Annotated in this window: 51 protein-coding genes and 1 pseudogene; 26 read left to right on the forward strand and 26 right to left on the reverse strand. The window is 41.0% G+C overall.

From position 1 onward, the window contains the following. The first annotated feature begins 71 nt into the window (after nt 1–71). The 7 genes from BCU68_RS00240 to ttcA all read left to right on the forward strand — a co-directional run bounded on the left by BCU68_RS00240 (nt 72) and on the right by ttcA (nt 6784). The gene (locus BCU68_RS00240) at nt 72–551 is read left to right on the forward strand and encodes a FixH family protein (RefSeq protein ID WP_102563147.1); all 480 of its coding nucleotides are present in this window, start codon (nt 72–74) and stop codon (nt 549–551) included. 7 nt (nt 552–558) lie between these two features. Continuing rightward, the gene (locus BCU68_RS00245; RefSeq protein WP_102562786.1) at nt 559–2925 is read left to right on the forward strand and encodes a heavy metal translocating P-type ATPase; all 2367 of its coding nucleotides are present in this window, start codon (nt 559–561) and stop codon (nt 2923–2925) included. A 9-nt stretch (nt 2926–2934) separates the two neighbouring features. Next, nucleotides 2935–3111: a cbb3-type cytochrome oxidase assembly protein CcoS gene (ccoS, locus tag BCU68_RS00250; RefSeq protein WP_102562787.1), complete on the forward strand. Its 177-nt coding sequence runs from the start codon at nt 2935–2937 to the stop codon at nt 3109–3111. Further along, entirely contained in the window at nt 3108–3785 is a 678-nt protein-coding gene (locus tag BCU68_RS00255) for a sulfite exporter TauE/SafE family protein (RefSeq protein WP_102562788.1), read from the forward strand. Before ccoS ends, BCU68_RS00255 begins: the two co-directional genes overlap by 4 nt. 86 nt (nt 3786–3871) lie before the next feature. Then, nucleotides 3872–4618, forward strand: coding sequence for an FNR family transcription factor (locus BCU68_RS00260; protein WP_102562789.1), 747 nt, complete (start codon nt 3872–3874; stop codon nt 4616–4618). 132 nt (nt 4619–4750) lie between these two features. Then, complete coding sequence (gene uspE, locus BCU68_RS00265; protein ID WP_102562790.1) at nt 4751–5698, forward strand: universal stress protein UspE; 948 nt, start codon at nt 4751–4753, stop codon at nt 5696–5698. A 159-nt stretch (nt 5699–5857) separates the two neighbouring features. Beyond that, entirely contained in the window at nt 5858–6784 is a 927-nt protein-coding gene (gene ttcA / locus BCU68_RS00270; protein WP_102562791.1) for a tRNA 2-thiocytidine(32) synthetase TtcA, read from the forward strand. A gap of 107 nt (nt 6785–6891) precedes the next feature. Here the strand turns inward: ttcA and BCU68_RS00275 are convergent, their stop codons facing one another. Genes BCU68_RS00275 through BCU68_RS00285 form a run of 3 tightly spaced genes read right to left on the reverse strand, consistent with a single transcriptional unit; the run spans nt 6892 to nt 9203 of the window. Further along, on the reverse strand, nt 6892–7551 hold the full coding sequence (locus tag BCU68_RS00275) for a DUF2987 domain-containing protein (RefSeq protein ID WP_347230761.1): 660 nt from the start codon (nt 7549–7551) through the stop codon (nt 6892–6894). 25 nt (nt 7552–7576) lie between these two features. Then, complete coding sequence (locus tag BCU68_RS00280; protein WP_241901233.1) at nt 7577–8374, reverse strand: glucosaminidase domain-containing protein; 798 nt, start codon at nt 8372–8374, stop codon at nt 7577–7579. A 4-nt stretch (nt 8375–8378) separates the two neighbouring features. Further along, the gene (locus BCU68_RS00285; RefSeq protein WP_102562793.1) at nt 8379–9203 is read right to left on the reverse strand and encodes a hypothetical protein; all 825 of its coding nucleotides are present in this window, start codon (nt 9201–9203) and stop codon (nt 8379–8381) included. Nucleotides 9204–9529: 326 nt separating this feature from the next. Between BCU68_RS00285 and potA the strand changes: the two genes are divergently transcribed. The 4 genes from potA to BCU68_RS00305 are packed head-to-tail and all read left to right on the forward strand — an operon-like array spanning nt 9530 to nt 13349. Continuing rightward, on the forward strand, nt 9530–10645 hold the full coding sequence (potA, locus tag BCU68_RS00290) for a spermidine/putrescine ABC transporter ATP-binding protein PotA (protein ID WP_102562794.1): 1116 nt from the start codon (nt 9530–9532) through the stop codon (nt 10643–10645). After that, on the forward strand, nt 10629–11486 hold the full coding sequence (potB, locus tag BCU68_RS00295; protein ID WP_102562795.1) for a spermidine/putrescine ABC transporter permease PotB: 858 nt from the start codon (nt 10629–10631) through the stop codon (nt 11484–11486). The genes potA and potB overlap by 17 nt, the downstream gene beginning before the upstream one ends. Next, the gene (potC, locus tag BCU68_RS00300) at nt 11486–12256 is read left to right on the forward strand and encodes a spermidine/putrescine ABC transporter permease PotC (protein WP_102562796.1); all 771 of its coding nucleotides are present in this window, start codon (nt 11486–11488) and stop codon (nt 12254–12256) included. The genes potB and potC overlap by 1 nt, the downstream gene beginning before the upstream one ends. Nucleotides 12257–12311: 55 nt before the next feature. Then, nucleotides 12312–13349 carry an extracellular solute-binding protein gene (locus tag BCU68_RS00305; RefSeq protein ID WP_102562797.1) on the forward strand — a complete coding sequence of 346 codons (1038 nt, stop codon included), beginning with the start codon at nt 12312–12314 and terminating at the stop codon, nt 13347–13349. A gap of 131 nt (nt 13350–13480) precedes the next feature. On the opposite strand, the gene cobB is transcribed toward BCU68_RS00305, so the two are convergent. From cobB to BCU68_RS00360, 11 genes and pseudogenes are all read right to left on the reverse strand, one after another. Next, complete coding sequence (gene cobB, locus BCU68_RS00310) at nt 13481–14215, reverse strand: Sir2 family NAD+-dependent deacetylase (RefSeq protein WP_102562798.1); 735 nt, start codon at nt 14213–14215, stop codon at nt 13481–13483. A gap of 158 nt (nt 14216–14373) precedes the next feature. Then, nucleotides 14374–15594 (reverse strand): ammonium transporter, encoded by a 1221-nt coding sequence (locus tag BCU68_RS00315; RefSeq protein WP_102562799.1) that lies wholly within the window; start codon nt 15592–15594, stop codon nt 14374–14376. Nucleotides 15595–15926: 332 nt separating this feature from the next. Next, nucleotides 15927–16346: a hypothetical protein gene (locus BCU68_RS00320; protein WP_102562800.1), complete on the reverse strand. Its 420-nt coding sequence runs from the start codon at nt 16344–16346 to the stop codon at nt 15927–15929. Nucleotides 16347–16465: 119 nt separating this feature from the next. Beyond that, nucleotides 16466–17455: pseudogene (locus tag BCU68_RS00325) on the reverse strand (formate dehydrogenase subunit gamma); the annotation flags it as partial. Nucleotides 17456–17469: 14 nt separating this feature from the next. Next, entirely contained in the window at nt 17470–18078 is a 609-nt protein-coding gene (fdh3B, locus tag BCU68_RS00330) for a formate dehydrogenase FDH3 subunit beta (protein ID WP_102562802.1), read from the reverse strand. Between the two features lie 11 nt (nt 18079–18089). Beyond that, nucleotides 18090–20945, reverse strand: coding sequence for a formate dehydrogenase subunit alpha (locus BCU68_RS00335; protein ID WP_102562803.1), 2856 nt, complete (start codon nt 20943–20945; stop codon nt 18090–18092). A gap of 9 nt (nt 20946–20954) precedes the next feature. Further along, on the reverse strand, nt 20955–21149 hold the full coding sequence (locus tag BCU68_RS00340; RefSeq protein ID WP_102562804.1) for a twin-arginine translocation signal domain-containing protein: 195 nt from the start codon (nt 21147–21149) through the stop codon (nt 20955–20957). Nucleotides 21150–21223: 74 nt separating this feature from the next. Beyond that, the gene (locus BCU68_RS00345) at nt 21224–21889 is read right to left on the reverse strand and encodes a molecular chaperone TorD family protein (RefSeq protein WP_102562805.1); all 666 of its coding nucleotides are present in this window, start codon (nt 21887–21889) and stop codon (nt 21224–21226) included. 9 nt (nt 21890–21898) lie between these two features. Beyond that, on the reverse strand, nt 21899–23653 hold the full coding sequence (locus tag BCU68_RS00350) for a 4Fe-4S binding protein (protein WP_241901238.1): 1755 nt from the start codon (nt 23651–23653) through the stop codon (nt 21899–21901). Nucleotides 23654–23856: 203 nt separating this feature from the next. Then, nucleotides 23857–24543 (reverse strand): DUF3306 domain-containing protein, encoded by a 687-nt coding sequence (locus tag BCU68_RS00355; RefSeq protein ID WP_157935153.1) that lies wholly within the window; start codon nt 24541–24543, stop codon nt 23857–23859. Next, nucleotides 24533–25003 (reverse strand): DUF3305 domain-containing protein, encoded by a 471-nt coding sequence (locus tag BCU68_RS00360; RefSeq protein ID WP_102562807.1) that lies wholly within the window; start codon nt 25001–25003, stop codon nt 24533–24535. Before BCU68_RS00360 ends, BCU68_RS00355 begins: the two co-directional genes overlap by 11 nt. 189 nt (nt 25004–25192) lie before the next feature. Here BCU68_RS00360 and fdhD point away from each other — a divergent pair, with 189 nt between their 5' ends. After that, nucleotides 25193–26020: a formate dehydrogenase accessory sulfurtransferase FdhD gene (gene fdhD, locus BCU68_RS00365; protein WP_102562808.1), complete on the forward strand. Its 828-nt coding sequence runs from the start codon at nt 25193–25195 to the stop codon at nt 26018–26020. Nucleotides 26021–26164: 144 nt separating this feature from the next. Here the strand turns inward: fdhD and BCU68_RS00370 are convergent, their stop codons facing one another. From BCU68_RS00370 to BCU68_RS00380, 3 genes are all read right to left on the reverse strand, one after another. Beyond that, nucleotides 26165–27757, reverse strand: a complete 1593-nt coding sequence (locus BCU68_RS00370; RefSeq protein WP_102562809.1) for an ABC-F family ATPase — start codon at nt 27755–27757, stop codon at nt 26165–26167. Nucleotides 27758–28179: 422 nt separating this feature from the next. After that, the gene (locus tag BCU68_RS00375; RefSeq protein WP_102563150.1) at nt 28180–30162 is read right to left on the reverse strand and encodes a HAMP domain-containing sensor histidine kinase; all 1983 of its coding nucleotides are present in this window, start codon (nt 30160–30162) and stop codon (nt 28180–28182) included. A 58-nt stretch (nt 30163–30220) separates the two neighbouring features. After that, entirely contained in the window at nt 30221–31663 is a 1443-nt protein-coding gene (locus BCU68_RS00380) for a sigma-54 dependent transcriptional regulator (RefSeq protein ID WP_102562810.1), read from the reverse strand. 262 nt (nt 31664–31925) lie between these two features. Here BCU68_RS00380 and BCU68_RS00385 point away from each other — a divergent pair, with 262 nt between their 5' ends. The 6 genes from BCU68_RS00385 to BCU68_RS00410 all read left to right on the forward strand — a co-directional run bounded on the left by BCU68_RS00385 (nt 31926) and on the right by BCU68_RS00410 (nt 36960). Continuing rightward, entirely contained in the window at nt 31926–32741 is an 816-nt protein-coding gene (locus BCU68_RS00385) for a substrate-binding domain-containing protein (protein ID WP_102562811.1), read from the forward strand. After that, the gene (locus tag BCU68_RS00390; protein WP_102562812.1) at nt 32738–33436 is read left to right on the forward strand and encodes an ABC transporter permease; all 699 of its coding nucleotides are present in this window, start codon (nt 32738–32740) and stop codon (nt 33434–33436) included. The genes BCU68_RS00385 and BCU68_RS00390 overlap by 4 nt, the downstream gene beginning before the upstream one ends. Nucleotides 33437–33444: 8 nt before the next feature. Further along, nucleotides 33445–34206, forward strand: a complete 762-nt coding sequence (locus BCU68_RS00395; protein ID WP_102562813.1) for an energy-coupling factor ABC transporter ATP-binding protein — start codon at nt 33445–33447, stop codon at nt 34204–34206. Continuing rightward, nucleotides 34184–34771 carry a molybdenum cofactor guanylyltransferase MobA gene (gene mobA / locus BCU68_RS00400; protein ID WP_102562814.1) on the forward strand — a complete coding sequence of 196 codons (588 nt, stop codon included), beginning with the start codon at nt 34184–34186 and terminating at the stop codon, nt 34769–34771. Before BCU68_RS00395 ends, mobA begins: the two co-directional genes overlap by 23 nt. Next, nucleotides 34768–36630, forward strand: coding sequence for a bifunctional molybdopterin-guanine dinucleotide biosynthesis adaptor protein MobB/molybdopterin molybdotransferase MoeA (locus BCU68_RS00405; protein WP_102562815.1), 1863 nt, complete (start codon nt 34768–34770; stop codon nt 36628–36630). Before mobA ends, BCU68_RS00405 begins: the two co-directional genes overlap by 4 nt. A 69-nt stretch (nt 36631–36699) precedes the next feature. Beyond that, a complete protein-coding gene (locus BCU68_RS00410; protein WP_102562816.1) occupies nt 36700–36960 on the forward strand; it encodes a DUF2960 domain-containing protein in 261 nt (86 codons plus the stop codon). 102 nt (nt 36961–37062) lie between these two features. Here BCU68_RS00410 and BCU68_RS00415 read toward each other — a convergent pair whose 3' ends face one another. Beyond that, the gene (locus BCU68_RS00415; protein ID WP_102562817.1) at nt 37063–37584 is read right to left on the reverse strand and encodes a DUF2058 domain-containing protein; all 522 of its coding nucleotides are present in this window, start codon (nt 37582–37584) and stop codon (nt 37063–37065) included. A 207-nt stretch (nt 37585–37791) separates the two neighbouring features. Between BCU68_RS00415 and sbcB the strand changes: the two genes are divergently transcribed. From sbcB to BCU68_RS00430, 3 genes are all read left to right on the forward strand, one after another. Further along, complete coding sequence (sbcB, locus tag BCU68_RS00420) at nt 37792–39216, forward strand: exodeoxyribonuclease I (protein WP_102562818.1); 1425 nt, start codon at nt 37792–37794, stop codon at nt 39214–39216. 79 nt (nt 39217–39295) lie between these two features. Then, nucleotides 39296–39700: a CidA/LrgA family protein gene (locus tag BCU68_RS00425; RefSeq protein WP_102562819.1), complete on the forward strand. Its 405-nt coding sequence runs from the start codon at nt 39296–39298 to the stop codon at nt 39698–39700. Beyond that, on the forward strand, nt 39691–40368 hold the full coding sequence (locus tag BCU68_RS00430) for an LrgB family protein (protein WP_102562820.1): 678 nt from the start codon (nt 39691–39693) through the stop codon (nt 40366–40368). Before BCU68_RS00425 ends, BCU68_RS00430 begins: the two co-directional genes overlap by 10 nt. Nucleotides 40369–40477: 109 nt before the next feature. Here the strand turns inward: BCU68_RS00430 and BCU68_RS00435 are convergent, their stop codons facing one another. The 3 genes from BCU68_RS00435 to BCU68_RS00445 form a co-directional block, all read right to left on the reverse strand. After that, the gene (locus tag BCU68_RS00435; protein WP_102562821.1) at nt 40478–40978 is read right to left on the reverse strand and encodes an outer membrane beta-barrel protein; all 501 of its coding nucleotides are present in this window, start codon (nt 40976–40978) and stop codon (nt 40478–40480) included. Nucleotides 40979–41104: 126 nt separating this feature from the next. Further along, complete coding sequence (gene hrpA, locus BCU68_RS00440) at nt 41105–45040, reverse strand: ATP-dependent RNA helicase HrpA (RefSeq protein ID WP_102562822.1); 3936 nt, start codon at nt 45038–45040, stop codon at nt 41105–41107. A gap of 165 nt (nt 45041–45205) precedes the next feature. Beyond that, the gene (locus BCU68_RS00445) at nt 45206–46522 is read right to left on the reverse strand and encodes a MipA/OmpV family protein (RefSeq protein WP_102562823.1); all 1317 of its coding nucleotides are present in this window, start codon (nt 46520–46522) and stop codon (nt 45206–45208) included. Nucleotides 46523–46657: 135 nt separating this feature from the next. On the opposite strand from BCU68_RS00445, the gene BCU68_RS00450 reads away from it, so the two are divergent. Then, nucleotides 46658–46999 (forward strand): hypothetical protein, encoded by a 342-nt coding sequence (locus tag BCU68_RS00450; protein WP_102562824.1) that lies wholly within the window; start codon nt 46658–46660, stop codon nt 46997–46999. A gap of 52 nt (nt 47000–47051) precedes the next feature. Here BCU68_RS00450 and BCU68_RS00455 read toward each other — a convergent pair whose 3' ends face one another. Then, nucleotides 47052–47582, reverse strand: a complete 531-nt coding sequence (locus BCU68_RS00455; protein WP_102562825.1) for a 3'-5' exonuclease — start codon at nt 47580–47582, stop codon at nt 47052–47054. Between the two features lie 369 nt (nt 47583–47951). On the opposite strand from BCU68_RS00455, the gene BCU68_RS00460 reads away from it, so the two are divergent. The 4 genes from BCU68_RS00460 to BCU68_RS00475 all read left to right on the forward strand — a co-directional run bounded on the left by BCU68_RS00460 (nt 47952) and on the right by BCU68_RS00475 (nt 54773). Next, on the forward strand, nt 47952–48584 hold the full coding sequence (locus BCU68_RS00460) for a DUF2760 domain-containing protein (RefSeq protein WP_102562826.1): 633 nt from the start codon (nt 47952–47954) through the stop codon (nt 48582–48584). Beyond that, nucleotides 48584–50509 carry an Hsp70 family protein gene (locus BCU68_RS00465; protein WP_102562827.1) on the forward strand — a complete coding sequence of 642 codons (1926 nt, stop codon included), beginning with the start codon at nt 48584–48586 and terminating at the stop codon, nt 50507–50509. Before BCU68_RS00460 ends, BCU68_RS00465 begins: the two co-directional genes overlap by 1 nt. 69 nt (nt 50510–50578) lie before the next feature. Next, entirely contained in the window at nt 50579–53386 is a 2808-nt protein-coding gene (locus BCU68_RS00470) for an Hsp70 family protein (protein WP_102562828.1), read from the forward strand. Nucleotides 53387–53537: 151 nt separating this feature from the next. Next, nucleotides 53538–54773 carry a DUF1566 domain-containing protein gene (locus BCU68_RS00475; RefSeq protein ID WP_102562829.1) on the forward strand — a complete coding sequence of 412 codons (1236 nt, stop codon included), beginning with the start codon at nt 53538–53540 and terminating at the stop codon, nt 54771–54773. Nucleotides 54774–54855: 82 nt separating this feature from the next. Here BCU68_RS00475 and BCU68_RS00480 read toward each other — a convergent pair whose 3' ends face one another. From BCU68_RS00480 to BCU68_RS00490, 4 genes are all read right to left on the reverse strand, one after another. After that, a complete protein-coding gene (locus BCU68_RS00480) occupies nt 54856–55251 on the reverse strand; it encodes an ACT domain-containing protein (RefSeq protein ID WP_102562830.1) in 396 nt (131 codons plus the stop codon). Between the two features lie 62 nt (nt 55252–55313). Then, entirely contained in the window at nt 55314–55490 is a 177-nt protein-coding gene (locus tag BCU68_RS16995) for a hypothetical protein (protein WP_198591663.1), read from the reverse strand. A gap of 185 nt (nt 55491–55675) precedes the next feature. Beyond that, the gene (locus BCU68_RS00485) at nt 55676–56377 is read right to left on the reverse strand and encodes an ion transporter (RefSeq protein ID WP_241901240.1); all 702 of its coding nucleotides are present in this window, start codon (nt 56375–56377) and stop codon (nt 55676–55678) included. Between the two features lie 81 nt (nt 56378–56458). After that, nucleotides 56459–57556, reverse strand: a complete 1098-nt coding sequence (locus BCU68_RS00490; RefSeq protein WP_102562832.1) for a type I restriction endonuclease — start codon at nt 57554–57556, stop codon at nt 56459–56461. Nucleotides 57557–57671: the final 115 nt, after the last annotated feature.

The raw sequence follows: 57671 nt of genomic DNA on the forward strand, positions 1-57671 counted from the left end.
CCTCGATCTGGAGGCTGTCTTTTTCACCTATTTGTAATCTTTCTTTATTGAGTTGTTGAGAATGCTTTATGATAATAAAACCTTGGTATAAACAGTTTTGGCCATGGTTCCTAATCGCCTTACCATCAACGGTTGTGATTTGGACTTTGGTTGTCGTGTATGTCTTTTCTTTAAACTCTGTCTCCTTAGTGACAGAGGATTATTATAAAAAAGGCAAAGGGATTAATATTGATATAACAAAAGTAGAGGCAGCTAAAAGCTTAGGGCTAAAAGCAAACATCCTCTCTGATGGGCGTGACATTATCATCAATTTTGATAAAGGTTCCCTTCCTCACTACCCAGCGATAACTGCTCTTTTTGCCCATCGCACACTTCCAGATCATGATTTTAACCAATTACTTACCGCTGATGCGAATGGCTCCTACCGCTTAAATCGAGATGATGAACTACAAGGACCATGGTTTATTGAGCTCACGCCACATAATAGTGAATGGCTTATTCAAGGACGTGTAAATTTCCCCTCTTTGCAGGCAACTCAACTATTAAATTAAGATTACTATGTGCCGATCGTGTTACCACTGTGGTGAAGATGTACCAGCCAACACCGATTTCAAAGTAGAGATCTTAGGCAAAATCAGGGCGATGTGCTGCCCTGGTTGTGAGACGGTAGCGGAAACTATCATTGCTAGCGGGCTTATTTCTTATTACCAATATCGCACCTCTCCAGCGGATAAAGTTGATCTCGTTCCTGAACAAATTAAAGCACTTATTCACTACGATAATGAAGAGGTTCAAGCTGAATTTGTTCATAATCTTGAAGGTGAACAGCGACAAGTGACACTGTCACTCGATGGCGTATCTTGCGCGGCTTGTGCATGGCTAATTGAAAAACAAATCATGGCGCAAACTGGTGCTATCAATATTCGCGTGAATATGGCGACTAACCGAGCGATTCTCGTTTGGGATAGCCAAGCCGTTCAATTAAGCACCTTACTCGAAGTTATCCATCGCTTAGGCTATAAAGCGGCGCCTTTTGAAGCAGATAGCCAAGAAGCGTCATATCATGCATCAATGAAGCAATACCTGTATCGATTAGGTATTGCTGGCTTGGCGACTATGCAAGTCATGATGCTCGCCGTTGCACTGTATCTTGAGGTCTTTGGCAACTTAGAACCTGAGTTTAAAAGTTACTTCCGCTGGGTTAGCTTAATTTTTGCTACTCCTGTTCTTTTATATTCTGCCTTACCTTTTTATATGAATGCCTGGCGAAGCCTACGAGCTCGAACCTTAGGAATGGATGTCCCTGTATCAATCGCACTGATTTTTGCCTATATCGCAAGCTTATTTGCTACTGTCACAGAGCAAGGGGAAGTCTTTTTTGAATCCATTTCTATGTTCACTTTTTTCCTCTTACTCGGCCGTTTTTTAGAGATGCGAGCGAGAAGAAAAGCGGCAGCAGCCAGTGGTAATTTATTAAAACTCATCCCTGCCATTGCGACGACTATTGAAGGTAATCAAGTTCCCGTCAGCACTCTGAAGTTAGGTGACCGAGTGCGCGTACTGCCTGGTGAACACATCCCAGCCGATGGTTTTATCTTAAATGGTCGGGTTTATATCGATGAATCTATGTTAACGGGTGAATCCTTACCTGTCGTCAAAACACAAAATGAACCAGTGTTTGCTGGCACACTTAATGGAGATGAGTCTTTTGAATTAGAGGTCACGCACTCTAAAGCAAATTCGATGATCTCCAACATTATTCGCCTTCAAGATGAAGCCCAGTTATCTAAACCTAAAATTGCTGAAATTGCCGATATTGTCGCGCGTTATTTTGTCGCAGCGCTTTTAATCATCGCAGCAGCCACCTGGTTCTATTGGTCACAAGTACAACCTGATGATGCATTTTGGATTATGCTCGCGGTTTTGGTTGCAACCTGCCCATGCGCTCTTTCCCTTGCAACGCCAACCGCAATCACCTGTTCGACCTCTAAGATGGGCGTACTTGGTATTTTGTTACGTAAAGGGCACGTATTTGAAACGCTATGCAAAATAAATCATTTAGTCATCGATAAAACGGGAACCTTAACCAAAGGTAAAATTGAAATAGAACAGATTGAGATATATGGCGATTGGGATCAAAAGCAATGTTTAGCCATCGCTGCTAGTATCGAGCAACATGCCAACCATCCGATTGCCAAAGCGTTCAAACCGTTTTTATCTGAACACGTTACAGTGAGCAATATAACTAATCAAATTGGTTTTGGTATGCAAGGCGATTACTTAAACCAAACCATAAAGTTAGGCAGCGCTGAATTTGTTCTAGCACAAACCGATCAAGCGCAAGTAAACTGCATTTACCTATCGGTTAATCAAAAGCTTACTGCTATCTTTCATTATCGAGATCCAATACGTAATGAAAGCGAAGCGTTTGTACAACAATTTGCTCAATTTGGTATCAAAACCACACTGTTAACTGGAGACTCTCTTAGTAATGCAAAACCTATCGCTGAGAAAATTGGTATAGCAACAATCATCGCAAGTGCCAAACCCGAAGATAAACTACGCTACCTCTCACAATTACCCAGCAGTGATATAACAATGATGGTTGGTGATGGTATTAATGATGCTCCGACTCTTGCTCGCGCTCACTTATCCGTTGCCATGGGTGGTGGAACCGATGTAGCAAAAGCTTCTGCTGATATGGTTTTATTAGGCGATAAGCTCGATCGTTTACTTGAAGCTCGTCAACTCGCCCTTAAGACTCGACGTATTATTCGTGAAAATTTAGCTTGGTCACTGGGCTATAACCTGCTGATCTTACCCCTTGCCGTCTCTGGTCTTGTTGCTCCATATATCGCAGTCGTTGGGATGTCAGCAAGCTCAATTATTGTCGTATCTAACTCGTTACGACTTCTCAAAGATTAAGGAAGTGCTATGGAAAGCCTGTATATCTTAATTCCTATCGCGATAGTGCTCGTGTGTGTTGCTGTCGGTATTTTTTTATGGGCTGTTAAAAGTGAGCAATTTGAAGATTTAGATCGCCAAGGTCATAGCATTTTGTTTGATGATGATGCGGTTGAAAACTCACAGTCACAAGAGACAAAAAAATGACACATGACTGGCTAGCGGCATTCATTATCGGCCTGATTGGTACAACTCACTGCCTTGGAATGTGTGGGGGTATCGCCTCTATGCTATCTATAGGTCAACCTTCTCAACGATCATTTCTAATCCCATTACTCTACAATTTAGGAAGGCTGAGTTGCTATACCTTCATCGGCGCCATTGTTGGCGGTAGTGTCTCATCATTGCTTGAGCTATCGCAAATGAGCAATATTTTAATATGGTTACGCCTTGTCGCTGCACTTTTTATGGTGCTATTAGCACTGTACATTGGTCGTTGGTGGCATGGGTTACTCTTGATAGAAAAAGTGGGACAAAGGTTATGGCGTCATATTTCTCCACTCGCTACTTCGCTATTACCCATTAAAAAACCCATCTATGCACTCCCATTCGGATTCGTATGGGGATGGCTACCCTGTGGGTTAGTTTACTCAATGTTAACTTGGTCTGCTGTTGCTGGAAATGCTCTAAATGGTGGCCTGATCATGCTTGCTTTTGGACTTGGTACTTTACCTGCCATGCTTATGATAGCTATGAGTATCAATTGGTTACAGCGTTGGGTAAAATCAGATAAGTTTAGACTGCTTTGTGCTGTCACTATCCTTCTTTATGCAATGTATACACTATTTGCAACCCTAAAACTTCTTAAATTAACCGCATAGGTCTCTTTTTATAGTCTTATTTTTGCTACCCTTTAATCACAAGGGATGGTAAAATATTGACGTATATCAAATAGTGAAATTTTATTATGATTCCTGAAAAGCCTGTGACGAAACGTATTCAGTCTGGTGGTTGTGCGATTCACTGCCAAGATTGTAGTATTAGCCAACTCTGTATCCCTTTTACTCTTAATGAGTCTGAGCTAGATCAACTAGATCAAATTATTGAACGCAAAAAGCCGATTCAGAAAAGCCAAGAATTATTTAAAGCTGGTGACGAACTGAAGTCATTGTATGCTATTCGTTCTGGTACTATAAAAAGCTATACCATTACCGAGCAAGGTGATGAGCAAATCACTGCATTCCATCTTGCTGGTGATTTAGTGGGTTTTGATGCTATCACTGATGATTGCCATCCAAGTTTTGCACAAGCGCTTGAAACGTCGATGGTGTGTGAAATACCATACGAAATTCTTGATGATTTATCCGGTAAAATGCCTAAACTTCGTCAGCAGATCATGCGCTTGATGAGTAATGAAATCAAAGGCGATCAAGAGATGATTCTTTTACTTTCCAAAAAGAATGCCGAAGAGCGTTTAGCCGCTTTCCTATATAACCTTTCTATGCGCTTCTCTCAACGCGGATTTAGCCCAAGAGAATTCCGCTTAACGATGACTCGTGGTGATATTGGTAATTACTTAGGTCTTACCGTTGAAACAATCAGTCGTTTACTTGGTCGCTTTCAAAAGGCGGATATTTTAAGTGTAAAAGGCAAATATATTACGATTGTTGACCATGATGCTTTAATGGAACTTGCTGGTATTTCAAAAGATTAAGCTCTTCACTTGTGGTGTAGCCTGTTTATGGGCTGCATCATAGTTCTAAACTCTTTCTCTCATTTTCCCTAAAAATCCGATTCATTTTGAGCTACATTATGTATATAGCCTTACTCTATTAAGGGAATCATAATGAGTATCTACAATAAGATTTTAGTTATTGCTGACATCAACAACGATGAGCAACCAGCCTTAACTCGAGCCATTCAACTCGCTAAAAAAAGTGTCTCAAAAAGCCAAGTCACCTTTTTCTTATCTATCTATGATTTTTCTTATGACATGACATCAATGTTGTCTCTTGATGAAAGGGATGCTATGCGCCGTGGTGTTATCCAACAACGTGAGTTATGGATGAAAAGTGTCGCAGAACCCTTACTTGATGAATCGATTGATTTTAACGTTAAAGTGGTATGGCATAATCGCCCTTATGAAGCCATTGTTGCTGAAGTCTATGGAGGGGAACATGATATTGTCATTAAAGGCACCCGCAAGCACGCTGCCCTAGAATCCGTCATTTTTACTCCGACGGATTGGCATTTATTACGTAAGTGCCCTTGCCCTGTTTTGCTTGTTAAGCAGGCACCTTGGCCAGAGAAAGCTAACATCATGGCTTCTGTTCATGTCGGGTCTGAAAATGACGTTCATTTAGGTCTTAATGATAATATGGTGACGCAACTTTTAGATTTAACCAATCGCCTAGATGCGACGCCATACCTAGTGAATGCCTACCCCATTACTCCTGTCAATATCACGATTGAACTGCCAGAGTTTGACCCGACAACGTATACCGACGCCGTGCGTGGCTATCACCTTACTGCTATGAAGTCACTTCGTCAAAAACACGGTTTAGATGAGGATCAGACGGTAGTAATGCAAGGCTTACCTGAAGATGTTATCCCAGAGACGGCTGGTGAATTGAAGGCGGCAATGGTAATTTTAGGTACCACAGGACGTACTGGGTTATCTGCAGTATTCATTGGTAATACCGCTGAACACGTTATTGATAATATCGATTGTGATGTATTGGCTTTGAAACCTGATGGCTATATCAGCCCACTTGATCCTAATAACACTAACTGATCACTCACAAGTCTAAAGCGTCCCTGAAAGTCAGGTTAATTTGGCGACTCTCAGGGATTTTTTATCTTCCAAGCATCTTAAGACTAGTATCTAGGCTAGATATCCGTATGATACGGGCTTCATTTTGTTTCCATGATGACTAATTAAGATAGACAAGCCATGACAGATCAAACTCCAGAGCGCACCAAAGCACAACAATACAACTTTAATAAACTTCAAAAACGTATTCGTCGTAATACTGGTCAGGCTATTGCTGACTACAACATGATTGAAGATGGCGACCGCATAATGGTTTGTTTGTCTGGTGGTAAAGATAGTTTTACTATGCTTGATATGCTAATCAGCTTACAACGTAGTGCTCCTATCTCTTTCTCATTAGTTGCAGTGAACCTTGACCAAAAACAACCTGGTTTCCCTGAACATATCTTACCTGAGTACCTAGATACACTAGGTGTTGAGTATAAAATTGTTGAAGAAGATACTTACTCTATCGTACAAGATAAATTGCCTCCAGGTAAAACTACGTGCTCTTTATGCTCTCGCCTACGTCGTGGTATTTTATACCGCACTGCAAAAGAAATTGGCGCAACGAAAATTGCCTTAGGTCACCACCGTGATGATATTTTAGAGACAATGTTTCTAAATATGTTCTATGGCGGTAAATTGAAAGGAATGCCACCTAAACTGGTTTCTGATAATGGTGAGCATGTTGTTATCCGTCCACTGGCGTACTGTCGTGAAAAAGATATCATCAAATACTCAAGTATGTGTGACTACCCGATTATCCCTTGTAATCTATGTGGTTCACAACCAAATATGCAACGCCAAAACATTAAGCAGATGCTAAACGCATGGGATAAACAGTTCCCTGGTCGTATTGAAACTATGTTCACTGCGGTACAAAATGTTGTACCTAGCCACTTAGCTGACCACAATCTATTTGATTTTAAATCAATTAACCGTGATTCTGGTATTATTAATGGTGGTGATATTGGTTTTGATAAAGAAGAATTACCACAACAACCTGTTGAACAATCAGCGGTTGAATTTGATCCAAGCCTACAACTTGATGTGACGAACCTATAAGCGACTAGTATTAGGTTTTAATCATAAAAAAGCGCGGATAGTTTTTACTCTTTCTCATTGAAAGTGCATAAAACTATCCGCGCTTTTTGTTAATAGAAGATCCGTAACTAAAGAATATACGGCAATACTCGTCGTGTTTTTTCAGGCAATAGCAAAGATTCATCACTGCTAAGATCGGAAAGCAATATTCGTGACTTTCCATTAACAATGGCAACTTTATTCCCTTCTGAAGTCAGAAACTCACCATCTTTGATAGTAGCAAATTCTAGTGTAATACCTGATATCTCAGGCGTAAACCAACGACTAAATAAGCCACTTAACTCCGCTAACAAGGTTTGCATCTGTGACATAACAAGTGAAACTTCTTGTTGCCCCACGCTTCCACTAAATGGCTCCTTGGTCATTACAACCATCGAGTAGTCACATTGCTTATTATCTAGCAACTGTACAAAAACAAGTGGATTAGCAGAACGTAAATTCGCATCAAGGGGTAAAGGAAGCTCATTATTATCTGGGATAACAAAAGATTCATAATGTTCTTCTTTTTCCATCCAAGCTTTGCTTATTGTACAAAGCTGTTGTGATTCTTGATGGATGAAAAAAAGACCAACTTTAACCCTATCTAATTCCTCATTGTTATTGTGCTTAATCTGCCCATATAGCTTAGAGTAAGTAAACATATACTCTTGAGCTTGTATTGGCAGTATCACCAAAGCACTAAATACCAAGGTTAACAGTCTCACTCCGAGAGATCGCTTTATCATCATAATTCCATTTATTTATGCGTTAACGTTATTGAATCCAGAATGACTGATTATGTCGAATCATCGCTTGCAAATCATTGACGTAATCTTCACCGCGCTCTGAGTACCTTAATAGCCCATTAGTTAATGACACTGCTGCTGCACTACTAAGTAAATCCGTTCCTTGCCCTTCCAGTTCAGCGCGGATCTGTCTTAATTCTAGATAGGCTCTATTGCGGTTCACATTCATAAAGTAGCGATGAATGGACTCTTGTGTCGACTGAAAAGAAGCCACTTCATGCGTACTGCCTGATGGGCGCTGTAAGGGGATAATTCCGCAGCCTTCTTGGTAACACCATTGACCAAAGAAGTTATTTCCTTTTGTGGCAAAGCGGGATGTTCCCCATGCCGACTCATTAGCAGCTTGAACTAAAACCAGTGCTTCAGGTAAAACATTCACTCTTAGTAACATCTCATCAATCCAAGCTTGATCAACACCAGAAGCAGGAACGTTGTAAGAGTAAAGTCGACCAAGACGTTTAGCATAGCTAAGATCTTCACTCGAAGCAGAGTGTAGATTGAACTCAAGTAAATGCTCTCTTTCATTAAGAATACGGTGGTTTTCAAGATCTAACCCTTGACGAATATAATCAAAAAACGCCTGCTTCTTCTGGTTTACGTCCTCAATGCTGGCAAAGTCAGGTGTTATCATCACAGGTGCTGAGTCTAACTTTTTTCCACCCTCACTAACGCTATAGCTAGTAGTGAGGGTAAATGGCAATACCAAAGCAATGAAAAGAGCGATAAAACTAATACAAATAAATATATTTTTCTTTAATTTAGCCATGTAATTATGCATTAAAGACCTTAGGATCACTGTTATCACTATCGTCTTCATGCACATCAGAGTCATCGTTTGATGAAGAATCATTTGGTACCGTGGCTAATCGAATGCCAAACATTTCACGATACAAAATGCCTTTAACATGAAAGAAGAATGGCAGCACGAAGATTAAACCAATACCGTAAAACATAGCAGCAACCACAAACATCATCATAACGGCTGCGTAAATACCAGCGACGGTAAATATCTTTTTATTCACCGCTCTTAACGATAAAAGTAGCGAACGCATCGGTGTTATACGTTTCTCACAAATCAGTAAGATAGAGTGGCTAAATGCCAACGTTAAATACATCGAAATAAAAGGTAAAACCATCCCAGAAATCCCTTGTAGTATCAAACTAAACAATGTCGCCAGGATCACTGGAACGGTAAATTGAAGACCTTTGGTAATATCCTGCAATTTAGTACCAATACCTGCTGCATGACTCATCGCCATAAGACTCACGCCCGCAAAAAACGGCGCACTGATCACTTCATAACTGAAATTTGCCATAAATATTGCTTGGACAATATCTTGAGTAAAACTTTCAGGCTCAGTAAATATATGCAAAATAACACTTGGATCGCCTAACTGCAGTTTTAATGCAATATAAAAGATAGCCAGTTGAATGAACAATAAACCAACGATTGCTGGTGAGAATGATAAAAAATGATGGATCGTTTTTTGCCATGCTTCTTTTAATACACTACCAGTATTTAGTTCATACTGACCCGTCAGTGCACGCTCCACTGAACCACCAAGGTTAAACTCTTTTTTTGACTGATTATCCATACTTTTTCCTAAGCAACTAAAGGCAAGAAAGTTGCCCGCTGAAGTTTATAAAATTACCGTGATTATACTCTATTGTCTTATTCTCTAAACTAAGTTCCGCTTTAACTGCTTGCTTTTTTCTTCACCTGCTCAATAATTAAACAACTAGTTGGTTATAATTTGCTAAAATATTAATAGCTTATAACGAGCAATAGCCTTAAGTTAAAAGATATCGGTTACCAAGTAAATAAAACTTTAAATCATTGCTTTTGCTTATTGCTATCTGTGCCATAAATACACCCAGTTTTACGGTCTGAACAGCAGGTCACTATGGAGAGAGACAGACATTGAACGTAAACCAAGCAGTCAAGCATCCTGTTATTGAATTAGCGGCGATCAGTAAAAGTTTCGATGGTAAGAAGATCATCGATAATCTCAATCTGAATATTAATCATGGAGAGTTTCTCACCATTTTAGGTCCTTCTGGTTGTGGTAAAACAACCGTTCTTCGCATGATTGCAGGGTTTGAAAGCGTCGATTCAGGTGATATCTTGCTAGCCGATGAAAGTGTGACGCATATTCCTGCCGAGAAACGACATGTTAATACTGTTTTTCAAAGCTATGCCCTTTTTCCACATATGACGGTCTTTGATAATGTCGCTTTTGGTTTACGTATGCAAAAAACGCCGCAAAGTGAAATAGAACCTAGAGTAATGGAGGCATTGCGCATGGTGCGTTTAGAGAACATGGCACAGCGTAAACCTCATCAACTTTCTGGTGGACAACAACAGCGTATCGCCATTGCACGTGCCGTCGTTAATAAGCCAAAGGTGTTGTTACTCGATGAATCACTTTCTGCCCTTGATTATAAATTACGTAAGCAGATGCAAATTGAGTTAAAGCAGTTACAGCGCCAACTCGGTATTACCTTTGTCTTTGTTACACATGATCAAGAAGAGGCACTGTCCATGTCTGATCGCATTATTGTTATGCGTGACGGTGTTATTGAGCAAGATGGTACGCCTCGTGAAATTTATGAAGAGCCGAAAAACTTATTTGTGGCGCGCTTTATCGGTGAAATCAATGTATTTAATGCTACCGCCCTACATCGCACGGATGATAAACGCATTATTGCCAATATTGAAGGGATAGAGGCAACCATCTACCACTCAAGTGACATACATTCAGGTGATAAATTACAAGTTTTATTGCGCCCAGAAGATTTACGCCTTGAAGAAATTAAAGAGTCAGAACAACGCGGCATTGTCGGGCATATTATAGATCGTACCTACAAGGGAATGACGTTGGACTCTGTGGTTGAATTAGACTCAGGAATGCGCGTTATGGTTAGTGAGTTCTTTAATGAAGACGATCCCGATGTTGATCACTCATTAGGGCAAAAAGTTGTAGTGACATGGGTTGAGAGTTGGGAAGTGGTGTTAAGTGATGCGAACGAAATTTAATTTACAAAATGCCATCATTGCATTAATTGTCAGCTGGTTACTGCTGTTTGTATTCATCCCTAATGTAATGATTATCGCCACGAGCTTTTTAACTCGTGACGAAGCTAACCTTATCGAAATGACATTTACCTTCGATAACTACCTACGCCTAATGGATCCACTTTATATAAAAGTATTGTGGCACTCTTTTTATATGTCGATAGTAGCAACACTACTGTGTTTGGTTATTGGCTATCCGTTTGCCTACATCATTGCTCAAATGCCAAAGCGCTGGCAGCCATTTATGCTGTTTTTAGTGATTGTCCCTTTTTGGACCAACTCACTTATTCGTACCTATGGGCTCAAAATCGTATTGGGTACTCAAGGTGTTTTAAACAAAGGAATGATTGCTATTGGCTTAATCGATAAACCAATCCGTGTGATGTATACCGAAGATGCCGTCATGATAGGCTTAGTCTACATTTTACTCCCTTTCATGATCTTGCCACTCTATTCTGCGATAGAAAAACTGGACAAAGCCTACCTAGAAGCAGCAAAAGATCTTGGTGCAAATAAGCTTCAAATATTAGTTCGTATTGTGTTGCCACTAACGATGCCAGGCATTATTGGCGGTTGTTTACTTGTATTGCTTCCTGCCCTTGGCATGTTCTACATCTCCGACTTACTTGGTGGAGCAAGGAACTTATTAATTGGCAATGTGATAAAGAGTCAGGTCCTTAATGCACGAGACTGGCCGTTTGGTGCTGCAACTAGTATTGCCTTAACAACAGCAATGGCCGTAATGCTGTATGCCTATTACCGAGCGGGTAAGCTATTAAATAAAAAAGTGGAGCTTGAATAATGGGACGTATGATTAAATTTGGGTTTATGTCACTGGTTTATGCGTTTCTTTATTTACCGATTATTGTCTTAATCGCCAACTCTTTTAATGCGAATAAATTTGGCATGAAATGGGGAGGATTTACGACAAACTGGTATGACGCATTAATCAATAACGACAGCCTAATGCAAGCGGCCTGGCACTCTCTAAATGTGGCTATTTTTTCAGCAATAGCCGCAACTCTCATTGGAAGCTTAACCGCTGTTGCCTTATTTCGTTACACCTTTAAGGGGAAGCGAGTTGTTAATGGCTTACTCTTTATCGTCATGATGTCTCCCGATATTGTGATGGCGATTTCACTGTTGGCGTTATTTATTGTGCTCGGTGCGCAGTTAGGATTTCTAACATTACTCCTCGCCCATATCACTTTTTGCTTACCCTTTGTCGTCGTGACCGTTTATAGCCGTTTAAATGGCTTTGACGTTAAAATGCTTGAAGCCGCTAAGGATTTAGGCGCTAGTGAGTGGACGATTCTAAAACAGATCATTTTACCCTTAGCGAAACCTGCCGTCGCTGCCGGTTGGCTACTCAGTTTCACCCTGTCACTTGATGATGTCATCATCAGTTCATTTGTGACAGGTCCAACCTATGAAATCTTACCGCTTAAAATTTATTCTATGGTTAAAGTCGGTATATCACCTGAAGTTAATGCATTAGCAACGGTGATGCTCATCGTGTCACTTATTTTAGTTATCCTTTCTCAAATTATTGCACGAGAGAAGATAAAATAAACCTCTATTACCCTTCAACATCATGAGGGTAATAACCATTTTTGGAGCAACATAAATGAAGAAAACTCTTTACGTAGGGGCTTTATGTGCCACCACATTATTCACCACACCTTCCTACTCAGCTGATGATGAGCTGTATTTCTACAATTGGTCAGAATATATTCCAAGTCAGGTTTTAGAGGATTTCACCAAAGAAACGGGCATCAAAGTCATCTATTCAACCTATGAATCTAATGAAGTGATGTACGCAAAGCTTAAGACTCAAGGTGCAGGGTATGACTTAGTTGTTCCTTCGACCTACTTTGTGTCTAAAATGCGTAAAGAAGGTATGCTGCAGAAGATTGATAAAGAGAAAATACCTCATTACAGTGGTCTTGATACTAATTATCTAAACCAACCTTTCGATCCTGGCAATGATTATTCTATTCCATATATTTACGGAGCAACGGGCATTGGTATTAATACCGATATGCTTGATAAAGACTCCGTATCCAAATGGGACGATTTCTGGGATGAGAAATGGGAAGGTCAATTAATGCTAATGGATGATGCTCGTGAAGTTTTCCATATTGCTTTAACAACACTAGGCTACTCACCAAATACTACGGATCCAAAAGAGATCGAAGCGGCTTACCATAAGTTGCAGCAATTAATGCCTAATGTTCTAGTTTTTAATTCAGATTTCCCTGCTAACCCATATTTAGCGGGTGAAGTATCTCTCGGAATGCTGTGGAATGGTTCAGCTTATATGGCGCGTCAAGAAGGTGCTAATATTGAAATCATTTGGCCAGAGCAAGGGACTATCTTTTGGATGGATAGTATTTCAATTCCTACTAAAGCTAAAAATATTGATGCTGCCCATAAGATGATAGATTTCTTATTGCGCCCAGAAAATGCAGCGAAGATTGCCTTAGAAATTGGTTACCCGACACCAGTCAAAACAGCCTTACCTTTACTACCAAAGGCTTTTTCTGAAGATCCAAACATCTTCCCTCCGCAAGCCGTCATGGAATCTGGTATTTTTCAGGATGATGTGGGTGAAGCGAGTGTTTTATACGACGATTACTTCCAAAGATTAAAAGTAAGTAACTAGCCACCTACGTTATAATTTGATAGCTTTAACAATCTAAAAAAGTGGCCTATTTAAGCCACTTTTTTTGCTAGCACAGTCTGCAAGTGTTAAATATCGCAATACCATTCAAAGTAAGGGGTCAGAAATAACCCTTAGTTGGCTGCCTTACTATAGGCATCTGTTAATAATTCAGAGACGAGTTTAGGTACTTCAATACTTGCCTTACCATAACGCTTTTCATCAAACTCACTTTCCACAGCACTCGGCTCTAAATTAATTTCTATGGTATGTGCACCATGCATTTTCGCATCATGTACAAAGCCAGCCGCTGGATAAACTACACCAGAAGTGCCTATCGATATAAATAAGTCCGCAGACTCTAATACCGAGTAAATATCCCCCATTCTTAATGGCATCTCACCAAACCAAACAATATGAGGTCGCATCTGAGCTGGGATTTGGCAGCAATGGCAAAGATCGCCAGTGTTTAAGTCTTCTTTTTGTTCAATGACTTGATTTGACTCAGTACAGCGAGATTTCAATAATTCGCCATGCATATGAACGATGTTGGCACTACCAGCTCGTTCATGTAAGTTATCAATATTTTGAGTAATCACAGTAACAAAACCTTGGAGCTCTTGTTCTAGCTGAGCCAATGCTAAATGTGCATTGTTGGGCTTAATATCAGCTGACAATAAGCCTTGTCTTCTCTGATTATAAAAAGATTGCACCAAATCAGGATTATTAATAAAACCTTCAGGTGTTGCGACATCCTCTATTCGATGATTTTCCCATAATCCATCTTGTGCCCGAAAGGTTTGAATTCCAGATTCAGCGGAGATTCCAGCACCTGTAAGAATAACGATATTGCGATATGGGTAATTCATGTAAGAATCCTTATTGTCCTTAATTTAGCAATAAGTTTAGCATCACTCGCGATGTAACTATAAGTTAAAGCATTAGACAATGGTATTATGCCCGTCATAGTAAAAAGCGACCGAAGCCGCTTTTTCTATTCAATCTATCTATACAGCTCTAAGCTTGATTAGTCTTCATTAACTGAAGAAATTCTGTGAATCGATAAATCAGCGCCATTAAACTCTTCCTCTTCAGAGAGTCGTAAACCGGTAAATCGATGTAAAGCACCATAGACAATAAACGCCCCACCAACGGCAACAATAATGCCTAAGCCAGTACCAAGCACTTGAACAATAAAGCTCACGCCACCGAGTCCACCGAGCGCTTGCTGACCAAAGATACCAGCAGCAATGCCTCCCCATGCACCACAAATACCATGCAATGGCCATACACCGAGAACATCATCGATTTTTGTTTTATTCTGAAGATAAGTAAACAGATAAACGAACAGTGCACCAGCGATGCTACCAGTAATCAATGCGCCAAGCGGATGCATTAAGTCAGAGCCGGCACAGATAGCAACAAGACCAGCTAAAGGACCATTATGAATAAAGCCTGGGTCATTTTTACCGGCAACAAGCGCAGCTAGAATACCACCGACCATAGCCATTAATGAGTTCATTGCCACGAGACCACTGATGCCATCGAGTGTTTGCGCCGACATAACATTAAACCCGAACCAACCGACAGATAAGATCCAAGCACCAAGGGCTAAGAAAGGGATATTTGATGGGGCAAAGTTAGTGTGCTTACCTGCACGTACGCGACCATTACGCATACCAAGAAAGATAACAGCAACTAATGCTATCCAGCCACCAACACCATGTACAACCACTGAGCCAGCAAAATCATGGAAGCCTGCGCCAAAGGTGGCTTCAAACCAACCTTGAACCCCAAAGTTACCATTCCAAATCATACCCTCGAAGAACGGATAAACTAGACCAACAGTAAAGAAAGTTGCAATTAAGATTGGGTAGAAACGTGCTCGCTCTGCAATGCCGCCAGAAACGATAGCAGGAATAGCGGCAGCAAAAGTAAGCAAGAAGAAAAATTTAACCAATTCATAACCGTTACCTTGTGACAGAGTTTCGGCATCGGCAAAAAAGTGTCCACCATAAGCCACCCAATAACCAATAAAAAAGTAGGCAATAGCTGAAACACCAAAGTCTGCTAGAATCTTAACTAATGCATTGACTTGGTTCTTTTTTCTGACAGTACCAACTTCAAGAAATGCAAACCCAGCATGCATCAAAAATACCATGATGGCACCGAGTAATAAAAAAAGGGTATCTGAGCTTTGAGTCAGAGTTTGAACTGCTCCATGCACCTGACTTACTGTTTCGCTCATTATAGAATCTCCATTTAGTGTTGCGCACTATTTTCGTGCTCTTGAATTTTCCTTTTCACCAAGATAGTGAAATCTGTTTGAATAATGTTTACAGCAAATTGCATTCCAACTATTTAATAAAAACACACGAAACAAAATATAAAATAAAGCACGAAATATCAGATACTTAAAAGAGAACACTACTCTGTAAATATAAGAAAACCAATATTGACAACTAAAATTCACACCAGCATAGTGCAAATGAACTATATTAGTGCACGATCTTTTGGTGCAGAAACAAAAAAATCCCCTATACCGTTCAGCATAGAGGATCTTTATTACCAAATTGAATATTATAAATTTGGGCCAGCCGATGGCTTATGAGGAATGTTATTTTTTAATTGCTGCATCCCTTGAACCATTCGAAAGAACCAAACTAAAATCGCTAAAATAGCAAACCCAGCTCCGACAAATGGTATCGCATGACCGAATGTATCGATTAGTGAACTTTTATACCAATAGTTATTAATCCCAATTAATACACCATTTGACGTCGCGACTGTTACGATCAAAACCACAAAAAAAGTTAGGTAAAGAAAAAAGCTACGAATTAAGCCATAGTAATGTGAATTAACCAAATCACTATCTTCCCCTTTATCTAGCCGATATCCGGCATAAATAATTGCGATTAAACCTGAAATCAAAAAAGTAAATGGTGTCAATATACTTGCTATATAGGCCAACCAGATACCATTATTGCTGTTATTTTTCATCCGTATTCTATCTCAATTTATAGGTAGCTCGACAAAGCTCGCTACCCTAGATTATAACAATATAGATAAAAGCGTTATTATGGCTGTTTATCTGGTTTAGTGGCATCTGATTGATTATCTTTTACTTCGTTGTACCATAAATCATGGTGCTCTTTTGCCCATGTTTCATCAACCTCACCAGTCACCATCCCTTCTAGGGCCCCTTCCATACCAAACAGACCAATATAAATATGGAAAATAAAACCACAGATAAGGATAAGTGCGGAGAACATATGAACGAGGTTCGATAGCTCCATATCACGACGAGTTTGCCCAAATATAGGGAAATCTAAAACAAGACCACTAATTGCAGCAATCGCACCAAATACGATCAATAGCCAGTAAATCGCCTTTTCACCACCATTAGAGAAACCAGCTGAAGGGTGTGTCCCTTTATATTTTCCGACCATACCACCAAATTTCATAAACCAAGTTATATCTGTTTTTGTAAATAATGACTTACGCCACCATTTTAAAAGAACGAATACCAGTAAAATAAAAAATAGTGGACCAACATAGTTATGATACTGCTTAGCGAGATGTATTATGAATCCCCATAAATCAGTAGGAATATACGGCTTTAGAAAATGTTTACCATAAACCAACATTAACCCACTAAATGCTAATGTTAAAAAAGTAAATGCCATACTCCAATGTAAAGCTCTATCTAGCCTCGACCAACGTTTGATTGTTTTCCCAGTTCTCTTGCCACTTAACATTAATGGACCAACTGCAACATAGGCTAAGAAGACGAGGGTAATACTACCAAAGATAGCCACAGCACCTGCCGGTGACATCCATTTTTCTTTCAAGATAAACCATGTCTCACCAGGCGTACTAATTAACACACCATGCTCAGGAAATTGAGAGGTTGTATAACCCTCTTCGCCTTCCTTAACCTTACGCCAAAAATCAGCACCACCTAGTTGAGTCATTTCTTGCTTTACTGTTTGTGATGAACTGGTTTGTGATGAACCTTCTTCCGCTGATACCTGAAACGAAAAACTCAGGAGGAATGCTACCAATAAAGGCAGCATAACGAGCGTCACATGCTTAATACGTTGTAACATAACGCTCTCCATTATTAGCTTTTAGTCGCATCAAAAGCGAGATCTTCACCATCGGTCCAACCAGCGTGTTTAGCACCACGCTCGACTACACGCTGACGGAACACTTCTGATACTTTTTCAGCATCACCAGCTAAAAGTGACTTGGTTGAGCACAATGAAGCACACATCGGTAACTTACCTTCAGCAATTCGGTTCGCACCATATTTATGACGCTCTTCTTCCGATCCAGCCTCTGTCTCTGGCCCACCGGCACAGAAGGTACACTTATCCATCTTACCACGCTCACCAAACGCAGATTGCTTAGGAAACTGTGGAGCTCCAAACGGACAGGCAAATAAGCAGTAACCACAACCAATACACAGATCTTTATTGTGTAAGACAATGCCATCTTCTGTATGCTCAAAACAGTCTGCAGGACAAACCGCCATACACGGCGCATCAGTACAATGCATACAAGCCACTGAAATCGAATTTTCTCCCGGCTCACCGTCATTAAGAGTCACTACGCGACGGCGCTGGATACCCCATTCAAGTGCATCATCATTTTCATTCTTACATGCTGTGACACAGCCATTACATTCAATACAACGCTTGGTGTCACATAGGAATTTCATTCTAGCCATTTTATGACTCCTTACGCTTTACTAATTTTACAAAGAGTGACTTTGGTTTCTTGCATCTGAGTAACCGGATCATAACCATAAGTAGTTGCGGTGTTAGCAGATTCCCCAGTGACATAAGGTGCAGTACCTTCTGGGTAGCGCTCTAACAGATCTTCGCCTTGAAACTTGCCACCAAAGTGGAATGGTAAAAAAGCCAAACCAGGTTTAACTCGGCGAGTCACCATCGCTTTAACGTGAATTCGTCCTTTCTCTGCCCCTTCGACCCATACCATATCGCCATCTTTAAAGCCGATATCATTGGCATCTTTCGGGTTCACTTCAACAAACATTTCCTGTTGTAGTTCTGCTAGCCATGGGTTTGAGCGCGTTTCTTCACCACCACCTTCGTATTCAACCAAACGACCAGTAGTAAGAATGATGTTGTACTCTTGCGACACATCCTTATCTTGAATTGATTTATATAACGTTGGAATGCGGAACGTTGCCTCTTTATCATCCCAAGTTGGGTAGTCCGTTACAAGGTCACGACGAGGCGTATAAAGTGGCTCACGATGTAGTGGCACTCTGTCAGGGAAAGTCCAAACAACAGCTCGCGCTTTGGCATTACCAAACGGAATACAGCCATGCGCAATAGCAACACGTTGGATACCACCAGATAAATCGGTTTTCCAGTTTTTCCCTTCCGCAGCAAGCTTCTCTTGTGCTGTTAGGTCATCCCACCATCCAAGTTGTTTAATTAACTTATCAGTAAACTCAGGGTAACCATCTTCTAACTCACATCCTTTAGAGTAGCTATCTTCTGCAAGTAAATTACTCCCTTCAAATTCAACACCAAAACGAGTGCGGAAGTTTCCTCCACCATTGGCAACCGTTTTTGATGTGTCATAAAGGATATGCGTGCCTGGGTGCTTCATTTCAGCAGTCCCCCAACACGGCCAAGGAAGACCATAGGTTTCACCATTTACGGGACCACCTTCGGCCTCTAAGGTAGTTTTATGGAAAGTATGCCAGTTCATCGTATGCGCTTTAATACGCTCAGGACTTTGCCCGGTATAACCGATCGTCCACATGCCTTTATTGAATTCTCGAGTGATATCTTCAATGACTGGCTGGTTATTCTTTACCTCAATGTTTTTGAATAACTGCTCGGCATAGCCTAATTTCTTAGTTAATAAATATGCGATTTCATGATCAGGTTTAGACTCAAACAGTGGATCTATGACTTGTTGGCGCCACTGCAATGAACGGTTAGAAGCGGTAACTGAACCATGAGTTTCAAATTGCGTCGTCGCTGGTAATAGATAAACACCGTCGGTTCTATCATTCATTACAGCAGCAACGGTTGGATATGGATCAACAATGACCATCATATCGAGCTTTTTCATCGCTTTTCTAATGTCAGTACCACGCGTTTGTGAGTTAACCGCATGCCCCCAATAGAACATTGCACGAATATTATCGTTTTGCTCGATATTCTCTTTGTCTTCTAGCACCCCATCAACCCAACGAGAGACAGGAACACCAAAATTATTCATTGGATTTTTGCCATTATAGGCATTTTGGTCAAAACGATTTTTAACCCAATCAATGTCGAGATCCCATACTTTTGACCAGTGATTCCACGCGCCTTCTGAAAGACCATAATAACCCGGCAAAGTATCAGATAATACGCCCATGTCCGTCGCACCTTGCACGTTATCGTGCCCACGGAAGATGTTTGCACCACCACCAGATTTACCCATATTGCCCAGTGCAAGCTCTAATACACAATATGCACGAGTGTTATTATTACCTGTCGTATGTTGCGTTCCCCCCATACACCAAACCACACAACCCGGACGGTTTTCAGACAGTAATTTCGCTGTTTGATACACTTCTTGCTCTGAAATACCGGTGACGCGCTCAACTTCAGCTGGCGTCCACTTTGCTACCTCGGTACGAATTTCATCCATACCAAAAACACGCTGACGAATGAACTCTTTATCTTCCCATTGGTTAGCAAATACGTGCCATAACACACCCCAAATAAAAGCAACATCGGAACCAGGGCGTAAAGCAACATAGTGATCTGCTTTTGCCGCGGTACGAGTTCTACGCGGATCAGCTACCACAATTTTACAACTATTTTTCTCTTTCGCGATCAAGATATGCTGCATCGCTACAGGGTGTGCTTCTGCTGGGTTTGAGCCAATGAATAGCATTGATTTACAGTTATGCATATCATTAAAAGAGTTCGTCATCGCCCCGTAGCCCCAAGTATTAGCTACACCAGCAACGGTCGTTGAGTGACAAATACGAGCTTGATGGTCGACATTATTAGTTCCCCAAAGTGAAGCCATTTTACGGAATAAATACGCTTGCTCGTTACTATGTTTTGCACTACCTAACCAGTAAACAGAGTCAGGTCCTGATTCTTCACGGATCTCTAATGCTTTATTACCAATTTCTTCAATCGCCTGCTCCCAAGAAAGCTTCTTCCACTTACCACCCTCCAGTTTCATTGGGTATTTCAAGCGGCGTTCACCATGACCATGCTCACGAAGCGCTGCTCCTTTAGCACAATGTCCACCAGCATTAAAAGGATGATCAAAGGCAGGCTCTTGCCCCGTCCATACGCCATTTTGTACTTCAGCATAAATCCCACACCCTACCGAGCAGTGTGAACAAATCGTGCGTTTGATTTCGGTTTTAGCTTCAGGATCAGCACTTTTAGCTTCTGCCTTTTTCATCATACCAGGCACAAAAAGTGATGCTCCAGCAACAGCACCACCAGCGGCTAAAGATGAGTTACGCATAAAAGTACGGCGGCTAATGCCAAATTGCTGCTCTGCTTTAGAAACGCTGTTAGAACGTTTAGTTAATTTCATTGTCGGCTCCTAAAGTGAATCGTAATAATCACGAATATGTTGTGTTTCATGGTAACCCGTGGATTTTTTTGCTTCAGACGGTTTAATTTCTTCAGCAACAACCACTTTCGTCGTACTGGTAACTGCGACACCAACAACAGCAGCCGTAGTGAGACCTTTCAATAAATCTCTACGACTTGAGTCAATTTCTTTCTTCTCTTTCATAACTTGCTTCCTTTATCTAATAGGCAGTCGTGAGTGCTGAGCACTTCTTGATTTTCTTATGTTTGCTTTTGCAACTACTCATAAGAAGTGTCGACTACATTTTTGACATTGATGACTGGCGGTTTACTTGTATGAATAGGATTCTCAGTAAAGCCCACTGATTCAAGTGTCATAAAATTAAAAATGAGCTCAGCAACGGAACAATAAAATTGCGCCGATGATGCTTCATTGATTTGTTTCGTTAAGGAACCAAACCATGGATTAATATGTTGATTAAAAAACGCCTTTTGCAGAGGTTTAACGCTTGCATCCGTTTGTGTATCTGCGATCAAAATTGCCATAACTTCACATAATGCCGACATATGATCTTCAGGCTCTTTCACCCCATCATTACGCTCAATGCCTAATTGCTTTAGGTGATGCCTTAATTCTGATAAAGGCTTTTCCATCAAAGCACCGCTCATGTGCCATGATCCAAACGGAACAACCTCTCCACGACCAACACCAATAAATAAGTCTTGATACTCTTCTGCTAGTAACTCAACACCATTAATAGCGTCATTATGATGCGCTGCCGATCTCACAACGGAATACCAAGCAGAGGACATCGAACTCGTTTCATTGTCTATTTCGAGCGAGCTCAACCAAGCCAGTAAATCAGCGTCAGGCGCATCGCGTAATAAGGCGGCAATTAAAAGGTAAATATCCGCACGTAAAGACTGTTCTTGTTGTTCCACAATACCGTCCTATTAATATTTTAGTTGTTGTTCTGGAGAATCCGCCATCGACTCAAATACATCTTTAACTCGACAATCTTCACACATCGCAATACGTCTAATCGCATTATCATCAGAGAAGTGAGCGTGACCACGTAACTTAGATTGCAACATATCAATCATAGACTGAGGCGCAAAAGGCTTATGGCATAACAAACACTCTGCCGCTTTTTCAGCATGCAAAGTAATGGCTTCTTGACGAGTAGCTGGATCCCAATTAATTTGAGCTTCTAGACTTAATGCATTCTCTGGGCAGGCTTTTTCACATAATCCACATTGGATACAATCTTGTTCAACAAAACTTAGGCTTGGTGATTTACCATCATTATGTAAAGCCGATGTCGGGCAAACGGCAATACATGCCATACACAAGGTACAATCCGATGTTTCGCAATTCACTTTTCCGTAAGGCGCAGTACTCGGCAATGGATGGATCATCAGTTCGGGTTTATAACGAGCAGATAATGAGTCAAGCGCAGTAAATAGACGTTGGCGTTTATTGCCCTCTAAATCCCCCAGCGTCTCTTGTAATGAAGCGTAGCCTAAGGATTCAATTTGCAGTGTCGGAGTTTGTTCACGTAGTGATTCTAAATACAGGATATCGATACATTCACGTGGTAATGAAAGTTGCTCGAGTAAACCTTGAGCAACACCGACTTCATGATTGAGTACTCGTTGGATCGTTGCTGGCATATGGCGACTTGCTGCAAATAAGATTTGAGTCGCACCATTAGTTAAAGCAGCAAACCAACTATCAATACCAACAGAAGGAAGCTCTTCTACAACCACTGGAATGACATTATCTGGCAAAGCTTTTAATGCCATAACGTTATACATTTCATGACGTGAACTACATAACAGAACAATGGGATTCGAACCACCCGCTTTTAAGTAGTTGGCTAATGTACGCTCTATGAATTTTTGAGTCTCTTGAGGTGTAGGCAGTGCATAATGAATAGCTTCTGTTGGGCATGCGGTCGCACAAGTACCAACGCCTTGGCATAAATAAGGATTAATTTGTATATTATGCCCAATTTTGTCATTACCTTCACTGGATAAAGCCCCCGCAGGACAAGCATCGACACAACGTTCACAACCTTTAACGCCACGAGAACTATGCGCACATAAATCAGTATCTAAACGAAAGTATTTGGGCTTATCAAATGTTCCCATTAATGTTGGAATTTCTTCTAATGCTTCCGTCAGCTTCGGGTAACCACGACCCACAGGGAAATAACCAGGAACAGGGACTTCTTCAGGCATACAACCATTGAGCGACAAATCAAGAATGACATCAAAGCAGTCTTGACCAATCGAAACCTTAGAAAGATTTGTTTTGATTCCCTGACTTTCAACCATCACCTCAAAAGCACCCAAAAAACCATTAATTGCAATCGTATTGGTAAAGTAGACCTTAGAAGCTAGGCGATGAGTATTATCCGTTAATGGCGCACCATCGATTGAAAGTAACGTTAAAGAGTTCACCTCTAGTTGCTCAGCAGCACTAACGATTATTTCTGTTGGCCCAACAATGAGTGTATTACCACCGCTTTCATAGCTGACGGTCGGAGGGATAAGGTTTGCCAATTCAACTGTATTTTCAACAGCGTACCAACGCGCATAATTATTAGCGGTCAGATCATGTTCAAACGCGATAGGATTTGATTTAGAGTCTGGTAGTTGCTTGTCTGATAATACTTGTTTTAATAGTTCTGGTGACATCGACATAGTTCGGTTCCATCTGGAGTGGTTTCCGTTGATATGCACTAATAAAGCAAATAGTGTTCCAATTTATAATGCCTCGATATATACCGACTAAAATGAGAGATAAAGCCGTTTATACTAAGATTTGGCTCTACTGATGAATGGAAAATCCAGCAGGAAGGACAATTTGTCTCATCGCCCTTTCCCTGTGTTAGTACAAAATGTACCTATTTATGATGTGGGTTATTCTGTCCCACTATTTTTGGAGATACTGCTTCCGGGGGTATTGTTTCTGGAGATATGTCGTCTGACCATAAGGTATCCTCACTTTCTGTCTCTATACTGTTATCTTCTTCCGTTCGTTCATCAGCGACTGGTTTATCGACTAGAGCTTCTTTACTCTCTACGCTTTCACTACTTTGAGCCACTTCATCGTCTCCCTCTATAGTGTTTACCCAATCACGTAGTGTATTTGCTATGCCACCAGCCATATTTTTCACATTATGGAAGTCTTGATTGTAATCATCGAGCGGATCTATCTCGCTAAACTCACCACTTAGAAATAACTTCCTTAACGCTGCTTTCTTTACTGACTTTTCAGCATCACTAATCAGTAGATGAGCAACAGATAGAGAGTCAGAGTGTTCACTTTCACCACTATCGAGCTCAGCGTCATCCACCACTTCACTCGTCAGTTGGTTCTCTATGACTGCCTGAGTAGCATTATCATGTTGTAGTGTTTGATTAAGCGCCGTTGAAGTGCCATTTTCATTGGTAGTTTCAACAGGTTTATTTGCATTATTGACATCTAGTGTCTCTGCTGGGGGTGTCGGTGTCTCTTGTGCTTCTTTAGTCAATTTCGCTTCTTGGCCTAATTTACGTAGTGACCAACGAGAAAGAAAATCATTTTTCACTTGAACGCCCCGCACCTTTACGCTTTTTACGTCTAATTTCTAATAACTCACCATGACGACCAATGAATGCCTCCATCCAAGCCTGCACGGCTAATGGCATATCAAAAGAAAGCACAGTGTAGTCTGTATCCATATAGCGACCAGCAACACTTTGTGCAGCCGTGAGCATGACAATATTTAATACATCACTATCTTGATGATTATCTAAAACGACAAATAGCTTAGGTTGAGTCGAACTTAGGTTAAAGCGATAGTCCGTTCTTTCATCTCTATATAACTGAAGTACACTAACATTGGTGTTCACCTGTTGTGGATGAAGATCAAACCCGAGTAAATTCCATTGCCATGTTTGCCAAAACTTTCCAGCCATCTCTTGTAACTCTAGATGACACTCTATCGACCATCTATCTTCTGTTTTAATAACATGAGCCAGTGATGGTTCGGTATGACTATCTTCCATATATAACCTCTTAGTAGTAAATCGCTTCAATCAAGGTGATCTTACTTACAATAAGCAAATATTACGCCAAAGCATCGACTAGATCTGCTGATAAGAATTTCTGTTAATAACAATTATAGTGGCAGGTCAGCGTCTTATCATATACAGTTTATGACTGTTTACTGGTGCAACTCATTAAGGAATCTACTTGTGTCTCTACCTCATATAATAAAAACAGGTGATGATCCTGTGCAAACATTAGAAGTTGATGTCTTTGATGAATATGGTGAAAAGCTAACGAAACAGATAGCTTGTGAACGCCCTCTAACGGTTATGTTGAACTGGAAAGAAATTGTGACTCTGATGACGCTTGGTTCTCGACCTGAAGCGCTTGTGCTTGGCTATCTTAAGAACCAAAGCTTTCTTTCCGATCCCCAAGCTATTGAGTCGATTATTATTGATTGGGAAACACATAGCGCCGCAGTGACAACGAAAGAAAATACCGATCATATGGAAAAAGCGCTCAAGAAAAAGACCGTTACCTCTGGCTGTGGTCAAGGCACTATGTATGGCAATGTCATGAAGCAGCTTGAAAATTATCAAGTACCTCAAAATGCGCTTAAGCAGTCCGCTATCTATACCGCGCTAGAAGCGTTAACGCATTATAATGATACTTATAAAAAAGCGGGAGCTGTGCATGGCTGTGCGATTTGTAAGGGCGATGAAGTTATTTCATTTGTCGAAGATGTCGGTCGTCATAACGCGGTTGATACATTGGCTGGTGAGATGTGGATTAATCAACAGTCAGGCAGTGATAAGATTTTCTATACCACAGGTCGTTTAACTTCTGAAATGGTGATAAAGGTAGCTCAGATGGGAATACCTGTGTTGCTTTCTCGTTCTGGCGTTACTCAAATGGGCTTAGAGCTTGCTCAGCAGTTTGGTATTACCACAATAGCGAGAGCCAAAGGGTTACGCTTTCAAGTATTCACTGGTGTTGAAAAGATTGAGTTTGATGTAAAGGGCAAAGAGGCTTAACACTCTCTATCTCTCATTAGGCACTCTGTTACTAGGTAGTTTGTTACTAGCAACAATAAAAAACGGCTCACTATCTATCAAGATAGTGAGCCGTTTTCGTATAGATTAGCTAATAATCAGCTATCAAGACAAACTTAGATAATATTAAGCTTGTGCTGCACGCATCTTACGGAACTCATCGTAAGTCCCTTTGAAGTCTGTAATTTTGTTATCACGGATTTCTAGGACGCGAGTTGCTAATGAATCAACGAATTGACGGTCATGAGAAACGAAGAACAACGTTCCTTTGTAGTTTTCTAGCGCTAGGTTCAATGCTTCAATTGATTCCATATCCATGTGGTTTGTTGGTTCATCCATTAATAGGATGTTTGGTTTATGCATCATGATTTTACCCAGTAGCATACGACCTTGCTCACCACCAGAAATCACTTTTACTGACTTCTTGATATCATCTTGACCAAATAGCATACGACCAAGGAAGCTACGAACAACCTGCTCGTCTTCATTCTCTTGACGCCACTGGCTCATCCAATCAAATAGGTTCATATCTTCTTCAAAATCATGCGCATGATCTTGTGCGTAGTAACCGATATTTGAGTTTTCAGACCACTTGTAAGAACCCGCTTTTGGCTCTAAGGCACCAGCTAAAGTATTTAGTAGTGTTGTTTTACCGACACCATTCTCACCAATGATTGCAACGCGCTCACCGACTTCAAAGATAGTGCTGTAATCTGAGTAAAGATCTTCGTCAAAGCCTTGCGTTAGGTTTTCAACAACCAATGCGTTACGGAATAGCTCTTTAGATTGCTCAAAACGGATGAACGGGTTTTGACGGCTTGATGCTTTAACTTCATCAAGTTGGATCTTATCAATCTGTTTTGCACGTGATGTCGCTTGTTTTGCTTTTGATGCGTTTGCAGAGAAGCGAGATACGAAAGTTTGTAGCTCAGCAATTTGTGCTTTCTTCTTCGCATTGTCAGAAAGTAGACGTTCACGAGCCTGTGTTGCTGCTGTCATGTATTCATCGTAGTTACCTGGGAACAGGCGTAATTCACCGTAATCTAAGTCAGCCATGTGAGTACAAACACTGTTTAAGAAATGACGGTCATGCGAGATGATGATCATTGTGCAGTTACGTTGGTTTAGCGTATCTTCCAACCATTGGATAGTATCCATATCCAAGTTGTTGGTAGGTTCATCAAGTAGCATGATGTGTGGGTCTGCAAAAAGAACTTGAGCAAGAAGAACACGCAGTTTCCAACCAGGAGCAACTTCACTCATTAGGCCGAAATGCTGTTCCATTGGGATACCAACCGCTAGCAATAATTCGCCCGCTTTTGATTCCGCCATGTAGCCATCCATTTCTGCAAACTCAACTTCAAGGTCTGCGACTTTCATGCCATCTTCTTCACTCATCTCAGGTAGTGAGTAAATACGGTCACGTTCTTTTTTAACTTCCCAAAGCTCTTTATGACCCATGATAACAGTATCGATTACTGTGAATTCTTCATAGGCAAACTGGTCTTGGTTTAGTTTTGCTACTCGTTCATTAGGATCAGTACTTACGTTACCTGCTGACGGCTCTAATTCACCACTCAGAATTTTCATAAACGTTGATTTACCACAACCATTGGCACCAATTAGGCCGTAACGGTTGCCTTCACCAAATTTAACTGAGATGTTTTCAAAAAGCGGCTTTGCGCCAAATTGTTGGGTAATATTTGCTGTTGAAATCAATGTATTATTCCGAATTATGCGTGTGTGTTTTGGCAAAAGTAGCGACACAAACTGTGTTATCCGTACTTTCAATGCCGAAGTTGCGCAAAGTATAACAGAGTATGTGAAGTTGGTCACTAAAGGTGAAGATCTATTCTAATCCGCCTATTTTCATATCCACCAGCAATGTTTACATTAATCATTGAATTATAAGCATTTATTAAGAGCGCGCATTCAAGGTGGTTTCCCTTTTTAGCCACACTGTATAAATAAACAGTACCACTATTATTTGCCATAATGCCTTTCTGATATGGATTTTGATAGTCACTCTAGCTCTGATTTAAACCTATGCTTCACTGGATTTAATTATAGTGCGTTAGCATGTCAGAACATTACACTATCGCATAACGTTCTGACCATTTTGTTAATTCAAGAGGCTGCCATTAAGAAATGGTCAGAATTCGCTCTTCACCTTCATGTTCGGCTTTCGAAGGTAAATAAATACTAAAGCAGCTACCAACGCCAACCTCTGAAGTCACGCGTATTTCGCCACCAGTATGACTTAGAATACTTTGCGAAACAGATAAACCTAAGCCAGTACCATCTCTCTTGGTAGTATAAAATGGATCAAAGATCCGCTTTAACTGCTCTGGTTTAATTCCACAGCCTTGATCTTGAATATGAATGATTGCCCCTAGTGTCAATCCTTGCTCAACCCAGTCTTCGCTACTTATCGATAACTGCCCTTCACCGTTCATGGCGTGAATCGCATTCATCTGTAAGTTAACCAATATTTGTAATAGCTGATTGCGATTGACTTCCACCGACACTTTAGCTTGTAAAGAGACTTGATAGCTGATGCCTTTTTTCTTAGCGCCCGTTTTAACAAGGGTAATACTCTCTTCGATGATCGGGGTAATGTGCTGCCAAGTAATTTCATCTTGAACCCCGCCCTGACGACTGTATTGCAATAAGCTACGGGTGATATTTCGGATTCTATCAATTTGAGTCAAGATAGCACTTATCTCATCATCCACACTCTCTGCATGCTGACCAAGCTCAAACTTAATCAGTTCAACATTGCCTAAGATAACCGCTGTAGGGTTGTTGATCTCATGAGCGATACCTGCTGTTAGCTCCCCCAGCGCCGCTAACTTTTCATTTACGATGAGTTTATTACGTGTTTGATGCAAAAGGTTTATATGATGCTCTAACTGTAGAGTTTTCTCATTTAGGCTGGCGGTACGGATTCGGACTTTATCTTCCAACTCTTGCGCACCCTGCTGAATCTCATTGTTCCGTTGCGTCAACAGATCGAGCATATTATCAAATTGTTTGGCCAGTTGAGCGAGTTCATGTTGATCATTTAAACCAAGTCGACCGATACGCTTATCCTCACCCAACTGGACCTGCTTAACGACTTTGTGAATTTTCTCTATTGGATTAAATAAGTCTCTCGCGCCCCGATACACGACAACACCCGACACCAGTAATAAGATAATGATAATGATGCTCAGCTCACCAATATTGGTTATATAGGTTTGAATGAGTGGCCAAATTAAATAGCCCGTATATAGCATTCCTATGGCATCACCTGATTTATCATATAGAGGTTGATAGGCAGAGATATACCAAGCATCATGCACATAGGCATGACTCCGCCACTCTTTACCATCACCAAGAACTTGTTTTTTTACTTCACTAGAAGCGCGAGTACCAATCGCTCTCCCTTGCCGTGATTGACTATCTAAAGGCACATTGGTACTGACACGAATATCATCGAGGAAGATAGTGACGGTCCCTAATGGTCGCTCACTATCTTGTTGAAGTGGATAAATGAGATCACGAATTTTATCAACAAACAAACTACTATTATTTAATAGCAAGCCACCATCTAAAAAACCAATAATTTGCTTAGACTCGTTATATACCGGCAAAATCGTTCGGCTGACTAAACCATTACGTTCTACCTGATCGGATTCAATTAATGGCACTTCAGCCTGCTTAACGAGTTCTGCATCTAATTGACTTAACTCATTACTCTCTAAGCGATCAAAAAAAGAGGCTTTACGACTATATTCAAAATAACGCCACACCTCACTGACGTTTTTAATTGGTCGCCAATGCAAGAAATCCAACTCATATTGGTGTTTTTGCTTCGATACCCAAGAGGCTAAATCGTCCTTTCCTGCATTATTTAGCCTCACTCTAAAGTCATAGGATTGTTTAAATGCTGTCATATGGTCAACTTGGCTCTTTTGTAGCAGCCTTAAACTATTATCAGCCACATCTAAACGCTCTGATACATTCACTAAAGCACTATTCCAAGTGTAATGAACCGACCAATATAACGTCATTCCCATTAAAGCGAACATAGTAAGAAAAATAGGCGCTGAAGTGAGAAATAATAAGCGATAACGCACCATGGTTGTAATGCGCTGATGCCAAGTATTCACGTTTAGTAGATGGGACTCAGACTCCTTATTATTCATTACTATCGCTATCCCATTCTTTGTATTTACGTTCTAGTGTTTTACGGGCGACACCTAGGTCACGTGCTGCGGCGGATTTATTACCATCATGATAAGTGACCAATTGTTGAATATGGGCTTTCTCTACCGACTTTAAACACCATTCATTCGGGTAACCATGTTCTGTTTTCTCAGCAACAACATTTACTTGAGGTTGATCATGACTCGCTGTCGTTACTGGCTTTACTGTATCTGATTCAACGATACCTTTAATTTCTCGCCAATAGTGAGCTGGTGGTTTCGCTAATAATAGGCAACGTTCAATGAGGTTTTTTAGCTCTCGGATATTGCCTGGCCAATCGTAATCATGAATGGCTTGAATATCTTCATGTGCCCAATGCGGTTCTTGTATGCCTAACTCTAACGAAAGTAAATGGGTGAAATACGGCACCAGCTCATTTAAATCGTCTTTACGAGCACGCAAGCTTGGTACTTCGATTTTAAGTACGTTTAAACGATAATAGAGATCTTGCCTAAAGCTGCCTTTTTCGACCTCTTTTTCTAAATTACGGTTGGTTGCAGCGACAACACGTACATCGACAGGCATTTCTTTCTCGGAGCCAACAGGACGAATGGTGCGCTGCTCTAAAGTTCTTAAAAGTGCAGATTGCATCGCTAAAGGCATTTCACCAATTTCATCTAAAAATAAGGTGCCACCATCTGCAACTCGAAATAACCCTTCACGACTCTTTTTCGCCCCAGTAAAAGCACCAGCGGTATGACCAAACAGCTCACTTTCAAGCAATTCTGGCGCAATCGCCCCACAGTTAATTGGAACAAATGGTCCTATACGCTGACTTGCCTCATGAACACCACGAGCAACCAACTCTTTCCCCGTGCCTGATTCACCCTCAATCAGCACAGAAGCTCGTGAAGGTGCAAATTGACTAATCAAACATTTTAAAGCATTGGTCTGTTGTGATTGACCTATCAATTCGGTTTTTATATGGCGGCTAACATCCATTCGCAGCGCATATTGCAATCTCTGAGTAATTCTCTTATCCATGCACTTTTGCGTGGCTTGGATCATTTGCTGTAAGTTAAATGGCTTGAGAATGAAGTCTGCTGCACCTAATTTTAAAGCTGATATGGCGGTTTCTAAATCCGCATAACCTGTCATAAAGATAATGTCGGCTTTTTTCTCTGGATCGTTAAACGCTTCTTCCCAATCAATACCCGAACGACCTGGTAAATTGATATCCAATACGATGAGGTCATAGTGATCGCTTTTTCTTAATGCTTCAGCCTGTTCAATTGAACCGGCACAATCCACTTTATCACACAGTTTACCCAGTGCTTTTTTTAAGATCGCCTGCATACCTTCTTCATCATCGACAACTAAAATGGAAAAGGCGCGATACTGATTCATATTGTTATAATCAATTGGTTGAGACATATATAATCATTCATTTAACGTTAATAGGACAGAGTGTACCAACTTCGACAAATTAAACTATCGACCACCTGAGACATTTTGTCTTTCATTTCTTTTTATTTCTCATAATTGTTTGAATAATAGCTTATTAGCTCACTTTCTATGCGCCTTTTACGTTAGTATTATTATTGGCATTGCTATTGCAGTAGTTCAACCAATCGGATTAATATAAACAGATAGTTATCAGAAGATAACCTCATAAATTCATACAACGGACCCCCTTATGAAATCAATAATTGCAACATTAACTGCTTGCTCTTTAATTAGCTTCTCTTCCTTTGCTGACACTAACCCCGCTGAATTACCTCACATTCGTTTAGCGACAACCACCAGCACATACCACTCAGGCTTATTGGATTTTCTTTTACCGCAGTTTGAAAAAGATACCGGCTATAAAGTTGATGTACTTGCAGCGGGTACGGGGAAATCATTACGTATGGGTGAAAATGGTGATGTTGATTTAGTCATGACGCACGCACCTGAAGCCGAAGCTGAATTTGTTGAAAACGGATATGGCGTCTTACCAAAAAAACTGATGTATAACGATTTTGTTATTGTGGGCCCAGATTCAGATCCGGCAAAAATCACGGCTGAAAACACAATTGAGGGCGTCTTTGGAAATATCGCGAAGCAAAATGCCACCTTTATTTCACGTGGTGACGATTCAGGGACTCACAAAAAAGAGCTGACTATTTGGTCACAAAGCAAAATTGAACCAAACTTTGGTGGTTACCGCTCAGTGGGTCAAGGCATGGGACCGACCTTAAATATGGCATCAGAAATGCAAGCTTATACCATCACTGATCGTGGTACTTGGTTGGCTTACCAAAATAAACTCGAGTTGGATATTTTATTTGAAGGTGACGAAAGCCTATTTAACCCATACCAAGTGATCTTAGTGAACCCGAAACGTTACGCTGACATTAATTACGATGGTGCAAAAGCTTTTAGTGATTGGTTAGTACACCCGAATGGTCAGCAACTGATCAATGAGTTTAAGCTGAATGGTCAACAACTCTTTGTGGCAAGTGCTGAATGAGTTTATGGCAAACAACGTTAGAAGCCCTGCAACTATTGTTCAGCTTTGATCGTAATCTATGGGAGATCGTTGCGGTCTCCTTTAGTGTATCACTGACCGCTGTATCGTTAGTGCTGCTACCCTCTATTTTGATTGCCTTTATTTTTGCCTATACCGATTTCACGGGCAAATGGGTACTGCTATCGATCATTAACACCTTACAAGCTGTCCCTACGGTGGTGATAGGTTTACTGCTTTATATGCTATTATCTAGAGCAGGCCCATTAGGTGATTGGCAAATGCTATTTAGCCAAAGGGCGATGATATTAGGACAAATGATCATCTGCTTCCCTATTTTGATTTCAATGATGCATGCCGCGCTGCAAGCCAGTGACCGCAGAGTAGTCGAAACAGCAATAACGCTTGGTGCCTCACTACCAAGAGTTGCTGGCACACTCATTTGGGAAACACGCTTTCCTCTTATGGCTGCTGCTGTTAGTGCTTTTTCACGCATTGTAACCGAAGTAGGATGCTCGATGATGGTCGGTGGTAACATTATGGGTATGACTCGTAATATTCCTACTGCCATTGCTATGGAAAGTCATAAAGGCGCGTTTGCACAAGGTGTCGCGCTAGGTATTGTCTTACTTGCTTTAGCATTAGTGCTTAACTTTGCACTCTCTTCAATGAGGGGCAAAGGTTATATGAAAACATAGAAGGCTGTATGAGCATAAAGATAACAGCACAACAACTCTCAATGCGCTTTAAAGACCGGGTACTCTTCCATATCCCGGAGCTTTCTATCGGTCCTAATGATACGATTTATTTAAAAGGCGATAATGGTGTTGGTAAAACGACGCTATTAAAGATCTTAGCCGGCCTCATTAAACCAAGTAGCGGTGAACTTGCCCCACCTCTGCGCTCTTTTTGGTCAAAGCTAGGGTTAAGTAAAAAGAATCAAGGGGTAATTTACCTACACCAAACGCCTTACCTTTTTGATGGCAGCGTCTATCAAAATGTCGCTTATGGTATTCGCTATCAATCCTTTGATAAAAGCCCATTGCTTGATAAAAAACATTCTCACTTGAATACAGCCCAAGATATTCGTACGCAAGTGATTCATGCCCTAAAGATGGTTGGGTTAGAGACTCTTGCTGATGAGCATATCTCGGTATTATCTGGTGGTGAGCGTCAACGAGTGGCAATGGCAAGAGCGTGGATTTTAAAACCATCAATTTTATTAATGGATGAACCCAGCGCTTCACTTGACCAAGAATCAATAGAGCGTTTGGTCATTATGGCGCAAGATCTTATTGATCGTGGAGCAAGCTTGGTGATCACTAGCCACCAAACGAATGCCTTAACCGATCTATGTAAAAAACAATGGTGGATAAAAGAGACCACTTTGATTGAATCTCCTTTATTGCATATGATCCCGAAAAATAATCGACAAGAGAGTTCCTATGTTACTTCCAGCACAAACTAGTTGGGTGATTTTAGCGGGTGGTCAAGCTAGCCGCATGGGAGGGACAGATAAAGGTCTCATTAAGCTCAACGGTAAGCCTCTGATTGAGCACGTTCTAGATAAATTATTAGCACAAACTCAAGCTATTACTATCAACGCCAATCGTAATCAAGATAGCTATCAAAAATTTGCTCCTGTGATTAGTGATACCTTTCCTGATTACCCTGGACCACTAGGGGGAATTCATGCGGGTCTCAGTCACTCTAAAAGCGATTGGGTTGGCTTTGTGCCTTGTGATAGCCCACAAATTAACGATGATCTGGTAGCACGATTCTGCGCTCACGTTGAAAGTGACTCTGATATTCTTGTCGCTCATGATGGCGACTTTCAACAACCGGTATTTACACTCTATCACAAACGTGTGCTACCTAAGCTTGATGCTTTTTTACAGCGCGGTGATAGAAAGATCATTTTATTATACAAAGAGTGTAATACTAAATATGTCGACTTTAGTGACTCTCCTAACTGCTTCGTCAACTTGAACACACCAGAAGAACTTCAACAATTTGGAACTTTGAACTCATGAAAAGCCATTCAACAGCTGCGCCTCACTTTACGCGCCCTCACCTGCCATTGTTGGGATTTGCTGCGTATAGTGGCACAGGAAAAACGACCTTACTTGAAGTATTGCTCCCTAAGCTAACACAGGCTGGATTACGTGTTGGTGTATTAAAGCACGCTCACCATAATTTCGATGTCGATAAACCTGGCAAAGATAGTTATCGCTTACGTAAAGCTGGCGCAAGTCAGATGCTTATCTCATCGCGCAATCGCCATGCTTTAATGACGGAAACGCCAGAGCAAGAAGCCGATTTTGGCTACCTACTAACGCGTTTCGATGCGCAAGCGCTGGATCTGATTTTAGTTGAAGGCTGTAAGAATATCGCTTTCCCTAAAATTGAACTGCATCGTGAATCAGTAGGTAAGCCATGGCTTTATGATAATGATGACAACATTATTGCCATTGCAGCTGATACCACTGTCGCAAGCCATTTGCCACAAATGTCGATTAATGACATCGATGCGATTGCTCAGTTTGTTATCAATTACGCTGAACAATATGATCCAAAAGTGACAAAGAACGTAAACTACTGTGACAGCGTAACGAATAGTACTGAAGTTTCAGCGCCAAAAGAGAAAGTGACTGGCTGCTGTGACATTTTAGCGCCAGCCGCTTTATCGGTCACTGAAGGCCAAGAAAAAATTCTCTCTTTAGTTAACCCTTTATCTGAACAAGAAAATGTTGCGGTTGAAAAAGCGTATGGACGCATTTTAGCTGAATCGATCATTTCGCCAATCAATGTTCCGCAATACACCAACTCTGCGATGGATGGTTATGCGATTATTAATGAAGACTTAGCTCGTAACTCTTATCAAGTTGTCGCTGAAGTGCTAGCGGGTCATGCTTATGAACAGCAAGTTGAGATGGGGCAAGCGGTAAAAATCATGACCGGCGCACCTATGCCAGAAGGTACCGGCAGTGTTGTTATGCGCGAGCAAGCGGTGTGTGGTAACAATGGCAGCACTGTTTCCTTCCCTGATACATTCATTAAAGCTGGGCAAAATGTTCGCCAAGCTGGTGAAGATTTAGCGATGGGTCAACAAGTCTTTAGCCAAGGTACACGAATTCAGTCTCCGGAAATGGGCATGATGGCCTCACTGGGTTTTAATTGCTGTAATGTTGTAAAGAAAATGAAAGTCGCTATTTTCTCAACAGGCGATGAAGTTCAAGCGCCAGGTAGCGAGCAGCGTAGCAATGCGATCTTTGATTCAAATCGATTTACTCTCATAGGCTTACTAGAGAAGCTAGGCTGTGACGTGTTAGATTTCGGTATTATCGAAGATGATGAAGAGCTTATGATGGGTGCAATCACTAATGCATCACAACAAGCCGATATGGTGATCACGTCTGGTGGGGTTTCTGTCGGTGACGCTGATTACATCAAGTTAGCCTTAGAGCGTTTAGGTAATATTGATTTTTGGCGTATTAACATGCGACCAGGTCGACCATTAGCGTTTGGTCAAATTAATCAAAAGCCATTTTTCGGTCTGCCAGGTAATCCTGTTGCCGTTATGGTCTCTTTCATTAATTTTGTTGAACCTGCAATAAGAAAAATGCAAGGCCAACCCGATTGGCAACCGCTTAAGTCAAGTGCGATTGCATTAGAGCCACTTCGCTCTCGTCAAGGTCGTACAGAATTTAGCCGTGGTATTTATCAGCTTAATCAGCAAGGTCAATTAGAAGTAAAGACCACTGGTAAACAAGGCTCAGGGATCTTACGTTCAATGAGTGAAGCAAACTGCTTAATTGAAATATCACCTGCCGTTGATACAGTAAAAGAAGGGGAAAGCGTGACAATCATCCCACTTCAAGGCAGAATCTAGTCATTAATAATCAAGGGATCGTCTAATCGCTTAGCTTTCCCTTGTATCAAGCATGTAAAAGAGAAATTTATGGCACGTACAATCCTTTATACTTACAAAGACGTCGACAAAACATTAGTATTTTCTTATGAAAAACACCGCAATATTCAAGAAGCCGTCGCAGAAGCGGAAGGCATTGATATTCGTGAATATCTAAAAATGGAACAACAAATTGAAATGATTTCAGATACAAAAGCGGTACGTAATTACCGTGATAATCATTTCAGAAAACTCGGTTTTTCTAAGCTGACTTTAGCGCAAAAAGAAAATCGTGGTGTCGGTAAAAAATAGAGCCTTGAGCTTTATCTGATTGGTAATTTCACCAGCAGAACTTTATCCCGACATAAAAAAACCGCTCATCAAAGAGCGGTTTTTTTATATTAATCAAATCAATTACCACATTAAGTCATCTGGCACGACGAAATCTTTATACGGGTCATCTTCTTCAAGCGTATCTTCTTGACGTTGTTTCGTTTCAACAATCATCGACTCATCACGTAGAGCGATTTTCTCTGCCACAACGGTTGGAATAACGGCGTAACCTTCACCATGGTAAGCAATACTCAGTACACCATTAGCCAGTTGCTTTTGTGTCATGTCATCAACATAAAAAGACTTAACCAGCGTTCCATCAGTGAAGTTATATTTGATATCACCGCTATTGCTGTCAATCTTATTCATTTCAATAAGTTGCTTAATTTGCGCTTTAATCTCTTTCTGGAACTGCTCATCTTTAAGCTTTTGATTGAGCTCTTTATCACGCTCCTGCTGGGCAATTTTATTTGCTTCAGCGGCTTCTTTTGCCTCACGTGCTTGTACGCGTGATTTTTTCGCGCCTTTCTTTACTTTCTTTAGCTTTTTTTCATTTACTAAACCAGCTTTTAGCATTTGCTCTTGTAACGTTAACTTAGCCATGTTCTACCCAAAGTTATTTCTCTATTAACGCTATAATACCTGTTTTGTTTCCATTCAAAAACCTCGCTTTTACAACAAATAAGGTAGGCGCTCAATTTATAAGCTATTATTATACAAATCTGGTAGTTAGCTTTGTGTCACTGCATTGCTAAGTTTTGCTACCAATGGTCTAATACCCTTAATTCTCTTTATCATTTGGTAATTTACATGCAGCAAAACCAACAACCAACTTTCTTCTTCTTCGATTACGAAACATGGGGTGTTAGCCCTGCCAATGATCGTCCAAGTCAATTTGCTGGTGTAAGAACAGATAAAGACTTCAACATTATTGGCGAGCCACTTGTTATCTATTGCCAACCACCTAGCGATTACCTTCCTTCGCCTGAAGCCGCACTAATAACGGGGATTTCTCCACAAAAAGCCCAGAGCCAAGGACTTCCAGAGCCTGAGTTCATCGCCAAGATCCACGCAGAGTTATCGAAACCAAATACAACGAGCTTAGGCTATAACAGTATCCGCTTCGATGATGAAGTGACACGTTATACCTGCTACCGCAACTTTATCGATCCGTATGCTTGGAGTTGGCAAAATGGTAACTCTCGCTGGGATTTATTAGATGTGATGCGTGCTTGCCATGCCTTACGCCCTGATGGCATTAACTGGCCAACCAATGACGAAGGCTACCCAAGCTTTAAACTGGAGCATCTATCTGTTGCCAACGGTATTGAACATGCCAATGCTCACGATGCAATGGCCGATGTTATTGCCACTATTGAACTGGCGAAGAAGCTAAAAACCGCACAACCTAAAATGTTTGACTATTTATACTCGATGCGAAATAAACGTAAATTGAGTGATTTAGTCGATATCGTCAACATGACCCCATTAATGCATGTATCGGGTATGCTTGGCCGTGACTGTGCTTATACCAGTTGGGTCGTGCCTATTGCCTGGCATCCAACCAATAATAATGCGGTCATTGTTGTCGATCTAGCTAAAGATCCAAGTGCTTTATTAGAACTAGAAGGCGATGCACTATTAGAGCGTCTATACACTAAACGCAATGATCTCGCAGAAGATGAACTGCCAGTGCCTATCAAACTGGTTCATTTAAATAAGTGCCCTATTCTTGCACCAGCCAAAACATTAACAGCTGACAATGCAGCGTATATTGGTATTGACCGAGAGCAGTGCTTGAAAAATTTAGCGCTTTTACGTCAACACACTGAGCTAAGAGATAAACTAGTCACCTTATATAGCAACGAGCGTAGCTACCCTGATAACAATAATGTCGACACTCAGCTTTATGCGAACTTTTTCTCACCTGCCGATAGAGCAGCAATGGATATTATTCGCCAAGCGGCACCTGAAGATCTAGGATCACTTGATATTACTTTTAACGATCCTCGTATTGAACCACTGCTATTCCGTTATCGTGCTCGCCACTACCCATCGACATTAAGTGAACCTGAACGACAGCGTTGGCTCGATCATTGCCGAGATTATTTTGAAAGTAACTTGCCAGAATACAGCATCAATTTAGAAAACTTAGTTCATGAACATGAGAGTGACGAAAAGAAAATAGCGGTATTAAAATTAGTTTACCAACACGTACAAAAACTCGTCTCTTAGCTATATAATATACATATAGAGCGGTTCAATTGAATCGCTCTTTAGCTCGCAGTCTTATCCATTGATAAAGTAATAGATCATGCCAATATCATCACTGAACCTACAAAAAGCCGCAAAAATATTATTCGGCTATATTATCTCTTTTGCCATCATCCTCACTTGTCTCACTGCGGGAAACGGAATTCAAAACCTACTATCGATATCGATCCCAGGTAGTATTATCGGGATGCTCATTTTGTTCACTCTATTAGCATCTGGTCTCGTTCCCGTGCGTTGGGTACAACCTAGCGCACACCTTATCATCCGTTTTATGATTTTATTATTTGTTCCAATCAGCGTGGGATTAATGGAGCATTTTGACATGTTGATAAATAATGCACTGCCTATCTTTGCTAGCGCTGTTGGTGGCACGCTATTTGTTATCGTAACCTTGGGGTTTATCTTAGATCGAATGCTAAAGAAGGGAGATAAATCATGTGGTTAATCGTTACTTTAGTGGTCTTTTTCTTTATTCGCTGGTTATGTATCAAAATGAAACACCCACTGATGAATCCACTTCTTCTCAGTGTCGCGATTATCATTCCTATTTTACTCTATTTTAATATACCTTTTGATGAGTATTATAGTGACAACTCAATCATCAGCTACTTACTACAACCTGCCGTTGTTGCGCTAGCCTACCCGCTTTATGAACAACTACCACAAATTCGCCGAAGTTGGAAAATTGTCCTATTCGCTTGCACATTAGGTTGTTTGCTATCTATGTTCAGCGCGTCACTCATTGCGATCTATTTTTCAGCCGATCTGCAATTAATTGCCAGCTTATTAGGTAAATCAGTAACAACACCTATCGCGATGGAAGTCTCAAGTCATTTAGGAGGCGAACCAGCGATTGCTGCGATTCTTGTCCTCATCGTTGGTCTTTTTGGTGGCATTGCTGCTTATCCAATTTATAACTTACTTAATATTACTCAGCCTATTGCAAGAGGGTTAACCATGGGTACTGTATCTCACGCCGTCGGAACAGCTGCTTGTGCTGAAAGGGATCCTGTTGACGCTGCGTTTAGCTCATTAGCTTTAGTTATCTGCGGCATTATTACCTCTGTCTTAGCACCATTTGTTTACAACTTTGTCGTTTGGTTTAACGGCTAACACCAGCATAATCCATAAACAAAAGCGCCAGTATTATCCTTTCGACTAGAAAGAGATAAAATACTGGCACTTTTTAATTTTATTCAATTAAGCCAATAAACGTTAGCGTTTATAAAAAGTGGAAAGTGGCATTAACAGTAAAACTATCTACGTTATGTTTACCTGACCTTGTCTTAACATCAGCAAAGTTTTGGTAGCCAGCACCAATTGAGAGCATGCTAAATACAAAGTACTCTGCACCAACACCGTACATGATTGATGTACCACTAGTTGAACCAGTATAACCTTTTGTGTAGTCAACATTATAGCTGTGTAAACCAGCACGACCGTAAAGGTGGACAGGACCAAGATCAATACTTGGTTTTACTGCAGCGTACCAAGTTGAAAAATCTGCAGCACCACTATTTACATCAAGATCACCAAGTTGCCAATAACCCGCTTCAACACCAATGATAGGTAGAAGACCTGTACCAACATGGAAACCCATTGCCGTACCTGTACTACTGTTGTAATCCGATTGACCTACAGAAGCACCAGCATAAATTAATGCATCAGCCATTGCTGTTGAAGATGCACCGATTAGAGCCAGTGCTAGTAACGTCTTTTTCATTTTAAACCTTCTTGTTTTATGAGCGATCACTCCTTCACACACCATACTAAGCCACTGTTCAGTATGGTTATGCTTTATTGATCGCTGTTAAATTGCCACTACTTAATAACAAAGCAAAAAGTATGCCTAACAAGCATCAATTGCATTCTTAATTCGTTTATCCGAAATAGGATAAGGGGTACCTAACTGCTGAGCAAAATAACTTACTCGCAATTCTTGTATCATCCAGCGTATTTCTTTTACATTATCAGGGATATCCATGCCTTTAGGTATCTTATTAAGTAACTCTTTGTAATCATTCGTTACTGACTCAATTTTCAGCATATGGAGTCGATCTTTATTTGGATCTGTCGGCAGCTTTTCCATACGTCTTTCAATGGCACGCATATAGCGCAGGATATCTGGTAGACGTTTCCATCCACACTCGGTTGCAAACCCTTTAAAGATAAGCCCCTCAATTTGAGCCTTAATATCAGAGAGTGCAAACGCCATCGTAAAATCAATACGACCTTTAAGCTTTTTATTAATACTAAACGCTGTCGTAAGGATGGTTTCAACTTGCTGTGCTATCTCAACCACCGCATCTCCAAGCTCAGCACGAACATGCTCTTTCAATGCTTCAAACTGGCTTGATTCCCACACGAGACCATCTTTTTCTTCAATCAGCTTATCGATGCTACATGCTATGCAGTCATCAATCAGATCAAGCACATTACCATATTGGTTGAAGTACAAACCCAATTTTGATTTATTCGGTAAGTTTGCATGTAAGTATTTAATTGGTGATGGAATGTTTAACAAAATCAAGCGACGTTGACCCGCTTGCATCGCTAACGTCTGCTCCTGCTCGGTTTCAAACAGCTTAATTTCCACACTGTCTTTTGTATCAACTAAGGCTGGGTATGCCTTAACATCAAAACCACCGCGCTTTTGTTGATAAACTTTAGGTAACTCACCAAAGCTCCAAGTGTGTAAACCTTGCTGTTCTATGTCATCATCAGCCACTTGAGATAACGTCTCCTGCACTTTCTCTTTCAAGCTTTCTTTTAGCTCGTGCAAGTTGTTATGCTCTTTTAGCTTACGCTTGCGATGATCAACCGCTCGGAACGTTACTTTTAAGTGCTCTGGAATTTGCTCTAACTTCCAATCTTCACGCAAAACTTCCACGCCTGTCATGCGACGCAGCTCTTTCTCTAGAGTATCGAGTAAAGGGGCTTCCATTGCCGCCACACGTGATAGGAATGCATCGGCATAATTCGGCGCAGGTACAAAGTTACGTCGTAACGTCTTAGGTAATGATTTAATCAAGCTAACCACCAACTCATGACGTAAACCTGGAATTTGCCAGTCAAAACCATTTTGATCGATTTGGTTTAAGATCGGCAATGGAATATGAACCGTTACACCATCACTATCCTCACCTGGTTCAAACTGATAGCTTAATTTCAGCTTCATACCTGATTGGTGCCAAAAGTTCGGGTAATCTAAATCCGTGATATGACTGGCATCACCGCGCAGCAACATCTCTTTTTCAAAGTTCAATAACTCAGGTTCGCTCTTACTGGTTTTCTTCCACCAGCTATCAAAGTGACGACCTGATACCACCTCAGTGTTGACACGTTGATCATAAAAATCAAACAGTTCATCATCATCAATCAAAATATCACGACGACGAGATTTATGTTCTAACTCTTCAACCTCAAGCAGTAGCTTACGGTTTTGTTTGAAGAAGGCGTGTTTTGTTTCCCACTCACCTTCAACCAAAGCGCTACGAACAAAAATTTCACGACTGACGGTTGGATCAATAGCGCCATAGTTAACTAAACGCTTTGGAACAATTGGGATCCCGTACAGCATGACTTTTTCATGTGCCATGACTGCCGCTTGCTTCTTCGACCAATGAGGTTCGCTGTAACTACGCTTAATTAAATGCTTAGCAACCGGCTCGACCCATTCAGGTTGAATTTTGGCAATGATGCGACCCCACAGTTTTGAAGTCTCAACCAACTCAGCAGAAATAATCCACTTAGGCTGCTTTTTAAATAATCCAGATGCAGGGAAAATATGGAAGCGCGCATTACGAGCCCCTTGATATTCATTTTTTTCCTGATCTTTTACACCAATGTGCGAAAGCAAACCGACAAGTAAAGCAGTATGAACCGACTGATAACTCGCAGGTTCAGCATTCAGCTTAGTATCCATTTCACGCATTGCTTGATGGATCTGAAAGTAAACATCTTGCCATTCACGCACACGTAAATAGTTCAAATAATCTTGCTTACACTGCTTACGGAATTGGTTACTAGAGAGCGACGTTTGTTGCTCCTTAATATAATCCCACAAGTTTACAAAAGTAATAAAGTCAGACTCTTTATCGAAAAAGCGTTTATGCTTATCATCCGATGACTGCTTATGCTCTGAAGGACGCTCACGTGGATCTTGAATAGAAAGCGCTGAAGCAATAATCATCACTTCTTTTAAACAACCGTGCTTTGGTGCTTCAATAACCATACGCGCTAGACGAGGATCAATTGGCAGTTTCGCCAGTTGACGACCAATTGGCGTTAGACGCTTAGTATTACTTTTTTGCTTATCCGTTAAGATAGCGCCTAGCTCTTCAAGCAGACGTACACCATCTTGAATATTTCGTTGATCTGGCGCTTCTACAAATGGGAAAGCTTGAATGTCGCCTAAGCCTAAAGCCGTCATTTGTAAAATAACCGATGCTAAGTTAGTACGCAGAATTTCAGGATCAGTAAACTCAGGGCGCGCTAAAAAGTCATCTTCTGAGTACAAACGAATACAAATACCTTCTGCAACACGGCCACAACGACCTTTACGCTGGTTAGCACTTGCTTGAGAAATATCTTCTATTGGCAGACGTTGAACTTTGGTACGGTAACTATAACGACTAATTCGCGCGGTACCTGGATCGATAACATAACGAATGCCAGGCACGGTTAATGATGTTTCCGCCACGTTGGTTGCCAATACAATTCGGCGACCAGCATGAGGTTTGAAAATCTTGTTTTGTTCACCAGCAGAAAGGCGTGCATACAGAGGTACAATTTCAGTATCACGTAACTTACGCTTACTTAATGCATCGGCGGTATCACGGATTTCACGCTCACCATTCATGAAGATCAGGATGTCGCCTAAGCCACCTTCATCGCACAGTTCATCGACAGCATCGAAAATGCCTTCCATTTGATCACGATCTTCATCGCTATTTTCACCACCGAGTGGACGATAACGAGTATCCACTGGGTATGTTCTACCTGATACCTCAATGATCGGGGCATTATTAAAGTGCTTTGAGAAACGCTCAGGATCAATGGTTGCCGAAGTAATGATAATTTTCAGATCAGGGCGACGTGGCAGTAACTCTTTCAAGTAACCCATGATGAAATCAATATTTAAGCTACGTTCATGAGCTTCATCGATAATAATCGTATCATATTGATTTAGAAAACGGTCATGTTGGATTTCAGCCAGCAAAATACCATCGGTCATTAGCTTGATTTGAGTACGATCAGAGATTTGATCATTAAATCGAACTTTATAACCAACAAACTCACCAAGTGTCGTTTCCATCTCTTCTGCAATACGATCAGCAACAGAGCGCGCAGCAAGACGACGAGGTTGAGTATGACCAATAAGGCCAAATTGACCACGACCTAATTCCGTACATATCTTTGGTATTTGTGTCGTTTTACCTGAACCTGTCTCACCAGCAATGATCACCACTTGGTTTTCAGAAATCGCTTTAGCAATATCATCACGCTTTTGACTAACAGGAAGGATTTCAGGGTATTCAATGGTTGGCTGATGAGAGGCTCTTTGGCCTGCAATCATCATTGATTTTGCGATATCTAAAGCAATTTCATCAAAGACAGTGTTTTTTGCCTCTGGTTTTTTAATTTTGTTAGCACCCGCAATGCGCTTACTTAAACGAAAACGATCACGGATCATACATTCGCTTAGGGCTTTACGTAGTGAAGCAGCGTTGTTGGTAGATGCTGTTGGGGTGTTTTTGTCTGATTCTGGCTGCGACGAGGTCAAAGCAATTCCTATTCTTACTCACTAAAACTGTGATAAGTGTATCACAGCCTACTTGATTACATTAATAAAAAGGCCTCAATAGCAGCCACCATTAAAGTGGTATTCGCCATTAAGGTCTTCATACCTAGCCCCTTGATAAAAAAGACAAGGAGCTATATTGAAAGATTAAAACTCATACTGAAGGTAGATAGTATTATAGTTACTGCCACCCTTAATACGACCATACTGCGAAGACTGCTCGAAGATAGCTGAACGGTGATGCATGGAGTAACCTAACCACATGTTACTTAGCTCTTTTTTATTCATTAAATCGCCAATATTCACATCAAAAGAAATATCCATATAGTTGAGCAAGTGGCTAGCAACATACCCTTTTTCATCCATTTCAGTTTGCTCGATATAGGTGACATTGTCGATGTATGACATCCCTTCCGCAACACCAATACGCCAGGTCGTCGGCCAATTCAACGTATAGTACGCTTTAATCGCCACAATAAATTCGGTGCTACTTCGCTGAACTTTTGAGCTCCAGTGATGAGCAATACCAGGCGTTAAGTAAATATCGAGAGGCAAACCAAACAGTTCATCGGTTAACGGGTGACCATAAAACACTGAACTCATCTGATTATTGTATTGGTCTTTTACTCGATTAAACTTCAAGATGTCGCCCATATTTGAAGGCGTCGCCCAACCATGAGCGACACGTAAATAGGGTTTATTGCTTAACTGAGATTTAGGTGCTTTATCTTTATTATTAAAAAAGCCAAAGCCAAAAAACACTTCACCTTCATAACGCTTATCAACGGCAAAGCTTTGGTAGGCATTATCATCTAAACGAGTGAAAGAGGTTGAACCCAGCAGATATAAGTTAGACATCACATGGTATTTCGCATTAATGCCTACACTGACATCAACACCTGCACCAATATCTTCATTTGTCGCGGCAGAAAGAGCGTAATAGGCACTATTAAAATCAGAATCTTTATAACGCAAATTAAGATGCGGTTTTAGCTGCCAATCTCCATAGTGATACTCTCCTGCCAGGCGCCAGTTTACATGCAAGTTATAATCACTATCTGTCATCAATTCAACTTGCGTCTTCCAGTCATTATTAAGCTGATATTGCACCTGAAAGCCATAATCGGCAGTATCACCCTCAATGGCATTTTGGTGTTTTTGAGGAATATCAATGAAACGTAATCGCGTTAGCATGCTCGCTTGCCAAGGTGACTGAGCATCATTATAAAGAAAAACTCCGCCCTCAAGTCCATCTACATAGACATACTCATTTTCAAAAAACATCATAGGGACAAAAGTACTCACCGACTGATCGCTTTCTCCCGTTTCATAAGGAATACTCGCTAGACGATACATAGCAGCAATTCCCCACTCTTGTTCTGCATTTTGAGCATAAGCATCAGTTGCAAACAAAGAGGACAAACAGGCAGCTAACCAGGTTTTATAATGATGTGATACAAGCATGTTTAAAATACATCTCCGACGATGAACGAGATTTAATCAATTGTGAGTTTTTCTTCAATTTTTTACTATTCTTGCTTCTATTTTTTCTATTTTGATCGTTACAATAGCCTTCCACTCCAACTTATCGAGTTCTTTGTGAAAGCTTCTGAATTACAAACAAAATTACAGTCTATCTTAACCTATAATGATCCAGAGGTTGTTATAGGTGAACACTGGCTACCTGAACGACTGATTGCAACTCAACATAAAGATGAGCTGCTTTTCCTTGAGTTTGATAATGTACCTGATGATGCCGAAGGCGATGATGAAGGTCGTGGCTTCTTAGATCATGAGGTCGACATGCTACGTGAGCGGTTTAAAAAACTATTAGAAGAAGCAGGAACGACAGATGAAAAAACAGATGCGTTACTTGGTCTCTTCTTAATGGGGCATGAATTATCAACCGCTGATGTCATAGAAGTGTTAGCAACTGAGTAAAATATTCACTTTTCTTACACCTCGTTTTACTATGCACGTTATAACACTTATTTTACAGCATAGTTAACGCTAATTTACCTAAATTATAGGCATCGACATAACCAGAGTGTTGTCGACCTTCCCACTCTATATTTTTATTTTCTTGCGCCGCTTTATGACCTATTCGCTTTTCTTTCATTCTATTTTGAATACGATATAGCGTCGCTAAGTTAATAAACTCTTTAAAAGGAGCATCTAAGCCTTTTTCTTTGCACTCATTAAATAGGATTTGATCGTCACGTCCCCAGGCCGCATAGATTTTATTCGGTCCACCAAAGTTTTTCACCATTGACTTAATGACATCGGCTAACGGTCGACCTTGCTTTTCAACCGTACGTGGGGAGATACCCGTTAATTCAAAACAAAATAAAGAGACTTCGTCTTTCTCTGGCTTAACGTAATACTGGGCTCTTTTCACGATACTGTTGGTCGCTAAATCAATCTCGGCCAAGCCGATTTCAATGATTTCACCTGTCGTGCCTACCCCATCGACATTCCAGCAGCACATCTCTAAATCGAAACATACAACTCTGTTATGGTTCATACTCAGTCTTCTTATTTCTTATGGTTAATCTATTCAGTTAATATCGAATTGTACCTGAGCCAAAGATAAATCTCGACACCTGACCTGTTAAGTGCTCATTTCACCGACAGAAAGAGACTATTATCTCTTATCTCTCTTATATTTAGATTTATTGCTCTTTAATTCCCTCTGAGTTCGTTGTATTTTTAAGCTATCAAGCCTTGTTCTACTGTTAATTTCAGTAAACAGCCTTTCTTAGGGCTTGAATATGTTATTATCTGCCCCAAATTTTTACTATATAAAAGTGTATAACATAACGTTTTACATGCAGTGTTGAAGTGGTGTTACTCACATCGACACTCACTTAAATCAATCTAAAGAGAATTCATTATGAACTTTGATTTAAACCTAATTCCTACAACATTCGATATGCTACATGCAGGCCTTGCTTGCTCAAGCGTATTACTCCTTCTTATTGCGGTATCTCGCAAATCAAAAGTTATCGAGAAAGTAATAGAAAAACCTGTAGAGAAAATTGTTGAAATCGAAAAGCCGGTTGAGAAAATTATCGAAATTGAAAAAATCGTTGAAGTTGAAAAAGTCGTTGAGAAGATCGTAGAAGTTGAGTCAAAACTTGCTACTGCCTCAACCGATTCAGCGATGCAGTTACTCTCGCTATTGCAACAGGAGTCACGCCTAATTGACTTCCTACAAGAAGACCTGACTTCATTCGCTGATGACGAAGTAGGCGCGGCTGCTCGAGTGATTCACTCTGGTGGTCAAAAAGTATTAAAAGATTACATCGAGCTTGCACATATCCGTCAAGAAGATGAAGAGACACGCATCACTATTGCTGAAGGCTTTAACGCACAAGAAGTACGTCTAATTGGTAACGTAACGGGTAACGCACCATTTAACGGCACACTGATCCACAAAGGCTGGAAAGCAACTAATATTAAACTGCCTAAAGTATCAGAGCATTACGACGCATCAATTATTGCACCAGCAGAGGTGGAACTATAATGACTATTTCTCAAGACAATACTCAAGCAACATTCAGCGTTGGTATCGATTTAGGTACAACACACTGCGTACTCTCTTACCTTGATACAACCGATGAAGATGCGCGCGTTGAAGTCATGGCGATTCCTCAGTTAACGTCTCTTGGTACGGTTGAAGAGCGCTTCCAACTTGGCTCATTTTTATATCAACCACATGAACATGAGATGGGCGATGGAACTCGCACCTTACCATGGACAAGTGAACCAAAAGCGTTAGTTGGTGCTATTGCGCGTAACCTAGGTGGCAAAAGCCCGATTCGTTTGGTAGCAAGTGCTAAATCTTGGTTATGCCACGGTGGTGTTAATCGTCGTGATGACTTCCTTCCTCAAGGTAGCCCTGAAGAAGTGGAAAAAGTATCACCTCTAAAAGCCACTGAGCTTTACCTTGATCACCTAAAGCAAGCTTGGGATCACGCGCACCCAGATGCACCATTAGAAGAACAAGACGTTACTATCACAGTGCCCGCTTCTTTTGACCCAGCAGCGCGTGATTTAACCGCAGAAGCCGCTCGTAATGTTGGCTTTGCTCATTTAACACTATTAGAAGAGCCACAAGCTGCGCTTTATAGCTGGATTGATAACAGCAACGACACTTGGCGTGATGAAGTCAATGTGGGTGATATTGTCTTAGTGGTCGATGTGGGTGGTGGTACGACTGACCTTTCTTTAGTTGCTGTAACGGAAGAAGACGGAAACCTGAACCTAAACCGTATTGCCGTTGGTGAGCATATTTTGCTTGGTGGCGACAACATGGACTTAGCACTGGCTTACCGCCTAAAAATGAAACTCGCTCAAGATGGTAAGATGCTGCAGCCATGGCAAATTCAAGCAATGACTCAAGCTTGCCGTGATGCGAAAGAAGCACTACTTAATGATGCAGAGTTACAATCGGTTCCTATTGTTGTGCCAAGCCGAGGCTCTAAGCTTCTTGGTTCAACACTGAAAACAGAACTGACACAAGAAGAAGTACAACAAACATTGGTTGATGGCTTTTTCCCACAAGTTGCCATTCACGAACACCCAGTACAAAAAGCGCGTGGTGCATTAACGCAAATGGGTCTACCGTACGCACAAGATGCAGCGGTTACTCGTCACATTGCTGCTTTCCTAAGTCGTCAAGCGAACGCACTCAGTGACGAACCAGCCGCACCGCAAGAGCATAACCCGTTTGCAGGTATGCCTGGCATGGAAGAAGCACCAGCGACTGACTTTATCAAACCAACCGCTATCTTGTTTAATGGTGGTGTATTGAAGTCTGATCTACTCGCTAACCGCTTAGAAACGACCATTAATCAGTGGCTAGAAACCGCTGGTACGGATGCAGCAAAACGCCTAACGGGTCTAGACCTTGATCTTGCCGTTGCAAGTGGCGCTTCTTACTACGGCTCTGTTCGTCGTGGTCAAGGCGTACGTATTCGTGGCGGTATCGCATCAAGCTACTACGTGGGTATCGAAAGTGCAATGCCAGCGATTCCAGGTATGGCTCCACCATTAGAAGCACTTTGTGTTGCGCCATTTGGTATGGAAGAAGGCTCTAGCGTTCAAGTACCAAGTCAAGAGTTTGGACTAGTGATCGGTCAGCCAGTTCACTTCCAATTCTTTGGCTCAACCACTCGCCGTGATGACGAAGCAGGTACACACCTAGACTTCTGGCAACCAGAAGAGCTTGAAGAGTTACCGGAAATTCAAGTGACATTACCGGTTTCTGAAGGTCGTAACATTGGCGAAGTGGTACCCGTTACTTTAGCTTCTCGTGTTACAGAGCTTGGCACATTATACCTTGAAGCAATTGCTGCTGATAACGGTCAAAAATGGCATGTAGAGTTTGATGTGCGTGATAATGACGTACGTGAATCTACAGAAGACCAACCACAACAAGACGCTTAAACGTTCTATAATTAAAGCGGTGTCCCATTGGGCGCCGCTTTTTCATTTTATCCCCTGAGAGGTTTCTTTATGCCATCTCCTCGCTTTCTAGTCGGCATCGATTTAGGGACGACCAATACCGTTGTCGCTTTTTGTGAAATCAATGATGATTTGCAACACTCCCCTGTTTCTTTATTTGATATTGACCAGTTAATCGGTCCTGGTGAAGTCGTCCGTAAACCTTTACTTCCCTCTTTCCGTTATCATCCCGCCACCAGCCAAATTTCGCCAACGGATCTCATTCTCCCTTGGCAACCTGAAACTGTTCAAGGTGATATCCAACATGTCATTATTGGTGAATGGGCTCGAGAATTAGGCGCTAAAGTAGAAGGCAGACAAGTGTCCAGTGCGAAAAGCTGGTTATCACATCAAGGTGTCGATCGCCATTCGGAAATATTGCCTTGGGCGGGTGCCAGTGATGTTGAAAAAGTCTCTCCTGTTATTGCCAGTGCGAGCTATTTGAACCACATTCGTCAAGCGTGGAATTACCGAAACCCAAGTCACCGCTTAGAAGATCAAGAGGTCGTAGTTACCATCCCTGCCTCTTTTGATGAAACCGCACGTAAATTAACCCTAGAAGCCGCGCAACTTGCCGGGTTAACTAACCTAGTCCTTCTTGAAGAGCCACAGGCGGTTTGTTACGACTGGTATGCTCGCCATCAAGCAAGCGCAAATGAAGAGTTGGCGCAACTTCCACTAATCTTAGTCTGTGATGTAGGTGGTGGTACCACGGATTTAAGTTTGATCGAAGCTAAATTCAGTGACACTGGCGAACTGAGCTTAAATCGTATCGGTGTTGGTGAGCACTTAATGTTAGGCGGCGACAACTTAGACTTAGCACTTGCTCACTTAGCCGAACAGCGCTTCAACCAAAATAAAAAGCTAACCGCGGCAAGCCTAACAAAACTGATTCAACAAACTCGTCAAGCGAAAGAAGGGCTGCTTTCTCATTCAGCACCTGATGATGTGAAAATTACGATGCTGGGTAGTGGCTCAAAGCTACTAGGCGGAACCAAGAGCGTTAGCTTAAACAAGCAAGAAGTCTATGACATTGCACTCGATGGGTTCTTCCCACTTAGCGATTTTGACCAAGTACCAGATAAACGTCGTAGCGCCATGGTTGAGTTTGGTCTGCCTTATGTTGCCGACCCTGCCGTTAGTAAACACATTGCCGAATTTCTGACTCAGCACCAAGCGATTGCACGTGATGTATTAAATCACGACGTAGAAAGTGAGCAGCCAGCCATTCCTGTCGGTTTGTTATTAAACGGCGGTATGTTCAATAGTGAATTAATTACCGACCGCATGACCACCTTGCTCGACAACTGGCGCGGCGAATCGGTGAGCGTGTTAGATAACCCTCATCCCGATTGGGCGGTTGCATTAGGCGCTGTCGCATTTGGTAAAGCTCGCCATGGTGCGCAACTGAAAATTGGTGGTGGTGCTGCTCGTTCTTATTTCTTACATCTGCAAGAGAAAAATAAGCTGGGGAATGCCCTGTGCTTGCTGGCGAAAGGAACCGAAGAAGGACAAGAGATCCGTTTATCTGGTCGTCGTTTTTCTCTGACACTTGGTGAGCCGGTTCGATTCAACCTATTAACCTCAACTCATGACATGCTAACCGAAGATACCCAGGTTCAAAACGGTGTCATGGTTGCGGTCGATGCGGATCTGTTCTTGCCTCTGCCTCCCTATATTTCAACGCTTGCTGGTGACAATGTCGAACTGCAAGCAAACCAGAAAGAGCGTGTTGAAGTCCAGTTAGCTTGTCAACTGACGGAAGTCGGCACACTAAAAATGGAGTGTGTCAGCGTCGATGATCAAACACGCCGTTGGGAATTGGAGTTTGAAGTTCGTAATCAAAAAAATGATGAAACGAAAGCCACCACCTCCCCTCGCCTTGAAGCCAGTAAAGCACTGATCACGAAACTCTATAGCGGTAACAAAAAAAGCGCTGAAGGCAATGAGATAAAAACCCTGACTAAAAATTTAGAGAAACAACTTGGTAAACGTGAAGAGTGGGATTTTTTCACTTTACGTCCGTTGTTTGATGCATTATCTCAAGGTCGTAAGCGTCGTCGTCGCTCTGAACAACATGAAAAAAACTGGTTACGTTTAAGTGGCTTTGCATTACGACCTGGCTTTGGTGATCCAACGGACTCTTGGCGTGTCGATCAAGTTTGGTCTTTATATCAACAAGGCATTCAGTTTCAAAACCATCAAGGTTGGAGTGATTGGTGGGTATTCTGGCGTCGCATTGCCGGTGGATTGAATCAAGAGCAACAAGAAACGATCTTAGCTGACATTGCCAAGTACCTTCATCCAGGCGCAATGAAAAATCCGACAACGGCAAAAGCTGCGCAAGATAAAGGCTATGAAGCGATGGTTCGTTTGTCCGCATCGTTAGAGCACTTAGATGTTGAAGATAAAGTGTTACTCTCTTCATGGTTTTTAAGTAAAGCGGTTAACCAAGCGCAATTTTCTCAAGCACACTGGTGGGCATTAGGTCGCTTAGCTTCACGTACCCTACTTTACGGAAGCCAGCACAACGTGATCCCTCGCGAACAAGTCGAGCAATGGTTACCAAAACTCTTAGAGCAGAACTGGAACAAGGAAACCATGGCAGCATTTGCAACGGTAATGATTTGCCGTAAAACCGGCGACCGCTTATTTGATATTTCAGATGACTTCCGCCAGCAAGTGATTGACAAGCTTAAGGTGAGCAAAGTCCCTGAATCTTGGCTTGGTCTCGTCACAGATGTTAAAGAGTTATCGGATAGCGAATCAAAACGCGTCTTTGGTGATGCGCTGCCTCATGGCTTGTCACTGCTAAAATAACTGCCATCAAAATATCATTGAGGTCTTAAGTTTAAGACCTCAATTCTTAGAGAAGAGTAGCAAATAAAGTATGTGGAAAGAGTAATATAGTTAGCTTCACTGAATTAATCATGTGACTTGTATTAACTCTATAACTTGAGAAACGTATTTTATGGACAAAATCATTCTTAGCACTTTAATCACAAGTTCAATCCTCGCAACATCGGCTAACGCTACCGATCTCACCCTAACTCAAGCTGTGACTTCGAGTACAAAGCAGGTTAGCTATCCGATCGTAGATACAGGGCAACATAAAGCTTATAGCGATAAAAAAGAGATTTCATTACCACAGCAAGATGATAACTTTTTTGGTCAAGATGCCAACTATACCAGTAACCCTCCCTCCTACACTGACAACAAGGATGGCACAATCACCGATAATGTGACGGGGTTAATGTGGCAAAAAGAGATGGGTAAAAAACTTACCTATGACGAAGCTATCGAGCAAATTCATCAATTTAAATTAGCCGGTCACAGCGACTGGCGTATTCCAACCATCAAAGAACTCTATTCACTCATTCAATTTACTGGCAGCGTAAAGGGTCAAAAAGCGTTGTATCCTTTTATCGACACAAGCTATTTTAATCAGCCTCTTGGTGATGGCAGAGAAATTGATGCACAGACTTGGTCGCTGACCGAGTACGTAGGTAAAACGATGCGCAATGACGATACGGTTTTTGGTGTCAATTTTGTTGATGGTCGCATCAAAGGCTACCCTAAATTTAATCCTCGTAGCCACTCTGCCAATACGATGTATTTTCGATTTGTGAGAGGAAATACCGCCTACGGACAAAACCGCTTTGTCGATAATAAAGATGGCACGGTTTCCGATCTAGCGACAGGCTTAACTTGGCAACAAGCCGATAGCAACAAAGGGCTAAACTGGCAAAGTGCGCTTGCATATTCAGAGAACTTAACACTGGCTGGACACAGTGACTGGCGACTCCCGACAGCCAAAGAGCTGCAAAGTATCGTCGATTACTCGCGTTCGCCACAAACTTCTCAATCGGCTGCTATTGATCCCATTTTTTACACTTCTTCGATTAACAATGAAGGTGATGAAAAAGATTATCCATATTACTGGGCATCGACAACACACCTTGATGGCGCCGTTCCTGAAAGAGGTGCTGTTTATGTGGCTTTTGGTAAAGCATTAGGAAAAATGCGTGGCAAAGTAATGGATGTTCACGGCGCAGGCTCTCAACGTAGCGATCCTAAAATAGGTCAGCCAAGATCGCGAGGACCACAAGGTGATTATATTCGTGTCGATAATTACGTTCGCAGTGTAAGAGGCGGCAACGTTAACTTAGTGACGAAAGCACAAGCAGAAAAAGTGTATCAATACTAATTAATGACGCTTGGTATCATATAACCCTACCAAACATAAGGTAGGGTTAACCTAAATAAGCTCAGCGTAAATCTCAATTGTCTTAAGCAGCAAATTCTTGCAAGGCTAACAACGCTGCATCGGCATAGCTTGTTTGCACAAAAATATGATCATGATAAAAAGCCGCGATAACATTGGCACTAATGCCTTTCGATGCCAATTTAGTCGCAACGGCAGCCGTTAAACCAACAGCTTCTAGGCTTGAATGGACGGTCAGTGTGATCTGACGAAATGAACCATCAAATGGCAAGTTAGCCTGCATAGCCGTCGATTTTTCTAAAACTAAGGTAAGCCCTTCGCTCTCAACAAAAGTAGCAATTGGGTTAAGCGTGGTATATTCACTCAACTTTCCTGCAACTGTGCAAAAGACAAATTCAGGTTCAAGTAGCGCTGGCTTCATTGAGCTGAGTAGAGCGTTAAGATCGGTAATTCCTGACATGTAATTTCTCTTTCTTCAATAAGTAAACAACTGTTGATTATAACGGCTAACTAAGATTTAGGCTAAGTTTTTCCCTCATTGAATAACTTTAAATGCTTAGGGATATAAAAACCACATGCCTGTCTATCCACTTTGGTCGGTTGCTCCCACGCTCCACATAAATCTTGGCTATTCTCTCTTGTTCTCGTGAACTGCTTACATTGACCACATGCTTGTTTGATTTTTGTCGAGATATCCATATCCAGCTCACTTCTAAATATTTAAATGTTGTACATATTATAATGTACGAACCCTTTCTGCTCTAATTTCTCAAAGTTATTATTAAGCTTTCTGCTATAGAAAAAACTCAACGATATGACGTCACTACAATTGATGCAATTTTTTTTGATCTAAAACATAATGGGTAATTTAAAGCATCAAAGAATTATTTCTTCCTCAATAGTTCTTTGATTTCACTTAACTCTGTCTTGAGCTCTGCTATTTCTTCCATAAGAACATCATTATTATCACTCGCCATTTCATCCACAAAAATTGCATTCGCAAGAGATAAAGCAATAAAACCGCCTAAGATCAAAACAGTTATAACAAAGGTATTTACAGCATAATAAGCATATGGATTAGCCAACTCTTTCGCTGCTTCTGGCACTGCTCCCCAGTTTTCTATCGTGAAAATCCCAAAGATAGTGTTCATTGAACGCAACGGATCTCCAAAATACTCAGGAATTACATTAGAAAATAACGTAAACCCTAATAAAGAGAAAAAGGTCAATTGCACAGCTAATAATATTAAGACTGCTTTAGATGCTTTTATAGCTCTTATAAGACCATTAACAATGTGCTCAGTATTTGGCATAAGTCGAATAATCTTGACAAGTGAAATTATTCTAAAAATTCTTAAGTAGATAACGCTTCCAAGTGCCTCACTTGGCAAAAATAAGAAAATAGAACTTATCACAACTATTGAGAAATCAAATTTATTTCCAAAAGTTGATATATAGCCGAGCCAAGTTTGCTCTTTTATCTTGAAAAATGCCTCAAGATAAAAATAAACAACGACTAACCAATTCAAGGCATGTATAAGGATTGAGTTACTATAACTGCTAAGAAAAGCCAGTATGACAGCCATAACGATAGCTATAGCGTTATATCGGGGTAAGGTGAAATATTTCATATATAAAAAAGGGAGAGCTAATCTCCCATACTCTATTTATTCAAATCTAGCTGCATTTTCTAGCAACTTATTCGATAAGCCATAGATATCATCCAAGCTTTCGATTGGGTGGCGAGTTTCTTTTTTATCTTCACCTGTAATCCCAATATACTTTTGTTTAGCATTAAAATGTAAACGGCATAAAGGTTTGCGGTTATTATCATCAAGTAGAATACCAAAGTAGCTTTGCGTATCTCTTGCAGTAATACGCGAAACATCTAATTTTGCACGCAAAATGGCTTTAACAATATTGAAACCATCTATTTCTTCTTCTGTAGTTACAATTCTAGGCTTATCATCTTCAACTTGTTCTGGTGTAATTTCTGCTTCTATTGTTATCGACTGAGTTTGCGCTTGAGCCTTAATAGCGACCTCTTCACTTGTGCCAATAGCAGACTTTAATCGGTCATTGATACTGTCGTTAAGGAACTGTTTGAGAGCTTTTGACGTAATTTCAAGAAATTGAGCTTTAACTTTTGCAGTTTGGACACCATCATAAACCCTTGATGTGAAAAATTTCACAAAATCTTCTTCTGGACTCTTAAACTGCTCTTGTAGAATTTTCTTAATCTGATTTAAGTACTTAAGTTCACCAGCAGCATCAACAACGGAATCAACATCAAAAGAGGATTTAGTTAGTTTTTTAACTTCTGGAACAATATGCTCATCAAGATCAGATATATCCAACGTTAAAAATGGTTTTTCATCCATTTTGTTCGGTGCATCTAGGTCTGTATAGAACTCGTAAACTTCACCATTTGTTAAAATAGCTATACGTGCATTAGTGACTGAGAAATAGCGGAATAACTGGCTAGCATGTTTAGTCGATAGCTTCTCACCAAACTTTTTACACTCGATAAGGATTTGAACTTCACCATCTTTAAGCAATGCATAATCTACTTTCTCGCCTTTTTTAGTGCCAGTATCAGCATTGAACTCGGGAACAACTTCTGTTGGATCAAAAACATCATAGCCTAAGACAGTATGTAAAAATGGCATAATAAGTGCATTTTTAGTTGCTTCTTCTGTTTCTAATGTTGTGCCAACTTGAATTATTTTTTTGGATAACCCCTGTAGGCGTTCGATGAAGTCCATATCTTTACCTTTTCTTATCTTGCATATTAATTAACATATCATACCAAATGATGAAAAAAACACCACTAACCGCTCAAAAATACAACTGTTAATGTGAGATAGCTGCTGCAAGATT

The sequence above is a fragment of the Vibrio sp. 10N.286.49.B3 genome, assembly GCF_002873395.1.
In the GTDB taxonomy this organism is placed as follows: domain Bacteria; phylum Pseudomonadota; class Gammaproteobacteria; order Enterobacterales; family Vibrionaceae; genus Vibrio.

Bases quoted from the DNA above. Each gene is read 5' to 3' on its own strand.
- BCU68_RS00490 (WP_102562832.1), bottom strand. From the start codon at position 57,556: ATGGACTTCATCGAACGCCTACAGGGGTTATCCAAAAAAATAATTCAA.
- BCU68_RS00425 (WP_102562819.1), top strand. From the start codon at position 39,296: ATGCCAATATCATCACTGAACCTACAAAAAGCCGCAAAAATATTATTC.
- BCU68_RS00390 (WP_102562812.1), top strand. From the start codon at position 32,738: ATGAGTTTATGGCAAACAACGTTAGAAGCCCTGCAACTATTGTTCAGC.
- BCU68_RS00385 (WP_102562811.1), top strand. From the start codon at position 31,926: ATGAAATCAATAATTGCAACATTAACTGCTTGCTCTTTAATTAGCTTC.
- BCU68_RS00435 (WP_102562821.1), bottom strand. From the start codon at position 40,978: ATGAAAAAGACGTTACTAGCACTGGCTCTAATCGGTGCATCTTCAACA.
- BCU68_RS00470 (WP_102562828.1), top strand. From the start codon at position 50,579: ATGCCATCTCCTCGCTTTCTAGTCGGCATCGATTTAGGGACGACCAAT.
- ccoS (WP_102562787.1), top strand. From the start codon at position 2,935: ATGGAAAGCCTGTATATCTTAATTCCTATCGCGATAGTGCTCGTGTGT.
- uspE (WP_102562790.1), top strand. From the start codon at position 4,751: ATGAGTATCTACAATAAGATTTTAGTTATTGCTGACATCAACAACGAT.
- potB (WP_102562795.1), top strand. From the start codon at position 10,629: ATGCGAACGAAATTTAATTTACAAAATGCCATCATTGCATTAATTGTC.
- BCU68_RS00455 (WP_102562825.1), bottom strand. From the start codon at position 47,582: ATGAACCATAACAGAGTTGTATGTTTCGATTTAGAGATGTGCTGCTGG.
- BCU68_RS00480 (WP_102562830.1), bottom strand. From the start codon at position 55,251: ATGTCAGGAATTACCGATCTTAACGCTCTACTCAGCTCAATGAAGCCA.
- BCU68_RS00305 (WP_102562797.1), top strand. From the start codon at position 12,312: ATGAAGAAAACTCTTTACGTAGGGGCTTTATGTGCCACCACATTATTC.
- BCU68_RS00350 (WP_241901238.1), bottom strand. From the start codon at position 23,653: ATGTCGATGTCACCAGAACTATTAAAACAAGTATTATCAGACAAGCAA.
- BCU68_RS00260 (WP_102562789.1), top strand. From the start codon at position 3,872: ATGATTCCTGAAAAGCCTGTGACGAAACGTATTCAGTCTGGTGGTTGT.
- BCU68_RS00315 (WP_102562799.1), bottom strand. From the start codon at position 15,594: ATGAGCGAAACAGTAAGTCAGGTGCATGGAGCAGTTCAAACTCTGACT.
- BCU68_RS00360 (WP_102562807.1), bottom strand. From the start codon at position 25,003: ATGGAAGATAGTCATACCGAACCATCACTGGCTCATGTTATTAAAACA.
- mobA (WP_102562814.1), top strand. From the start codon at position 34,184: ATGTTACTTCCAGCACAAACTAGTTGGGTGATTTTAGCGGGTGGTCAA.
- BCU68_RS00460 (WP_102562826.1), top strand. From the start codon at position 47,952: ATGAACTTTGATTTAAACCTAATTCCTACAACATTCGATATGCTACAT.
- BCU68_RS00380 (WP_102562810.1), bottom strand. From the start codon at position 31,663: ATGTCTCAACCAATTGATTATAACAATATGAATCAGTATCGCGCCTTT.
- BCU68_RS00410 (WP_102562816.1), top strand. From the start codon at position 36,700: ATGGCACGTACAATCCTTTATACTTACAAAGACGTCGACAAAACATTA.
- BCU68_RS00375 (WP_102563150.1), bottom strand. From the start codon at position 30,162: ATGGTGCGTTATCGCTTATTATTTCTCACTTCAGCGCCTATTTTTCTT.
- BCU68_RS00285 (WP_102562793.1), bottom strand. From the start codon at position 9,203: ATGGATAATCAGTCAAAAAAAGAGTTTAACCTTGGTGGTTCAGTGGAG.
- BCU68_RS00335 (WP_102562803.1), bottom strand. From the start codon at position 20,945: ATGAAATTAACTAAACGTTCTAACAGCGTTTCTAAAGCAGAGCAGCAA.
- BCU68_RS16995 (WP_198591663.1), bottom strand. From the start codon at position 55,490: ATGGATATCTCGACAAAAATCAAACAAGCATGTGGTCAATGTAAGCAG.
- BCU68_RS00465 (WP_102562827.1), top strand. From the start codon at position 48,584: ATGACTATTTCTCAAGACAATACTCAAGCAACATTCAGCGTTGGTATC.
- BCU68_RS00245 (WP_102562786.1), top strand. From the start codon at position 559: ATGTGCCGATCGTGTTACCACTGTGGTGAAGATGTACCAGCCAACACC.
- sbcB (WP_102562818.1), top strand. From the start codon at position 37,792: ATGCAGCAAAACCAACAACCAACTTTCTTCTTCTTCGATTACGAAACA.
- fdh3B (WP_102562802.1), bottom strand. From the start codon at position 18,078: ATGGCTAGAATGAAATTCCTATGTGACACCAAGCGTTGTATTGAATGT.
- ttcA (WP_102562791.1), top strand. From the start codon at position 5,858: ATGACAGATCAAACTCCAGAGCGCACCAAAGCACAACAATACAACTTT.
- BCU68_RS00485 (WP_241901240.1), bottom strand. From the start codon at position 56,377: ATGGCTGTCATACTGGCTTTTCTTAGCAGTTATAGTAACTCAATCCTT.
- BCU68_RS00280 (WP_241901233.1), bottom strand. From the start codon at position 8,374: ATGGCTAAATTAAAGAAAAATATATTTATTTGTATTAGTTTTATCGCT.
- BCU68_RS00405 (WP_102562815.1), top strand. From the start codon at position 34,768: ATGAAAAGCCATTCAACAGCTGCGCCTCACTTTACGCGCCCTCACCTG.
- BCU68_RS00475 (WP_102562829.1), top strand. From the start codon at position 53,538: ATGGACAAAATCATTCTTAGCACTTTAATCACAAGTTCAATCCTCGCA.
- BCU68_RS00430 (WP_102562820.1), top strand. From the start codon at position 39,691: ATGTGGTTAATCGTTACTTTAGTGGTCTTTTTCTTTATTCGCTGGTTA.
- BCU68_RS00445 (WP_102562823.1), bottom strand. From the start codon at position 46,522: ATGCTTGTATCACATCATTATAAAACCTGGTTAGCTGCCTGTTTGTCC.
- potC (WP_102562796.1), top strand. From the start codon at position 11,486: ATGGGACGTATGATTAAATTTGGGTTTATGTCACTGGTTTATGCGTTT.
- BCU68_RS00320 (WP_102562800.1), bottom strand. From the start codon at position 16,346: ATGAAAAATAACAGCAATAATGGTATCTGGTTGGCCTATATAGCAAGT.
- BCU68_RS00275 (WP_347230761.1), bottom strand. From the start codon at position 7,551: ATGATGATAAAGCGATCTCTCGGAGTGAGACTGTTAACCTTGGTATTT.
- BCU68_RS00340 (WP_102562804.1), bottom strand. From the start codon at position 21,149: ATGAAAGAGAAGAAAGAAATTGACTCAAGTCGTAGAGATTTATTGAAA.
- BCU68_RS00255 (WP_102562788.1), top strand. From the start codon at position 3,108: ATGACACATGACTGGCTAGCGGCATTCATTATCGGCCTGATTGGTACA.
- BCU68_RS00395 (WP_102562813.1), top strand. From the start codon at position 33,445: ATGAGCATAAAGATAACAGCACAACAACTCTCAATGCGCTTTAAAGAC.
- BCU68_RS00415 (WP_102562817.1), bottom strand. From the start codon at position 37,584: ATGGCTAAGTTAACGTTACAAGAGCAAATGCTAAAAGCTGGTTTAGTA.
- cobB (WP_102562798.1), bottom strand. From the start codon at position 14,215: ATGAATTACCCATATCGCAATATCGTTATTCTTACAGGTGCTGGAATC.